The organism is Achromobacter deleyi (assembly GCF_902859705.1).
GTDB lineage: Bacteria > Pseudomonadota > Gammaproteobacteria > Burkholderiales > Burkholderiaceae_B > Achromobacter > Achromobacter deleyi.
Map to the genome: position 1 here is coordinate 1 of NZ_CADIJO010000023.1, position 57,671 is coordinate 57,671.

The window sequence follows — 57,671 nt, forward strand, 5'->3', positions numbered from 1 at the left end:
GCAGGCCGCCGCGCACCGTTTCGGCGATGTACGCGGCCGCGAACATGATGATCGCGATCTGCGCGCGCAACAGCTTGTCGATGGAAAAGCCTTCGGGCAGGAACAGCGGCAACATCACCGACGACATGAACAGCAGGCTGATCAGCGGCACGCCGCGGATGAGCTCGATGTACACGACGCACAGCGCCTTGATCGCGGGCATCTTCGAGCGCCGGCCCAGGGCCAGCAGCACGCCGATCGGGAAGGCGAAGGCGATGCCGAACGTGGACAGGATCAGCGTGAGCGGCAGGCCGCCCCAGCGTGCGTTTTCCACGTAGGTCAGGCCGAACACGCCACCCCACATCAACAGGGCCACGGCGGTCAGGCCGACGGTCCAGATGACAGCGAGCTTCCAGTTCCAGAAGCGGCGGATGCCGCTGCAGACGATGACCGCGATCAGGATGATCGTGGCGATCAGCGGACGCCATTGTTCGTCGTACGGATACGTGCCGAACAGGATCAGGCGGTGCTTCTCGATGATGAAGGCCCAGCAGGCGCCGCCGACGGACGCGCGGCATTCCTGGGCGTTGGCGGCGGTGTAGTTGGCGCGGATAACGGCCCACTCCACCAGCGCCGGCACCGACATCAACAGGAACCAGGCCACCAGTACAGTGATCAGGATGTTCAGCGGCGAGGAAAACAGGCGCTCGCGCAACCAGGCCCAGACGCCGACGTGGGTCTTGGGCGGCGGCAGCCCTTCGGTGGGGAGTTGCGCGGGGGTGTTCATATGACGGCTCATATCAACGCTCCACCAGCGCGATGCGCTTGTTGTACCAGTTCATGAATATCGAGATCGACAGGCTGACCGTCAGGTAGGCGCCCATGATGATGAGAATGCCCTCGATGGCCTGGCCAGTCTGGTTCAGCGTGGTGTTCACCACCGACACGATGTCCGGATAGCCGATGGCTACCGCCAGGGAACTGTTCTTCAACAGGTTCAGGTACTGACTGGTCATGGGCGGGATGATGACGCGCAGCGCTTGCGGCAACACCACCAGGCGCAGCGCCAGGGGCCGACGCAGGCCCAGCGCGCCCGCGGCTTCCCATTGGCCGTTGCCGACCGCCTGGATGCCCGAGCGCACGACTTCGGCGATGAAGGCGGCGGTGTAGATCACCAGGCCCAGCAGCAGGGCGGCGAACTCGGGCGTCAGGGTCAGCCCGCCCGAGAAGTTGAAACCCTTCAGTTCGGGCATGTCCAGCGTCAGCGAGGCGCCGCTGGCCAGCCAGCCCACGACCGGCAGGCCGATCAACAGGCCGATGGCGAAGCGCCCCAGCGGAAATGGCCGGCCAGTGGCTTCCTGGCGCTGTTTGCCCCAGTGGCCCAGGAACAGGATGGCGACAATCGCCAGGCCCAGTCCGCCCAGCACCCAATCCAGCGAGGCGCCTTCCAGCCCCGGCACCTTCAGGCCGCGGTTGGAAATGAACACGCCCGGCAGCGGATGGTGCGCCTGGCGCGGGCCGGGCATGTTCTCGGTAATGAGCGCGTACCAGAAGAACAGCTGCAACAGCAGCGGCACGTTGCGCATGACTTCGACGTAGATCGAGGCCAGGCGGGCCACCAGCCAGTTCCTGGACAGACGGCCCACGCCGATCAGCACGCCCAGCGCGGTGGCCGCGACCAGGGCGATCAGACCGACGCGCAGCGTGTTCAGGATGCCGACGGCGATGGCGCGGCCGTAGGTGTCGGCCGGGCCGTAGGCGATGGGCGATTCGCCGATGGCGAAGCCGGCTTCGCGCGTCAGGAAACCAAAGCCGGTGGCGATGTTGCGCAGCGCCAGGTTTTGCAGGGTGTTGTGGACCAGGAACCAGATGGCCGACCCCGCCAGGGCCAGCGCCAGGGCCTGGTAGGCCAGGGCGCGGGTGGCGGGGTCGCTCCAGGACCAGCGGCGCGGCGCGCGCCGCGCGGTGGCGGAACTTGCTTTACCCACGGTTCAGCCCGCCATCAGCGCGTTGACCGCGGCGGCCAGGCGGTCCATGCCTTGCTCGATCACCTCGGTGGCGGTGGCGAACGAGAAACGCACGTAGGGCGACAGGCCGTACGAGCCGCCGTCGATCACGGCCACGCCGGCCTGGCGCAGGAAGAACAGGCTGACGTCCAGGTCGGTCTTCAGTTCGCCGTCGGGGCCGGTGCGGCCGATCAGGCCGCTGACGTTGGCGTAGACATAGAAGGCGCCGTCGGGCGTGGCGCACGAGATGCCGGGAATGGCGTTCAGGCGGCGCACGATCAGGTCGCGGCGGTCCTTGAAGATGGCAACCATGTCGGTGACGCTGGTCTGGTCGCCTTCCAGGGCGGCCTGGGCGGCGGCTTGCGAGATGGCGCTGGGGCAGCTGGTGCTTTGCGACATCACGGTGCTCATCGCCTTGATCAGGTCGGCCGGGCCGGCGCCGTAGCCCACGCGCCAGCCGGTCATGGCGTACGACTTGGACATGCCGTTGACGATCAGCGTGCGGTCGGCCAGTTGCGGTTCCACCTGCACGGGCGACACGTGCGGCTCATTGCCATAGCAGAAGGGCGCGTAGATCTCGTCGCTGAGAATCCAGACGCGCGGATGGCGCAGCAGCACGTCGGTCAGGGCGCGCATTTCGGCGCGGCTGTAGACGGCGCCGCTGGGGTTGCTGGGCGAATTCAGGATCAGCCAGCGGGTGCGCGGCGTGATGGCGGCTTCCAGGGTGGCGGCGTCCAGCTTGAAGCCCTGCGATTCCGGGCCGGCCGCGACGACGGGTTTGCCTTCGTTGAGCAGCACCATGTCCGGGTACGAGACCCAGTACGGCGCGCACACGATCACTTCGTCGCCGGGTTCCAGGCTGGCGGTGAGCGCCGCGCTGATGATCTGCTTGGCGCCGGCGCCCACGGTGATCTGGTCCAGGCCGTACTTGGCGCCCAGCGTCAGTTCCAGGCTGTTGGCGATGGCGCGGCGCAGGCCCGGGGTGCCATTGGGGCTGGTGTAGCGGATGTCGCCGTCGGCAATGGCGGCCTGCCCGGCGCGCGCGATGTGGGCGGGCGTGGGCATGTCGGGCTCGCCCAGGGTGAAGTCGGCGATCTCGCGGCCGGCGCGGCGCAGTTCGTCGACGACGATCTTGGCGGCCATGCTGGGGGAAGGTTTGATCTGCTTGAGGCGGGCGTTGACGATGCTGTTCATGGTGACTGCTTCTGAAAAAAGGCGGTGGCCGGCACACCCGCCGGCCCCGCGAAAATCAAGGAAAACGTATGGCACGGCCAGGCGGGCGGATCCGGCCTGGCCGCGGGGCGGCCCGCCTTGCCTGCGGGCAAGGCGGGCCTGGGCATCAACGCACCGGCCAGCCGTACATCAGGCCGCCTTGCGTCCACAGCTTGTTCAGGCCGCGGTCCAGCTTCAGGGGGCTTTCCTTGCCCATGGCGCGGTCGTAGCTTTCGCCGTAGTTGCCGACCTGCTTGATGATGTTGTAGGCCCACTTGTCGTCCAGCCCCAGGTTCTTGCCCATGCCGGGCGTCACGCCCAGGATGCGCTGCACGTTGGGGTTCGTGCTCTTGAGCATATCGTCGACGTTCTTGGACGTGATGCCGTATTCCTCGGCTTCCAGCATGGCGTTGAGCGACCAGCGCACCACGTTGAACCACTGTTCGTCGCCCTGGCGCACCATGGGGCCCAGCGGTTCCTTGGACAGGTTTTCCGGCAGGATTTCCCAGTCGTCGGGCTTGGCCAGGCGCGTGCGCATGTTGGCGGCGGTGTTGGACTTGTCGTTGGTGTAGGCGTCGCAGCGGCCCGATTCCAGCAGGCGGAAGTTTTCGTCGTAGTTCTCGACCAGCACCGGCTTGAAGGTGATGCCGCGGGCGCGGAAGTAGTCGGCCAGGTTCAGTTCGGTGGTGGTGCCAGGCTGCACGCAGACGGTGGCGCCGTCCAGTTCCTTGACCGTCTTCACGTTCATGGACTTCTTCACGATCAGGCCCTGGGCGTCATAGAAGTTCACGCCCACGCCGATCAGGCCCAGCGTGGTGTCACGCGTCAGGGTCTGGGTGGTGTTGCGCGACAGCATGTCGATTTCACCGGATTGCAAGGCGGTGAACTTGGCCTGGGCGGTCAGCACATTGCCCTTGACCTTGGACGCATCGCCGAACATCGCGGCGGCCACGGCGCGGCACATGTCCACGTCCAGGCCGGTCCATTCGCCCTTGCTGTCCAGCACCGAGAAACCGGGAATGCCGGCAAAGCCGCATTGCAGGAAGCCTTTTTTCTTGACGGCTTCGAAGGTGACGCCGGCTTGGGCGCCGGACGCCACGCACAGCAGGGTCGCCGCGACGGCGGTGGTCAGGAACTTGCGCATGAAAGTGTTCTCCAGGGGAGGGGGTAGGACGAAGCGAAGGGCAAAGACCGGACGCGCGACAACGCGCCCCACGCCTGTCGGGCAGAGGCGGCGGTGTCTACGGATACGGACGGGGGAGGGGAAAGCGAGGAATGCGGCGAGGTCGCGGCAGCGGCTTTCCAGACGGGCGGCTACCGGTGGATACGGGTGGCGTAGCGTTGGAAGGTCGGGCGCAGGGCAGGCAACGTGGTCATCGGCGGCACTTGGACGGCAGGTCTTGCGTAACTGATCCCGAGTGGCGGCTGTCACTGACGGGCTTTACGAACTCATGAGACGTATGATGGCAGCCATCATACAAGTGAGCAAGTAAGGGGATTCCCGTAATTTGGGGAATGCCGGGGGTTATATGGCGCCCGTGGGGCGCCGGACGTATTCAGGGCAGATGCCTGTCGTGATCTTTTGGTGGGATGCTTTGAGCGCATCCCACAAGGCAAAGGGCGTGGTCGCCCGCGATCAGGCGGGTGGGTGCGACAGCAGCTTGCGGTAGCGGGCGATGCTGTCGCCCAGGTGGCGGGCCATGGCGGCGCGGGCCGCGCCGGGGTCGCGCCGCATGATGGCCGTCAGGATGGCCTCGTGTTCCTGCACGTTGCGGGTTTCGTAGGTTTCGAGTTCTTCGGGCGTCTTGCCGCCGTGCTTGATGTTCAGGTCCAGCATGACGTCGCGCACCGCGGCCTGCAGCAGCGCGGGAAAGTGCGGGTTATTGGACGCGCGGGCGATGGACAGGTGGAATTCGTAGTCGGCCTTGACGGCGGCTTCCATGTCGCGGGTGGCGCGGTTGAAGGCGTCGAACGCCTCGACGATGCCGCTCAGGTCGGCGGCGCTGCGGCGCTCTGCCGCCAGCCCACAGGCCTCGACCTCGAGCCCGGCGCGCAATTCCATGATGTGCAGGGCCCAGCGCGGGTCGCCTGCCGGCGCCACGACGAAGTCGATGGGCTTTTCGCGGTCTTCGGTGACGAAGACGCCGATGCCGGCCTTGCTGACCAGCCGGCCGCTCAGGCGCATCGAGGCCACGGCTTCGCGGATGACGGTGCGGCTGACGTCGAACTCGGCGCACAGCGCGTGCTCTGACGGCAGCTTGTCGCCGGGGCGGTACTGCCGGGCGTCCAGGCGCTTGGTCAGTTCGTCGATCACGACGTCGGTCAAGCGCGAACGCGGGCGGGGCCGGGGATTTTCCATTGTCTCTTTTTGGGGTGTGGTGCCGGGGGACGAAGGCCTAATGATAAACGGCCGGGGCCGTATGACAGCATACAGGAGAGGAATTGGGGGACTGGCTTATCATGCCCCTTCCGACACACACAAAAAATGGAACCCACGCACGATGCCGAAGAACGATCTGTACTTTGACGATGAAGACGAAGGCCTGGCGCGGGAAACCAGCCATCCCAACTTCGTGGCGCTGGCCGGCGATGACTTCTACTACGACAGCGGTGACGATTTCAGCCCGTTTGGCAGCGATGACGGCAGTGATGCTTTCAGCGCCCTGCAGGACTGGTACGGCGAGAACAAGAGCGGCAAGGGAATCGTCAAGTTCATGAACGAGTTTCTGGCCGGCTGGGGGCTGGATGTGCCCTGGGACCGCATTCAGCATGACCTGGACGCCAGGACGCAGTGGCTGGATGAGGACGCCATGCACAAGCACTTTTTTCAAAGCGAATGCCGCGCGATCGTGGCGACGGCGTTCGGGCAGCTGAAGATTGCCGGCCGTATCGATGCCGAGTTGCTGGGCCTGGCCAAGGCGGCCATTGCGGATCAGCTGTGGCTGAATGCGCGGGCGCGCATCAAGTATCCGAAGTGGGAATTCGCCGACCAGGAGCACGCGCGCCTGGAACAGATGTTGGCGGTGCTGAATCAGCCGTCGGTGGGGTGATGGCACGAGGCTTGGGGTGATGCGTCTAGCGTCACCCCAAGCATTGCCTTTACTGCGGGCCCAGCTTCTTGATCAGCGCGTTGAGCATTTCCAGCTCGTCGGGCTTCAGATCCGTCAGCGGGGCGCGCACAGGACCCGCATCGTGGCCGACCAGCTTGGCGCCGGCCTTGACGATGCTGACGGCGTAGCCGGCGCAGCGGTTGCGGATTTCCAGGTAGGGCAGGAAGAACTCGTCGAGCAGGCGGTTCGTCGTGTCGTGGTCGTGCGCGGCGACGGCGCGGTAGAAGTCCATCGCGGTCTTGGGCACGAAGTTGAAGACGGCGGACGAGTACACCGGCACGCCCAGGGCCTTGTAGGCCGCGGCGTAGACCTCGGCAGTGGGCAGGCCGCCCAGGTACGAGAAGCGGTCGCCCAGCTTGCGGCGGATGCGGACCATGGCTTCGATGTCGCCGATGCCGTCCTTGAAGCCGACCAGGTTGGGGCAACGGTCGGCCAGCACGGCCAGGCTGTCGGCCGACAGGCGCGACTGGGCGCGGTTGTAGACGATGACGCCGATCTTGACCGATTTGCAGACCTGTTCGACGTGGTCAAGAATGCCTTGTTGCGAGGCTTCGGTCAGGTAGTGGGGCAACAACAGCACGCCCTTGGCGCCCAGGCGTTCGGCTTCTTGCGCATAGGCGATGGCGACACGGGTGGGGCCGCCGGCGCCCGCCAGGATCGGCACTTTGCCGGCGCAGGTGTTCACGGCGGTGCGGATGACATCGGAATACTCGGACGGGGCCAGCGAGAAGAACTCACCCGTGCCGCCGGCCGCGAACAGGGCGGTGGCGCCGTAGGGCGCCAGCCATTCCAGGCGTTGGGCGTAGGTCTTGGCGTTGAAATCGCCGTTCTGGTCGAAGTCGGTAACGGGGAAGGACAACAGGCCTTCCGAGACGATGGCCTTGAGTTCCTGGGGAGTGGTCATACCTGGGTCCGTGATTGCGAGAAAAAGCCGTCGGTGAGGACGGCGGGAAGAAAGATCAGTGGATGTATGTCATCGTACAACATACAGGATGAGCGGGCAAAGTAGTAAATCAGCTCGCTGATGTTGTCGTACAACATGTGGCACCAAGTGAAGCACGGGAGACAGCCGCCAACGAAGCAGCATCTGAAGCAGATGCCGAGGCAAACCCCGCGTGGCCGCATCGAGGGAACCCTCATTCCAAAGAAAAACGGGCGGCTCATCGCCGCCCGCCTTGGCCGAATGCAGGACGCGTCAGACGGCGATGACCCCGTCCACCATGCGCGGCAGGTTCAGCGGATTGGCGCGCTTGACGCCATCGGGCAGCAGCGCATCAGGCAGGTCCTGGTAGCAGACCGGGCGCAGGAAGCGGCGGATGGCGGTGGCGCCGACCGAGGTCGAGGCGGGGTTGGACGTGGCCGGGAAGGGGCCGCCGTGCACCATCGCATGGCTGACTTCGACGCCGGTGGGGTAGCCGTTGGCCAGGATGCGGCCGGCCTTGCGTTCCAGCACGGGCAGCAGCGCGCGCGCCGCATCGGTGTCGGCGTCGTCCACAAATAGCGTGGCGGTCAGCTGGCCTTCCAGATGTTCGGCCACGGCGCGCATCTCGGCGGCATCGCGGCAGGCCACGACGAGGGACGCCGGGCCGAAGACTTCGGCCTCGAGTTCGGGCGATGCCAGGAAACGGGCGGCGTCGGTGCCGAAGACGGCAGGGCCGGCGGCGTTGGCGGCAGGCTTTGAGGCTTCGCCGCGGCCCAGTGTGGCGACGCTGGCGTGGCCGGCCAGGGCCTGTTCGCCTTGCGTGTAGGCCGAGAAGATGCCGGGCGTCAGCATGGTGGCCGCGCCCTTGGCCTCGACAGCTTGCGCGGCGGCCTGGCGGAAGCGTTCCAGCGCCGGGCCTTCGATGCCGATGACCAGGCCCGGGTTGGTGCAGAACTGGCCCACGCCCATCACCAGCGAGTCGACAAAGCCCTTGGCGATGGCCTCGGCGCGCGTTTCCAGGGCCGCGGGCAGCAGGAATACCGGGTTGATGCTGGACATTTCGGCGTACACGGGAATCGGCACGGGGCGGGCGTTGGCGGCGGCGACCAGCGCCAGGCCGCCGCGGCGCGAGCCGGTGAAGCCGACCGCGGTGATGGCCGGGTGGGTGGCCAGGGCGGTGCCGATTTCATTGCCGGCGCCAAAGAGCAGCGAGAACGTGCCTTCTGGCAGGCCGTGCTTGGCAACGGCCTGCTGGATCACGCGGCCGACCATTTCCGAGGTGCCGGGGTGGGCGTTGTGGGCCTTGACGATGACGGGGCAGCCGGCCGCCAGGGCCGATGCGGTGTCGCCGCCGGCCACCGAGAAGGCCAGCGGGAAGTTGCTGGCGCCGAACACGGCGACCGGGCCCAGCGGCACGTTGGCCAGGCGCAGGTCGGCGCGCGGCAAGGGTTGGCGGTCGGGCTGGGCGGGGTCGATGGTGGCGTCGAGGAAGTAGCCGTCGCGCACCACGCGGGCAAACAGGCGCAGCTGGCCGACGGTGCGGCCGCGCTCGCCTTGCAGGCGGGCCAGCGGCAGGCCGGTTTCCAGATGGGTGCGCTCGATCAGCGCGTCGCCCAGTTGCAGGATGCCGTCGGCGATGCTTTCCAGGAACTGCGCGCGGGTTTCCAGGGGCGCGGCGCGGTAGGTGTCGAAGGCGGCCTGGGCCAGCTCGGCGGCGCGGGCCACGTCTTGCGCGGTGCCGGCGGGAAAGCCGGGCTCCAGGGCCTGGCCGTTGGCGGGATTGATGGCGTGCTGCGGGGCGCCGGTGCCCTTGATGGCGCTGGCGCCGATCAACATGTTGCCGGTCAAAGTCATGCGTGATTCTCCGAATGAAAACGCCCCCAGGCAGGGGGCGGGCAGGCGTGGCTGCAAGGCGGGGTTATTGGGGGCCGAGTTTTTTGATCAGGGCGTTCAGCGCTTCCAGCTCGTCGGGCTTCAGGTCCGTCAGCGGGGCGCGGACCGGGCCGGCATCGTGGCCGACCAGCTTGGCGCCGGCTTTGACGATGCTGACGGCGTAGCCGGCGCAGCGGTTGCGGATTTCCAGGTAGGGCAGGAAGAACTCGTCGAGCAGGCGGTTCGTCGTGTCGTGATCGTGCGCGGCAATGGCGCGATAGAAGTCCATCGCGGTCTTGGGCACGAAGTTGAAGACGGCGGACGAGTACACCGGCACGCCCAGGGCCTTGTAGGCCGCGGCGTAGACCTCGGCAGTGGGCAGGCCGCCCAGGTACGAGAAGCGGTCGCCCAGCTTGCGGCGGATGCGGACCATGGCTTCGATGTCGCCGATGCCGTCCTTGAAGCCGACCAGGTTGGGGCAACGGTCGGCCAGCACGGCCAGGCTGTCGGCCGACAGGCGCGACTGGGCGCGGTTGTAGACGATGACGCCGATCTTGACCGATTTGCAGACCTGTTCGACGTGGTCAAGAATGCCTTGTTGCGAGGCTTCGGTCAGGTAGTGGGGCAACAACAGCACGCCCTTGGCGCCCAGGCGTTCGGCTTCTTGCGCATAGGCGATGGCGACACGGGTGGGGCCGCCGGCGCCCGCCAGGATCGGCACTTTGCCGGCGCAGGTGTTCACGGCGGTGCGGATGACATCGGAATACTCGGACGGGGCCAGCGAGAAGAACTCACCCGTGCCGCCGGCCGCGAACAGGGCCGTGGCGCCGTAGGGCGCCAGCCATTCCAGGCGTTGGGCATAGGTCTTGGCGTTGAAGTCGCCATTCTGGTCGAAATCGGTGACGGGAAAGGACAGCAAGCCTTCCGAGACGATTTCCTTGAGTTCCTGCGGCGTGGTCATGGGCGGGGTTCCCTGTGAGGCGGGCGACGCGCCGGCGGAAGGTCTACCGAGTCGGTCGCGGTGAATAGGTACGTCATCGTACAACATGATTTTTAACGCTTCAAGACGGATTCCCCTATGAGGCGTAGAACAGCCTTGGGGAAATCCGCAATTCATCGAAGCAATCGGCAGCAACTATTCTCTTAGTTGTACGATAACGTATGGGCGCTGGTGTCGATGGCGCCGAACAACATCAGGAGACCCGAATGCAGCTCGCGGCAGGCCAAGCGCCCGTGCTTATCCAGATCCACCCCCAGGACAACGTCGCCATCGTGGCCAACGACGGCGGCTTGCCCGCCGGCACCACACTGCCGGACGGCCTGGTGCTGGTCGACACGGTGCCGCAGGGTCACAAGGTGGCGTTGCAGGACCTGGCCGAGGGCGAGGCGGTGCGGCGCTACAACGTGGTGGTGGGTTATGCGGCCAAGGCACTGCCGCGCGGCAGCTGGGTCAACGAGCGCGTCACGACGATGCCCACCGCCCGCTCCCTGCAGGACTTGCCGGTGGGCACGCGCCGCACGGCGCCGCTGCCGCCGCTGGACGGCTATACCTTTCAGGGCTACCGCAATGCCGACGGCACGGTGGGTACGCGCAATATCCTGGCCATCAGCACCACGGTGCAATGCGTGCAGGGCGTGGTGGAACACGCCGTGGCGCGCATCCGGCGCGAGCTGCTGCCGCGCTACCCGAATGTGGACGACGTGGTGGGGCTGGAACACACCTACGGCTGCGGCGTGGCGATCGATGCGCCGGGCGCGGCGATTCCGGTGCGCACGCTGCACAACATTGCCCGCAACCCGAACTTTGGCGGCACCACCATGGTGGTCAGCCTGGGCTGCGAAAAGCTGCAGCCCGAACGCCTTCTGGCGCCCGGCGCGATTCCGATCCGGGCGGGCCAGGGCATGGCGGGTGGGGGTGAGGACGGCGTGGACACCATCGTGCTGCAGGACGACGAGCACGTGGGCTTCGAATCCATGATCGACAACATCATGCGCACCGCCGAACGCCACCTGGAAAAGCTGAATCAGCGCCGGCGCGAGACCTGTCCGGCGTCTGACCTGGTGGTCGGCGTGCAGTGCGGCGGCAGCGACGCGTTTTCCGGGGTGACGGCGAACCCGGCGGTGGGCTTTGCGGCCGACCTGCTGGTGCGCGCGGGCGCCGCGGTGATGTTTTCCGAGAACACGGAAGTGCGCGACGGCATCGACCAACTGACGGCGCGCGCCGCCACGCCGGAAGTGGCCGAGGCGCTGGTGCGCGAGATGGCCTGGTACGACGATTACCTGCAACGCGGCAGCGCCGACCGCAGCGCCAACACCAGCCCCGGCAACAAGAAGGGCGGGCTGTCCAACATTGTCGAAAAGGCGATGGGGTCGATCGTGAAATCCGGCTCGTCGAACATCGACGGCGTGCTGTCGCCGGGCGACCGGCTGACGCGCAAGGGCCTGATCTTCGCGGCCACGCCGGCCAGCGATTTCATCTGCGGCACGCTGCAACTGGCGGCCGGCATGAACCTGCACATCTTCACTACGGGGCGCGGCACGCCTTACGGCCTGGCGCAGGTGCCGGTCATCAAGGTTGCCACCCGCAGCGACCTGGCGCGGCGCTGGCACGACCTGATGGACGTGGACGCCGGCCGCATTGCGACCGGCCAGGCCCGCATCGAAGACGTGGGCTGGGAACTGTTCCGCCTGATGCTGGAAGTGGCCAGCGGCCGCCGCCAGACCTGTGCCGAAAAACTCAAGCTGCACAACGCGCTGGCCTTGTTCAACCCGGGGCCGGTGACCTGAGGCGCTGGCGTTTCGGGCGCTGCGGCATGCACTCGGGACGGGTGCACGCCTGACTCTTTTGATTTCAACGGGCTTGCCGTTGCGCGGGCCTGGCACCACCTGGCACCGGCCCATCGAGGCGCGGGCTTCTACAACAACGGAGACAACATGGATTCAAACAGAAGGCATCTGCTGGCCGCCGCCGCCGCGCTGGGACTGGCGCGCATCACCCCGGCCTGGGCCCAGGCCGACGCCTGGCCCACCCGGCCTGTGCGCATCGTGGTGCCGTACCCGCCCGGCGGCTCGTCGGACATCATCGCGCGGGTCATCGCGCCGCGGTTGGCCGAGGCGCTCAAGCAGACCGTGGTGGTCGAGAACAAGCCCGGCGCCAACGGCAACCTGGGTGCGGGCATCGTGGTGCAGTCCGCCCAGGAAGGCCACACCGTGCTGCTGTGCGACGTGGGCGCGCTGGCGATCAGCCCGTCGGTCTATACCAAGCTGTCGTTCGATCCGTCCAAGGATCTGCGGTCGGTGGGCATGCTGGCGTATTCGCCGCACGTGCTGGCGGTGCATCCGGACGTGCCGGCCAAGACGGTGCCTGAATTGGTGGCGCTGTCCAAGAAACAGCGATTGAACTTCGCCGTGACCGCCATCGGCAGCGCGCCGCACCTGGCCGCGGTGGCTGTGCAGCAGGCCACCGGCGCGCAGTGGGAATACGTGCCGTACAAGGGCGGTTCGCAGGCGGTGACGGACACGATCGGCGGGCAGACGCAGGTCATCATGAACGGCCTGCTGGCAACCCTGCCGCACATCAAGGGCGGCAAGCTGCGCGCCATTGCGATTTCCAAGAAGGAACGCATGCAGCTGGTGGCCGACATTCCGACGATTTCCGAGCAGGGCGTGGCGGGGTTCGAATCCGGCACCTGGCAAGGGGTGATGGCGCCGGTGACGGCCACGGACAAGACCGCGAACCTGTTGGCCACCCTGATGGGGCAGATCGTCAACCAGCCCGACGTGAAGTCGCAGCTGAACGAGCAAGGCGCCGAGATCGTGGTGCGCAATCCCGCGGAATTGGCGCAGTTCTTCAGCAGCGAGCGGGCGCGTTGGGCCAAGGTGGTGGCCAGCGCGGATATCCGGCTGGATTGAGCGTTTTCTGGGCCGGCAGAGTTGCCGGCCGCAACCCATCACCCGTGCGGTTAAGTTTTGTTGCATATTGCCGTTATGACTACGTCATCTTCGCGCGATAACGCGTGAAGCTCCCGGCCTGGGCCGGCTAAGCAACGGAGCAATGTGTGCAGCAAAAACTTCCGCTATTCCGGGTGATCCGGCAAATCTTCGACACGCTGGGCGATCACGGCGGGCAGATGCTTGCGCAGGCGCCGCAACTGGTGGCGATCCTGCTCGCCGGCTCGTGCCTGGCGATGTACATGGGTCAATTGGCTGTGATCCAGCACAGCATCCTGCTGGAGGTGGCCAGCTGGTTGGTCTTGGTGGCCGCGCCGGTGCTGGCGGCGGTGGCCTGGCATCGCCGCATCTTGCTCGATGAAGCCCCGCGCGCCGGGTTGGTGGCCGGCAAGCCCGAACGCATGTACTTCCTGCTGGGCGTTGCCGGTTCGCTCGTGTTGTTCGTGCTGGCGACGCTGAGGTTGTTTGTCTTTGTCTGGACGACCGGCCCTGAAGGCACGAATGCGCTGGGCATTCTGTTGACGTCGGTACTCTGGCTGGCGCCGTTGTATTTCACCGGTCACCTGTTTCTGGCGTTGCCGGAAGCCGCACTGACGGGCAAGGTCAACCTGCGCCGCATCCACGCCTTGACCCGGGGCAACAAATTGCGCTTCGTGGTGTTGGCGCTATTGCCGATCCCGATATTGCTTTTGCTGGAGCTGGTCAGGATCTTCCTGTTGCAGATGCCACGCATGCCCAGCCCTGGCTTTTACGTCTACAACGCGGTTTCCATGTTGGTAGGCAGCCTGGTCACCGTGACCAGCATGTCGGTGTGCTATCGCGTCCTGGTGCTGCAACCGCAAACGCAGGCACGGGAGGCCGCGCTCGCCGCAGCGGTGTCGAACGAGGGGTAGCGCTCGGCCTGGGCCGCCCGGGACGGCCTTGGCCGCCGGCCATGAAAAACCGCGGACCGTTCAGCGCCTTGGCAGGCGTTGCGCGGTCCGCGGTTTTTTTCAAGCCGATTTTTTCAAGCAGGAATCAGTCTTTGGCCGGCGTATCGGCCGGTGCTTGATCAGGTGTTTGCTCGGGCGCTTGGGCAACCGAAGCCTCGGCCGCTGCTTGCGCCGGCGCGGCGGCCGACGTCTTCACGTGGTCGTCGGCGGCGGCAGCGGCTGCGTCAGCCAATACCGGCGTTGCGGCGACGTCCTGAGCGGCATCCGTTGCAGGTGCGCCGTCGGCTTGCGGCTTGGCCTTGTTGGCGTTGCCCTTGCCGCGGGCGGCAGCGCCCTTGGAATGGCGGCGCGAGGCCATGCGCTTGGCGTGCTGCGCTTCGTTGGCGGTGACGGCGCCGGCGGGCTCGCCGTTCAGGTCGACGCGTGCGGCGGCTTCAACCATGCTGTCCCAGTAGCGACGGCCGTCGCACCAGGTCTTGACGGCGACCTTGATTTCTTCGGCGGTGAGCTGCAAGGCCTTGGCATGCTGTTGCAGGTCTTCCAGCACGCCCAGCTTGAGCGGGACCTTGGCGGCCGGCTTCTTGGGGAATGCCTTGGGAAATTGGCGCTGCAGTCGCGAAATGGCGATCAGGACGGGATCGACGTCGGTCTCGCGCTTTTCGCGCGGCGCCTGGCGTTGACCTGCCTGCTGTTGGCCGGCCTGTTGGGGGGCGCGCTGTCCTTCACGCTTGCCGTTCCGGTTGCCGCCGCGCTTGTCGTCGCGCTTTTCACCACGCGTGCCGTCGCCTTTGGCGGCGGCGGGTCGCGCGGGTTTGGTGGAAGCCGTTTCTTCGGGAGCCTGCTTGAAAAGCAGTCCTCGGATGGCGGCGAGCTGTTCTAGACCCATAGTGTGTGCTGCACGTTCTGATGTTGAAAGCAGGGAGCATAACAGTTGTGACGCTTCAGATTGAAGTTGCGGGGCCCCGGGCGGGCGTCGTAAGCTCCCTGGCACCATGAGCCAGCACCCGTCTGTTACGTTTTTGCGCCTGTCCGCCGCCGCCCGGCGCGGGGTGGCGTGGCTGGCGGCGGCGCTGCTGGTGTTCCAGTCTTTGGTGGCGTCCGCGGCGTTTGGCGCCCCGGCGCCGGTGGCGCACGGGCAGGGCGCCACCGTCATCCTGTGCACGGCCAGCGGGCCGCGGGTGGTGGCGCTGGATGCCGCGGCGACCGGCCCGCAGGCGGACATTTCTGCTCATGCGCATGGCGGTTGGGACGGCGGCGGCACGCTGCCGCATTGCTGCGCGTCGACCTGCGCGATGCTGGGCGGGGCTTGCCCGCCGGCGCCGGCTGGCGTGGCGTGGCGCTTACCTGCCCTGGGGCCGGCGGTGCCGCAGGCGTCCGAGGATGCCGCGCCGCGTTGGCGCAACGCACCGGCCTGGCGGCCGCAGCAGTCCCGCGCCCCGCCGCGGGTGGGCTGATTGCCTGGCGGGAATACGGGCTGGAATTCGTCGGCCTGGTTCCGTGAGTCGAATTTCTGGCCTGAATCTCTGGCCGGGTTCACCCTTTTTCCTGCTTGCAGAGTGCGCCCTTGCGGCCTGGCCAGGGCCGGCCGGTTGCCGTATTGCGCTCAATCCTCGTTATGCCATGACCCTTTGGCGGCGATGCGCCGCCGATTCATCAGGAGCACCACCATGATCAAACCCACCCTTATCGCCGCCGCCGTGCTGGCCATCGCCCCGCAATGGGCCTGGGCCCACGCCCACCTGAAATCCGCCACGCCCGCCGACAAGGCCGTGGTGGCGGCCGCGCCGGCTACCGTGACGGCCAGCTTTTCCGAAGGCCTGGAGCCCGCGTTCTCGTCGCTGACGCTGCTGGATGCCGCCGGCAAGCCGGCCGTCAGCGCCAAGGCCGCGCCCGCGCCGGGCGACGACAAGACGCTGGTGCTGCCCGTGCCCAAGGATCTGCCGGCCGGCGCCTATACGGTGAAATGGCAGGCGCTGTCCAAGGACGGCCACAAGACCGACGGCGCCTGGACGTTCACGGTTAAGCCTTGAAATGAGCCTGCTGTTTGTCGCGTTTGCGTTGTGCCGGGCCTTGAACGTGGCGGCGGCGGTGCTGCTGTTCGGCGCCGCCGCGATGTTGGCCCTGGGCGGCGCGCCGCGGCTGGGGCGGGACGCCGAAGCCGCGCTGCGGCCTGCGCTGCGCGCGGCGGCGGTGATCGGCCTCGCGGCCGCGCTGTGCCTGCTGCCGTTGCAGACCGCCAGCATCGCGGGCGACTGGGGCGCGCTACGGGATTCGGACATGCTGGCCACGGTGGCGCTGCAAACCCGCTATGGCCAGGCCTGGATGCCGCGCGTGTTCGGCGCGGTGCTGGCGCTGGCCGTGGTGCTGTGGGTGCGGCCCGGGCGGCCCTGGGTGCTGGCCTGGGTGGCGGCACTGGGGCTGGCGCCGCTGAGTCTGGGCGGCCATGCGGCGATGCACGAAGGTTGGCTGGGTGCGGCGCATGCGGTCAATGACGCGCTGCATGGCCTGTCTGCCGCGTTCTGGCTGGGGTCGCTGCCGGTATTCCTGTTGTGGCTGGCGGCCTGGCAGCGTCCGGGCAATCGCGCCGAGGCCACACGCGCCTTGCTGCGGTTTTCCACGTTGGGGCACGTCGCCGTGGCGGTGCTGCTGTTCAGCGGCATCGGCAATGCGGTCTTGATTCTGGGGGCTGGTGGGGTGGACCCGGCATCGGATTATCAGCGCCTGTTGTTGGTGAAAATCGTGCTGGCGCTGGTGATGACGGGGCTGGCGCTGGTCAACCGCTACCGCTGGATTCCGCGCATTCGCACGCAACGGGCGATGGCGCTGCACGCGATTCGCCGCAATACGATCGTGGAACTGGCGCTGGGCGCGGCCGTGCTGATGGTGGTGGGCTTTCTGGGGCTGATGTCGCCGCTGTAGGTGTGCGGCGAGCGCTGCTTCCGTGGCACGTCGCCGCCCGCAGCCACGGGCCAGCGCGGCGGCGACGCGTCAGCCTGCCAGCACCAGCAGCAAGGCCAGCGCCAGCAATATCGCAAACGCCGCCACGGCAAACGGCAGCAGCTGCGCATAGACCGCGCGTTCCTGGCCGCGGCCTTGCGCCAGGCCGGCCGCGATCGACATGCGCACCGGCGAAAAGAACCCCATCGACGTACCGGACACGTGCAACAGCGCCGCCGCCGCCGGCACGCTCAGGCCGGCGTGCAGCGCCAGCGACAGTTGCGACGGCATGAACAGGCTGTTGGGCGCATTGCCGCTGTTGGCCAGGATGCCGAAGGCGCCGGCCAGAAGCGGCGTCATCAGCAGCGTCCAGTCCTGCATGGTGCGGAACAGGCCGTCGGCAAAGGCTTGCGAGATTCCGGCGCCGGCCAGCACTTCGGCCATCATGGCGAACAGGAAGACCGACAGCACGGCGTGCTTGCCGGTGGTCCAGGCGTGGCGGGCGTTGGTGGACAGCAGGCCGGGTTGGCGGCGAATCGCGGCCATCAGCAGCGCGCCGGCGATCAGCCAGCTGCCCGCGTGCAGGAAAGGCGTCCAGCTGGGCAGGTCGGCGTAGGGGCTGAAGCGGGCCAGGCCGGCCAGGCCCTGGTTCAGGGCGGGCGCCAGGCGCGTGGCGACCAGGCAGGCGATCAAGACGATGTACGGCAGGGCGCCCAGCGCGGCGTCTTGCAGCTGCGCGCGGCCGGGTCGGCGATCCAGCGCAAAGCGCAGCACGATCAGCGGGCCGTAGGCGGCCAGCAGTGCGGTCTCGGGGCCAAGCAGGGCGGTGGCTGCGGTCAGCAGCGCCAGGCTGGCCAGCATCCACAAGGCTTCGCGAGCCTGTTCCGCCTTGGTCGTGGGCAGGCCGGCGCGGCGCGCGGTGAGCCAGAACAGCGTCATCCAGACCAGCATCAGCAAGGCTACCGGCACCATGCCGTACAGGGCCAATTGCGATGCCGGCACGCGGGCATAGGCGGACGCCAGCAGCGTGCCGCTGCCCATGGCGCCCCATGGGATCAGCGTCTGGCTGAGCAGGGCAAACACCATCAGTTCGCGCGGCTTGAAGCCCAGCGGGCGCAACAGCAGCACCGTGCCCAGCATGCCCACGCCAAAACCCGTGGCCGCTTCGGCGAAGGGGCCAACCAGGAAGCAGGCAAAGAACAGCAGGCGGCGACGGGCCAGCAGGTCGGTGGGGGAAATGGCGTCTGCGGTGGGCGCGGGTTCAGCCGTTGGCGTGACGTGAGGACCAGTGGACGCGGCCGTTGGCGTCGAAGGTGAACCTGCCGACGTGGCGGCGGGCCTGCGCCCACGGTCGGCGCGCGAGGCCATCTGCCAGAACAGCAGGCCGCCCAGGATGTAGGGCGTGATGATGGCGCCGATCCATAGCCCGCGAGCCAGCGCATGGCCCAGCGGTCCTCCCCCGAAAGCGCCGGGCGCCGCGAACAGCGCGACCGGAATCGCGGTGAGCAGGCCCAGCACGGCGGCCAGGGTGGTGTTGAGCCGCCCGCTGGCGATGGCGCTGATGACGACCAGGGCAGGCAGGGACCACAGCAGGGTCGTCATGGCGTGAGTCGACGTTCACGCGTCGAGCGCAAGCAGGAAGCCGGGCAGGGGCGATGGGAAATGCCGCGCGTGGGTATCGTCATCCGGCACAGGCCACGGCAAAGCCGCGCAGGATCTGCAACGCATGGGGCGTGGGCGCCAGGGCCGCCCGCAAGGCCGCGACGTCATGGCCTTGCGTGGCCAGGAAGTCTTGCCGCCGGGCCAGGCAGGCATCCATGACGGCGGGCGTGAATTCCGGATGGAACTGCACCGACAGGGCCTGCGGACCATAGCGCAGGATCTGGTGCGGGTCGTGGTCGGTGCCGGCCAGCACGGCGGCCGAGGCGGGCGGTTGCAACACGCTTTGCTCGTGCGTCAGGTGGGCGGCGAAGTGGTCGGGCAGTCCGGCCAGCAGCGGGTCGTCGTTTGACGCCGGCAGGCGCCGCACCGTGTGCAGGCCGATCTCGCGGCCGCGGGGGTGGTAGTCGACCACGCCGCCGAAGGCGTGGGCCATCAACTGGTGGCCGTAGCAGATGCCCAGCAGCGGCAGTTGCGCGTCCAGCGCCTCGCGCAGCCACTGCGCGGTGCGTTCGCTCCAGGGTTCGCGGTCGGTGACCATGGACCAGGACCCGGTGAGCACGGCGCCGCGCAGGCGGGCCGGATCGGGCAGGGCGTGGCCGTCGGCCGGGTATTCGATCGTCAGCGGGAGGTCCAGGCCGGTGAGGGCCGCGGTGACCCAGTCGCCCTGTTCGCCGTGGGAGGCGCGCAGATCTTCGGGCGGGCGGCCCATTTGCAGGATGGCCAGGGGTTTTTGTGTCATGGCGAGGGGCTAGGCGGAAGCGTCGGCCCGTTGGGGCCGGCCCGTTGGGGGGTGGCCCAGGCGGGTCGACCGCCATGATGAACCCGCCGCGCCCATTCATCAATATCAAAAACCGCCTATCAGGTATGAGCGCCGTTGATATCGTCAACTGGCCACGCCGCCTTGGGCCATGCCCCGCAGGGCAGGCGCCCAGGCGCGCGCTGGCCTTAGTACTTGACGGTATAAGCCAGCCCGAACGTGCGCCCGCGGCCGTTGAACTGCAACGATTCCGGCGTCATCAGGCCCGTGTACAGCGCCTGCGCACGCTGGCTCCAGGTGGTCTGGTAGCTACGGTCGAACAGGTTCTGCACGCCAAAACTGAGGGTGCCGTAGCGCTTCATGTCATAGCTGCCCAACAGGTCGAACGTCAGGTAGCCTTCCATGCGGTTGCCCTGGCCGTCGGTCAGGTCGAAGTTGCGGTTGGCCTGCAGGCGCAGCGCGGTGGGGCCCGAGCGCCAGGCGCCGAACACCGACGCCTTGGACGGGCTGGCCAGCGTGATGGTCTGCTTGGCCCAGCCGCCGTCGGCCTGCTGCTGTTCCGAGCGGATCGCCAGCCAGTTCACGCCCGCGCTCCAGTGCGGATTGAAGTCATAGGCGAGCTGGCCTTCGATGCCGTAGTTGCGCACCTTGCGCTCTTCCAGCCCGATGGACAGCGAGATCGGCTGGATTGCCAGGGCCTTGTCGGACCAGGCATAGAACGCTGCAGTCTGCAGGCGCCAGTTGCCGTAGTCGCCGCGCCAGCCCAGTTCGACCTGGCGGGTCTTGATGTTGGCCAGTTCCGAGCCGTTGATGGTGACGGCGTTCAGCAGGTTCCAGTTGCCGCCTTGCAGGCGGTAGGTGCCGTTGCCGTAGTACTTGGCCACGTCGACCAGGTCGAAGCCTTCGGAGTAGTTCAGCCAGGTCTGCTGGCTGTCGTCGACCTTCCAGAGCACGCCGGCATTGAACAGGGTGGTGTTGTAGGCGTTGGTGCCGCCCGGGATCTTGTCGGCGCTGCGGCCCACGCCGCTGTTGACCAGGATCTGCTGCGGCACGGGCACGAAGTCGCCCAGCTCGACCTTGTTGCGCTGCTGGCGCACGCCGCCGCTCAGGGTGACGCTGCGCGTGACGCGCCAATCGCCTTGCAGGAACGCGGCCCAGGTCTGCGCCTGGTAGTCGGGGTAGCGCTGCATGTCGTACAGCTTGTCGAACTTCAGGCCGCCCGAGGCCACAGCCTTGTTCCAGTCGAAATAGGCCGAGCCGCCGTTGAATTTCTCGTGGGCGTATTCCACGCCGTAGGTCAGCTTCAGGGCATCCCAATCCTTGGTCAGGGCGGCCTTCAGGCCCCAGGCGTCGGTATTTTGCTGCGAAGCGCCGTAGTAGTAGCCGCGCTTGCATGCGGCGGCCGTGGCGCAGGTGCCGTCGTTGTAGGTGAACTGGTTGGGGAAGGGATAGAAATCCAGCTTTTCGCGGCGCCAGTAGGCCTGGGTGTACAGGTCTTGTCCGCCCAGGATGTTGTTGGCCGAGTAGTCGGCCGCCAGCATGCTGCGTTCGGTGGCCGGCTTGACGTCGGATTCGAAGCCGTTGCGGATGTCCAGCTGGCTGGGATCGGCGGGGCCCGTCAGCGCCAGGCCGCCGCGCAGGCCGTTGCCCAGGTACAGCGCTTTGCCGGGGTTGAATTCCGAGTTGTAGAACTGGCCCAGCAGCTTGAGCTTCTGGTTCTCGGCCAATTGCACGTCCAGCGTGCCGGACAGGTCCAGCGATCGGTTGTATTGCAGGTCGGTCTGGGTGGTGTCGGGCGTGACCTGCTTGCCGTTGGCATCGTAGGCGGCGCCGTTCTGCGAGTACGCGACGGCGAGCCGACCGAAGACTTTTTCCGAGCCGCCGCTGACCGATTGGGCAACGCGCCAGTCGTGGTCGTCGCTGCCGTCAAAGCCGCTGCGGGCGGCGACTTCGCTGGTGAACGACGCGGGGCCGGGCGCGCCGCGCTTGGTCACGATGTTGATGATGCCGCCGGTGGCGCCGCCGCCATAGACCGAGCTGGCGCCCGACAGCACTTCGATGCGTTCGATGTTGAACGGCGAGATCGAGTCGAACTGGCGGCTGATGTTGCGCATGGAATTGAGCGACACGCCGTCGATCATGATCTGGGCGTTGCGCCCGCGCATGTTCTGCGAATAGTTGGTGCGGCTTTGCGAACCGAGGTCCAGGTTGGGCACCAGGCTGCCCAGGATTTCGGACAGCGAGGCGCCGCCATGGGCCTGTTCTTCGATCTGCTGGCTGTCCAGGTACCAGACGGTGCGGGGCAGTTCGCTGATGCTGGTGGGGGTGTAGCCGCCCACGACCACGACGGTGTCCATCGTGCTGGTCACGGCGGGTGCGGCGGCGGGGGCCGGGGCGGGTTCGATCAGCACCGTGTCGGCGCCGGTGTAGCGCCATGCCAGGCCGGTGCCGGCCAGTACCCGTTCCAGGGCGTCGGCGGGCGCCAGCGTGCCGTTCAGGGCCGCGGCCGTCTTGCCCTGGGTCAGCGCGGCCGGAAAGCTGATCTGCAGCCCAAGCTGGCGGCCCAGGTCCAGCAGCGCGGCGTCCAGCGGCTGGCTGCGCAGGGTGACGGCGCGGGCACTGGCGGTCTGGCTCGCGGGCGGCGCGGTCTGGGCCTGGGCGGATGCGGCGAACGCCAGCGTCAAGGCCAATGCCAGGGGCGCGTGGCGGCTGAGCCGCCGCCGGGCTTGGGGCGGGGCGGATCGGGTCGGGGAATGGGACGGCAAGGGGGAAGACAGCAAGGGGCGGGACAGCGGCGTGCGTGCGGACATGGAGGTCGGGTCTCGGTGCTTGGTAGTGGGGATTTCCTAGTAAGACGCCCCCAGCGGCGCGCGACCCTACCCCTGTCTTTGAAATTATTTGCCGTCGCCGATCCAGGCCCACGAGCCCCAGCGGCGCACGGTGACCCCGGCCGCGGCCGCCAGTGCCGCCAGGGCATCGGGGTTGTCCACGGCCACCACGGAAGAAATGCGCCGCTTGCCGGCGGCGTCTTCGACCCAGGTGGTCATGCCGGTGTAGCGGTTCAGCTGCGCCACCGCGTCGGCCAGCGGCACGTCGCGCAGCAGCAGCTTGCGTTCGGCCCAGGCCGCGGCGGCATTGGCATCGACCGGGTCGACGGTGATGCCGCTGGCCTTGACGCCCGCGCGCTGGTCGGGCGACAGCACCTGGGCGGCGGTGCCGGGCGCGCAGACGGCGCAATCGACCCCTGGCTTTCCAGCACCGACACATCGGTGGTGTCGGGCTGCAAGCGGCTGACCTCATAGCGCGTACCCAGGGCCGTGGCGCGGGCTTCGGGCGTGGCCACCACGAAGGGCCGCTGCGGGTCGCGGGCCACGGTGAAGAGCGCCCGGCCGCGCAGCAGGGTCACGCGGCGTTCGGTGCCCGACAGATCGCTGCGAATCGCCGATTCGGCATCCAGCAGCACCCGGCTGCCGTCGGCCAGCACGACTTCGCGGATTTCGCCCGCGGCGGTGACGGCGTCGGCCTGCCAGCGCCACCAGGCGCCGCTGTGCCACAGGAATACGCCGCAGAACGCGACGCTACAGCTGACCGCGGCGATGATCTTGCCGCGGCGCTTGCGGCGTTGCAGGTCGCGTTCCAGCTCTTGGCGCAGCGCGTCGCCGTTCACCTGGTTCATCTGACGCCACAGCGCGGCCACGCTGTCGTAGCAACGGGCGTGCTGGTCGCTGGCGCCATACCACTTGGTAAAGCGGGCATCGGGCAGGGCGTCGGGCGCGGCGCCGTTGCGGCGGACCACCCAGCGGGCGGCGTCTTGTTCCACGGCGTCCATATCAGTGGTCCGCCATGGCCTGGCGGCAGGCCAGCAGCACCCGGGTCATGTGCTTTTCGACGGTCTTGACGCTGACGGCCAGCGCCTGGGCGATGTCGCCATAGCTGTCGCCGTCGATCTTGTGCATCAGGAAAATCTGCCGGGTCCGCACGGGCTGGCGCAGGATGGCAGCCTCGAGCCGGGCGATGGTCTGGCGCATGGCGGCCACGTCCAGGGTATCCGGCGCGGCCTGGTCGGGCCCTTGCGATTGGGCGTAGACCGCCTGCTTGCGCTGTTCGGCGGTGTCGCGCCGCTGCAGGTCGATGGCCAGGTTGGCCGCCACCTGGAAGACGTAGGCGCGCAGGTTGTCGACGGGGGCCTTCAGCTTGCGCGACCGGGCCAGCTTGACCCAGGTCTCCTGGGCGCAATCTTGCGCGGCATCCCGCGAACCGGTACGGCGCGACAGGAAGTCGACCAGTTCGCGGTAGTGGGCGACGACGGTCTCGGCAAGCATCATGGCGGTCATGCGGGGCAGAAGAGGGCAATGAAAAACAGTCGCACATTATAATGAGAAACGTTCTTATTGCACTTGCCGAGAACCCTGACAGAGACGCGGCGGCCGATACACGGGCGGTCTTGCATCGTGCCGCAAGGGTTCGAGCGGCCAGAAAAAAGGGAGGCCGCCACCGTGTGCCGGGCCTCCCTGGTGCTGCGGGCAGTCTGTTGTCTACCAGCGATAGCCCACGTTCAGCATGCCGCCGTAGCCACGCTGATTGTTGTTGCCGGCCTGGCCAAAGACGTGGCCCGCGACCTGCACGCGGCGGCTGACCCGGCCTTCGGCGCCCAGCTTCAGTTCCAGGCTGTTGCGCGCGAGGGCGGCGTCCAGGGTGTTGGGCCCCATGTTGACCGACGGATTGCCGAAGCTGTGCAGCCAGTTGGCTTCCAGGAAGGGGCGCACGGCAGGGGCGTTGGGCACCGCCTGGGGATAGAGGCGAATGCCGACGCGCGAGTTCCAGGCATTGTCGTTGCCGCTGCGCATGCGGGTGCCTTGCAACGTGGCGTCTTGCGCGTCGTAGCGGCTGTAGACCAATTGGGCGTGGGGTTCGATGACCACCGGGCCCAAGGACGAGCTGTCCGCAAACGGCTTGACGGCATAGCCGGCTTCGAGCGCGGCGCTCCAGACGGTGGAGTGGTAGCGGGTGGAACCCAGTTCGCTGTTGATCTGGTTGGAATAGCGACCGTATTGCAGCCAGGTGTCGGCGTAGGCGCCCATGCGGGTGGCGTCGTTCTGGTACACGGTGCCGTACATACCCACTGAGTAGCCGGAGACCTTGCCGCGCGCCCGGGCCTGCACCGTGGCGCCGGTGGGCAGCCGCAATGCAGAGATCGACGTGCTGCGGGCGTCGCCATAGCCGCCCATCAGGCCGGCATAGACGGCGCCGTCCTGGCCGAGCGGGGCGTTGATCAGGTCGCCGCCCAGTTGCAGGATGGCGCTGTCGGTGTCCAGCGTGACCCGGCCTTGCGACAGGCGCACACCGCTGTCTTGGCGGCCCAGGACGCGCGTCCAGACGCCGCGGCCGTTGTTGAACGTGCCGTCGTTGAGCGACTCGTCGCCGCCGCCGTCGCCATGGGCGTCGCCGGTAGCGACGGCCGTGGGGTTGGCGGGGATGCGGTCATGGCGGCCATGGTTGAAGAATTGGGCGCTGGCCAACCGGTTGCCAAGGTAGGCGCCGCTTTCGGGCGATACGTTGCGAAACGCGGGGCGAGACGGCGTGATGACGGCAGGCGACAGGGGCGAGGGCGTGGCCGGCGTGGCGGGATCGACGCGGGAAGCCGGGTCGCCCGGGGTCGGAGGCTTGATCGGTGTGATCGGGCCGAGCGGCACCGCGGGATCGGGCGGGGTCACGCCCGAAAAGTCCGACGTCAGGTACCAATCGGCCGCCACGCCGCCATTGCCGCCGCGCACCAGGCTGTACTCATAGCCGTTCAGCGCCAGCGTTTGGGCGCTGGCGCGGTATCCGGTGGATCCGGCGTCCAGGCGGAATGCATCCGCGGCAGTGGTGCCGCCGTTGATGGTCTGGATGACGCGGATGCCCGTCTGCGTCTGGCCGCCGGCACCCCCTGAATTCAGGATGCGCAACGACGTGTTTCCCGTCGTGGCGCCGCTGTCGATGACAAGCTTGTCGGTGGCCGAGGCGTCATCGCCCAAGCGGGTGTTGAGCACCAGGGTGCCGCCGCCCGCATAGTGGTTGACGGTGACCGTCTTGAAGCCCCCGCCGCCCGTGGGCGCCACGTAAGCCACGGTGCCGGCGTTGTCCAGCGACGCCAGGGAGGAATCGCCTCGCACGTTCCAGGTGCTGGTGGCGTCCAGCGCCATGCTGATATGGCCGGTGGCGCGCTCTTGCAGGGCGCCAGTCAGGACCGACCCGCTCGCCAGGGTGACCTGCGCGCTGCCGTCGTTGGCGACCACGTCGCCGGTCAGGCGCGAGCGGGTGGCATTCAAGGAGACCAGTACGGTATTGGTATCGGTTGGCACGCCGCCGCTGACGACCCTGAGGAAATTGGTACGCAGCAACACGCCGTTGTCCAGGCTGCCGCCGGCCCGCCCGGTGACGGTGGCGTCCGAAAGATCGAAGGTGTGGCTGCCGCCGTTGGCCAGCATCGCGGCGCCGTCCTGGGTACTGATCGTGGTGCCATTGCGCACGGTGATGGTGTTGCCTTGGCCCGCATTTTCCAGGGTGCTCCAGATGCCCACGGCGCCCGCGCCTTCGGTGGCCAGGCGCACATTGTCCAGCGTGGTGGTGGCGCGCTCGCTGGTGAGCAGGCCCGCGGAATTGGCGCCGGTGGTCTTGATGTCGGTGTTGACCGCGGAAAGGGTGGAATAGACCCCGCGCGCCAGCAGCCCGGCGGCGTTGCCGCCATGGGTGGTGATGCGGGAGTCTTTCAGCCGGATCTCTGCGGCGTCGGCGCTGTTCGGGTCGCCCAGCCTGACCTCGGCGCCGCTGGCCCGGTTGCCCTGGGTTTCGATGGTGACGCGGGTGGCGTCGATGAGCGCCGCACTGCCCCATTCACGTGACACGTACAGGCCATGGCCGCCGGCGCCCAGGGTTTTGATGGTGCCGTCGGTGAGCACGGCCCGGCCCAGCCGATTGTCCACGCCCACGCGGGTCGAGGTGATGTCGAATACGTTGGCGGTCAGTTGGGTCCCCTGTTTTGCCAGCCAGACCCCGCCACCATCGGTCGACAGCGCCGAAATGGAGGTGTTTTCCAGGACGGCCGAGACATTGGCGGCATTCATGTCGAGCGCTGCGCCCGAGCCGGTGGAGACCAGCGCGGCATTCTTGAGCAGGGCCGTGGAGGCCGGACCGCCACGGGTGTCGGCCCCCAGAAAGAGCGCCAGGCCGCCGGTCAGGCTGCCGCCATCCATCTCGAGCCGGCCGCCGTTCAGGCGGGCGCCATAGTGGTCGCCGCCGCCTTGGACGACGGTGTTGTTCAGAGAGACCAGGGAGTTTTGGCCGACGATTTCGATGCCGGACGACGCATAGTTGCCCAGGGCCGTGACACTGCCGCCAGTGAGGGTGATGGTGGCGCCGTTGCTGGCCTGGACGGCGCTGGCGTCGTCGCCGGTGGTCGTTATGGTGACGCCGTTGGCGCTGATGGATGACCCTGCGTCTTCGGCCCACAGCGCAATGGCGCTGACCCCGGACGTGGTGACCGATCCGCCGTTGATGACAACGCTGCCGCCTTGCTTGGCGTTGGCGCCGTTGGAAAGATTGCCGCGCGTGGTGATGCGGCTGTCGCTGATGGTGATGCGGCTGTTTGCGCCAAGGGATTGCAAGGCATGGTTGGCTTGGCCATCGCCCAGTGTCTGGATGGTGCTGCGGGTCAGCGATACCGTGGCGCCGGCGCTCGCGCGAACGCCTTTGCTTTGTTCCAGCAGCGGAGTCACGGTGGGATTCGCGGTGACGGTGATGTTGTCCCCCGATACGGAATTGCCGGCGCCGGACGCCTCGATGGCGCCTTCGATCGACCCCGTGTACGTGACGGTGTCGCCGCTGTCGAGCGTGACCTGGGTGGCGCCGGCGGGGTCATTGACGCGGACTTGTCCGCGTTCCGCGGCCAGGACAGGGGTCCAGCACGCAGGCAGCGATGTGGCGAGCAACCCGACCATGATCGGATTGAGGGCGATACGCATAGGGAAGCTCCTTGGCGCCAGACCGGGGTGTTCCTATACGAATCGAACAGGGCTCAATCGCAAGAATGAGGCGTCGTTGACGAGTGGTAGGACTGACCGGTCAAGGCGATGTTGTTGTCGTGTGCGTCATCTTCGCGGTTCGGCAAGAGGCAGAGAATTGGATATTTCTGAAAATGGGTCTACCACCGGTAACTCAGGTTGAGCATGCCGCCATAGCCCCGCTGGTTGTCGTTGCCGGCTTGGCCGAACACGTGGCCCGAGACCTGCACGGCGCGGCCAACCCGGCCTTCGGCGCCCAGTTTCAGTTGCAGGCTGTTGCGCGACGGCGTGGCGTCCAGGGTGTTGGGGCCCATGTTCACCGACGCATTGCCAAAGCCATGCAGCCAGTTGACTTCCAGGAAGGGGCGCACGGCGGGCGCGTTGGGCGCAGCCTGCGGATAGAGGCGCACGCCGACGCGGGCATTCCAGGCGTTGTCGTTGCCGCTGTTCATGCGGGTGCCTTGCAGTGTGGCGGTGTCGGCGCGGTAGCGGCTGTATACCAATTGGGCCTGGGGTTCGACCACGACCGGCCCCAACGCCGAGCCCGGGGCGAAGGGCGCCACGGCGTAGCCGGCTTCGAGCGAGGCGCTCAAGACGGTGGAGTGGTAGCGGGCAGTGCCCAGCTCGCTGTCGAGCTGATTGGCATAGCGGCCGGCTTGCAGCCAGGTGTCGGCGTACGCGCCCATGCGGGTGGCGTCGTTCTGATAGAACGTGCCATACGCGCCCAGCGAGTAGCCGGAGACCTTGCCCCTGGCCCGCACCCGGGCTGCACCGCCGCCGGGCAGCGTCAGCGTGGAGGTGGAGGTATTGCGGGCGTCGCCGTAGCCGCCCATCAGCCCGGCGTAGACCGACCCCTGCGAGCCGAGCGGGGCGTGGATGAGGTCGCCGCCCAGTTGCATGACGCGGCTGTCGGTGTCGATGGCGACGCGGCCCTGCGCCAACCGCAGGCCGCTGTCCTGGCGGCCTTCGACGCGGCTCCAGAGGCGTCGGCCGCTGCCGCAGGCCTGGCTGTCGCTGGCGCAAGCGCCGTCATAGCTGGGGGTGCGGTCGTGCAGCGCATGCAGCATAAAGCGGGCACTGGCCAGCCGGTTACCGAGATAGGCGCCGCTTTCCGGTGAGACGTTGCGCACGCCCTTGCCGCCGGGCAGGGGGGCAGGGCGCACAGGTTGGAAGTCGGGCGGCGCGATGGGCGGGGCGGGATTGCCCGGGTCGACAGGGTTCCCCGGCGCCGTGGGGTCCGGGCTCGGCGTGATGGTGGACGTGCCCGTGAACTGCGACGCCAGGTACCAGTCGGACGCGGCGCCGCCATTGCCGCCGCGCATCAGGCTGTAGTCGTAGCCATTGACCGAGACGGTGTCGGCGCTGGCGCGGTAGCCGGTGGATCCGGCGTCCAGGTGGAAGGCGTCGGCGGCGGTCGTGCCGCCGTTGATGGTTTCGACCACACGGATACCCACTTGCGTCTCGCCGCCCGCGCCGCCCGCGTTGAGGATGCGCAGTGCGGTGTTGCCCGAGGCGGTGCCGCCGTCGATGACCAGCTTGTCGGTGGGCGAGGCGTCGGCGCCCAGCCAGGTGTTCAGCACCAGGGTGCCGCCGCCCGCGTACTGGTTGACCGTCAGGGTCTTGAAGCCCGTGCCGCCGGCGGGCGCGGCAAAGGCGACCGTGCCCGCGTTGGCCAGCGTGGTGGCGGTGGATGAGGCGCGCATGTTCCAGGTGCTTGCGTTGTCGACCGTGACGTTGCCCACGCGGCCGCTGCCGCGCTGCACCAGCGCGCCGTTCAGCACCGAGCCGCTCTTGAGGGCAACGTCGACTGCGCCGCTGTCGGCCAGCACGTCGCCGGTCAGGGTGGCGCGGGTGGCATCCAGCGTGACCTGTCCGCTTTCGAGCACGCCCGTGCCGACCTGCGCGGCGCGCGAGTGCAGCAGCACGCCGGTGTCCGCATTGCCTGCGGTCCGCGCGGTGATGCTGGAATCGGACACCAGAAAGGTGTGATCGGCGCCCGAAGCCAGCAAGCCCACGCCGTCCTGGGTGTTGATCTGGGTGCCGTTGCGCACGACGACGGTGTTGATCGCGCCGGCCGTATCGAGTGAGCTCCAGATGCCCTGGCTGCGCTCGCCTTCGACCGTCAAGCGGCTGTTGTCCAGCAGGGTGTCGGCGCGGTCGCCGACCAACAGGCCGGTGGCGTCGGCGCCAGTGGTTTTGATGTCGGAGTTGATCGCCGACAGGCTGGCATAACGGCCCCGTGCGCTCAGGCCATAGGCGAAGGTGCCCTGGGTGGAGACGCGGGAATCGCGCAGGGTGATGTCGGCCAGATCGGTGCTGTTCGGGTCTTCCAACGAAACCTGGGCACCCGCGGACAGATAGCCCAGGGTTTCGATGTCGACATGGGTGGCATGGATCCAGGCTGCGCCGCCATCCAGGCGCGACAGGTACAGGGCGGGGGCGCTCATGCCCAGCGTCTTGAGGGTGCCGTTGGTCAGCGTGGCATGGCCGCGGCGGTTATCCACGGCGGACGAGGCGGCAGTGATGTCGAAGCGGTTGGCGACCAGCACCGTGCCGGTGGACGGTAGCCAGACGCCCATGCTGTTGGGCTCGATCGAGCTGAGCGAAACGCCTTCCAGGTCGGCGGCGGCATTGGGGGCGTTGATGTTCAGGGCGATGCGTCCGCGGCCGGTGGCCGTGATGGTCGTGTTGCGGGCTTTGAAGTACGCACTGGCCGAGCCAGAACCCGTGCCGTCGGCGGCCAAGGCCACGGCGTCGCGGCCCGAGATGCTGCCGCCCTCGATCTCGACATGGCCGCCCCGCACCTCCAGGCCCATGCCACTGTCCGCGCCCTGGATCACGACGTTTGTGGCGGTGATCCAGGCATTTGCGCCGACGGTCGCGAGCCCGTAACCCCACGAGCCGGAGGCCGTGACGGTGCCGCCATTCAGCGTGATGCGCCCCCCGAGCCGGGCCAGCGCGCCAGTGCCCGAATTGCCGCCCTCGGACAGGATGGTTACGTCGGTGGCCTCGATGCTGGAACCCGCACCGTCCGCCATCAGGCCGGACGAGGTTCTGGTCGTGGTGACCGACCCGCCCTGCAGCACGATGCGGGCGCCCGCTGTTGCGCTGGCGCCGGAGGAGAGCTCACCTCGGGTGGAGATGTCGCTGTCGCGGACGGTGATCAGGGTGCCCGCACCGTAGGCCTCCAGCGCGTCGCTGAACTGGCCCTGGCCCAGGGTCTTGACGGTGCTGCCGGTAAGGGACACGGTCGCCCCGTCGCGGGCGCGCACGCCCCTGTTGCGGAAGCGCAGGGGATCGGACGGTTCATTTGCCGTGACGGTGACGCCAGCTCCCTGCACGTGGTTGCCCGCGCCGGTGACGTCGATGGCCCCGCCGGTATCGCCGCCGTAGGTGACGGTATCGCCGTTGTCGAGCGTGACGTGCGTATTGCCAGCAGGGTCGTTCACCAATATCTGGCCGCGTTCGGCGGCGTGGGCAGGGACGAAAGGCAAGGTGGCGGCGAGCAATCCGACCATGATCGGATTAAGGGCAATGCGCATAGAGAGACTCCTCGGCCCAAGAGCCGAGGAGCGGGTATGCGGAACAACACGGACAGCCTATCGGGGAGAAGAGGGCAAGCAGGTGCAGATCCGCAAGCGTCTCGGCGGGGCTGTTACGTTGCGTTGACCTCCATGGTCGCCGTTGCCGACGCGCAGCAACATTGGAAGATTCTGAAAATTCTTGCCCATTGCAGACTGCTAGGCGTCCGCCTGGACGCGGGCGTCGGTGGGCGGGGCCACGCGAGGCGCGCGCTCGAGCCCGCGATGCGCCGGCCGCGCCAGCCCCAGGTGCTGGCGCAGCGTGTTGCCTTCGTATTCGGTGCGGAACAGCCCACGCCGCCGCAATTCGGGCAAGGCCAGCTCGATGAAATCGTCCAGCCCGCCCGGCAGCCAGGGCGACATGATGTTGAAGCCGTCGGCGCCTTCTTCTTCGAACCATTGCTGCAGCTGGTCCGCCACGCTTTCGGGCGTGCCGACGACCTGCTGGTGGCCGCGGGCCCCGGCGATGCGCAGGTACAGCTGGCGGATCGTCAGGCCGTCGCGCCGGGCCAGGTCGATCAGCAATTGCTGGCGGCTCTTGCCGCCGTTGGTTTCGGGGATGTCGGGCAGCGGTCCGTCCACCGGGTAGCGCGACAGATCGAAGCCGCCGATCATGTTGGACAGCAGCTGCACCCCCACCACCGGGTGGATCAGGTCTTGCAGGCGGGCGAATTTTTCCTCGGCCTCGGCCTGGGTGCGGCCGATGACCGGAAAGATGCCGGGCATGATCTTGATGTCGTCCGGGTCGCGGCCATAGGCGGCGGCGCGGCCCTTGATGTCGCGGTAGAAGGCCTGGGCCTCGTCGAAGGTCTGGTGGGCTACGAAGATGACTTCGGCGGTGCGGGCGGCCAGGTCGCGGCCGGCGGGCGACGCGCCGGCCTGCACCACCACCGGGCGGCCCTGCGGCGAGCGCGACACGTTCAGCGGACCGCGTACCGAGAAATGTTCGCCACGGTGGTTCAGCGGGTGCAGCTTGTCGGGGTCGAAATACTGGCCGCTGGCCTTGTCGCGCAGGAAAGCGTCGTCTTCCCAGCTGTCCCACAGGCCCAGCACCACGTCGTGGAACTCGGCGGCGCGGGCGTAGCGGCGGGCGTGTTCCACGTGTTCGTCCAGGTTGAAGTTCTGCGCCTCGCCCTGGCCGCTGGAGGTGACCAGGTTCCAGCCCGAGCGGCCGCCGCTGATGTGGTCCAGCGAGGCGAACTTGCGTGCCACGTGGTAGGGCTCGTTGTAGGTGGTGGACACGGTGGCGATCAGTCCGATTTTTTCGGTGACGGCCGCCAGCGCGGACAGCAGCGTCAGCGGTTCGAAATGGTCGCTGCGCGCAGTGCGCGACAGGGACGGCAGGTCGGTATTGCGCACGCCTACCGAGTCTGCCAGGAACACGGCGTCGAACCTGGCGGCCTCGGCGCGGCGGGCCAGGTCGGCGTAATGGCGGAAATTGATGGGCGCATCGGCCTGGGCATCGGGGTGGCGCCAGGCGGCGATGTGGTGGCCGGTCTGCATCAGGAAGGCGCCTAGCTTGATCTGGCGCGAAGGGCGGGACATGGGGCGGACTCCAGGCAAAGGGATAGGCGATCCGCGGGCGCGGCGGCCAGGGATCGCGGGGTCGATACGTTTGGGGGCAGGCTGCCCCGGCGGTGCGGCCCGCGCAGCCGGGACCGCCCGGGTGGCACTACCAGGCCATGCGCAGCGAGGCCAGGGACGGCAGCGCCGGCACGCCGGCATTGGCATCCACGCCCAGCGGCGGGCTGTCGTCGGCGGGAGCGCCGTCCGGTTCCAGGAAGTCGGACAGCACGTCGTCGCGCAGGCGGATGAAGCGCGGGTCGCTGCGGTTGCGGGCATGCGGCAGCGGCACATCCACAATGCGGCGGATGCGGCCCGGGCGCGGCTGCATGATCACCACCCGGTCGCCCAGGTAGACGGCTTCTTCCACGTCGTGGGTCACCAGGATCATGGTGATGCGTTCTTTTTGCCAGATGCGCTGCAGCTCGGTCTGCAGCCGGGCGCGGGTCAGGGCGTCCAGCGCGCCGAAGGGCTCGTCCAGCAGCAGCACGCGCGGCCGGTTGACCAAGCCGCGGGCAATCGCCACGCGCTGCGCCATGCCGCCCGAGATCTGGTGCGGATACGATTGTTCGAAGCCTTCCAGGCCCACCAGGGCGATGTGCTCGGCCACCCGGTCGCGCTTTTCCGAAGCCGGCAGGTTGGCGTTGCGCAGGCCCACGCCGATGTTCTGCGCCACGTTCAACCAGGGGAACAGGCGGTGGTCCTGGAACACGATGCCGCGTTCGGGGCTGGTGCCGTGTACCGGCCGGCCGCCCAGGGTGATGGCGCCTTCGTAGCTGTCGTCCAGCCCCAGGATCAGGCGCAGCAGGGTGGATTTGCCGCAGCCGCTGGCGCCGACGATGGATACGAATTGCCCGGCCGGGATGGCCAGGTCCACGCCTGTCAGCACTTGCAGCACGCCGCCTTCGGCCTGCGCGCTGGGGTAGCGCTTGCCGACGGATTGCAGTTCCAGGTCCAGCGAATTGTCTTGAGCCATGCTTGAGGTTTCCCGCGGTTATTGGTCCTGGCCGCGCAAGCGCGCAAGCCGGCGTTCGGCCAGGCGGGCCAGGGCGTTCATCAGCCAGCCCACCAGGCCGACGACGAACATGCCGAAGATCACCAGGTCCATCTGGAAGTGTTCGCTGCCTTCGATCAGCAGGTTGCCGATGCCCACGCCCGCCACCAGCAGGTATTCGGCGCCGATGGTGGCCAGCCAGGAATAGATCAGCGCCAGGTAGACGCCGGTGAAGATGGCGGGCGCGGCGGCCGGCAGCACGACCTGGGTAAAGGTCTGCCAGCGGGTGTACTGATAGACGCGTGCCACTTCCCGCAGCTTGGGCGGCGTGTTGCGCACGCCGTCGCAGGTGTTGACCACCACCGGCACCAGCGCGGCCAGCGACAGGAACACCACCTTGGCCGTGTCGCCCAGCCCGAACCACACCGAAATCAGCGGAATCCAGGCGAACAGGGAAATCTGCTTGAAGGTGTTGAAGCTGGGGCCGACCAGGCGGTTGAACGCGGGGGACAGCCCCAGCAACACGCCCAGGATCAGGCCGGACACGGTGCCGATGGCAAAGCCGGTGAGTTCGCGGCCCAGGCTGGCGCCCAGGGCGCGCCACAGCTTGCCGCCCAGGATCTGGTCGATGGCGGTGGCCAGCACTTTCTCGGGCGACACGAGCAGCGCGGAATTGACCAGGTCGGCGCGCGCCGCCAGCCACCACAGCACGATGGCGGCCACCGGCAACACCAGCCCGCGCCAGCGGCCGGCGCCGCGCACGGCCAGGGGTTGGGACGCGGCCAGTTCGGCGGCGTCGCGGGACGTTGCGGGAGACAGGGATGCACTCATGGACGGGCCTCGGAGGGGACAAGACGCGCCGCGCGGCGGCCGTGGATCAGGCGCGTTTCGGCCCAGTCCAGGAGGCGGTCGATGGCGTAGCCGATGGCGCCCACGACGATCACCGCGGCCATCACCAGGTCCAGCTGGAACAGCTGGCGGCCGTAGACGATCAGGTAGCCCAGGCCTTCGCTGGACGCCACCAGTTCCACCACCACCAGCGACAGCCAGGCCTTGGTGAAGCCCAGCCGCAGGCCGGTGAACAGGGTCGGCAGGGCCAGCGGCAGCACGATTTCCAGCACTTCCTGGCGGCGGCTGTAGCCGTAGACGCTGCCTACTTCGCGCAGCGCCGGGCTGGCCTGGCGAAAGCCTTGCAACGTGTTCAGCGTGACGGGCACCAGCGCGGCCTTGGCGATCAGGATGTATTTCAGGGGCTCGCCGATGCCCACGATCAGCAGCACGAAGGGCAGCCAGGCCAATACTGGAATCTGCACCAGCGCATTGAAGGTGGGCAGCACGTAGGCTTCCAGCCGGCGCGACAGGCCCATGGCGGTGCCCAGCAGCAGGCCCAGCACGCTGCCCAGGGCAAAGCCCACCAGCACGCGTTGCAGGCTGGCGCGGGTGTTCAGCCACAGGTCGTCGCTGATGGCCAGGTCGCGCAGGGTGTCCCAGACGTAGGCGGGCGGGGGCAGCACCTGCGGCGAGATCCAGCCCTGGCTGGCGCCAGTCTGCCACAACACGATCAGGGTCAGGGGCAGCAGCCAGGGCGCGGCGGTCCAGGCGGCCTGGCGAGCCCAGGCCGGCCAGGTGACGGCGCCCGGCGGCGTGGCGCCGGAGAGAGTGGTGGGGGACATGGCGGCGGCCCGGGTCAGCGCGCGGCGGCCTGGCCGGCGACTGCGGATGCCGCCGCGGCAACGGGCTTGGCGTCGCCGGGCGTTGCCGCGGCCGCATTGCCCGCCGCAGGCTTGCCGCTGGCATCGAACGCCGTCCAGTACTTCTCCAGCCCCTGGGCCTTCAGCGAATTCTGCAAATATCTCGGATCGAACCAGCCATCCAGCGAGACGTCACGGCGGATCAGTTTCAGCTTGACCGCATCGGCCACCACCGCCTTGTAGCGCGCAATGATGAAGTCGTCGATCAAGGGCGAGTTGCGGGACGCCAGGTCTTGCTTGTCGAACTCGGCCGCCCAGGACGCATAGGGCACGCCGCTCTTTTCCCAGATCTTGAAGAGCGCATCGCGGTTCTTTTCATCGGACGACCACTGCGCGGCGCGCACGAACACGTCGACCACCTTCTGCACCTGGGCCGGGTTGTCGCGTTCGAAATCCTCGCGTACCAGCAGCGACGCCTGGCGGGTGTAGGCCGGGTCCTGCCCCTGGGTGCTGTAGATGACCTTGGCCAGCCCCTGGTCGCGCACCTTGAACCATTCGTAGCCGCCAAAGGCCGCGTCCACGCCGTTGGACACCAGCGCGGCCTGGGCGCTGCCGGCATCCAGGTTCACGCCCTTGATGTCGCGTTCGGCCAGGCCGTGGGCGGCCAGCACGTTGATGGCCACCAGATGGCCATTGGTGCCGCGAAAGATCGAGACCTTGCGGTCCTTCAGGTCTTCGATGGATTTGAGCGGCGAATTGGGCGGCGCCACCAGGTACAGGTTGTTGCGCGCGCCGCTGACCAGCAGCAGCTTGGTCTTCAGCCCATTGGCGCGGCCTACGACCTGGGGCAGGTCGCCCTGGTAGGCAAAGTCGATCTGCTTGTTGGACAAGGCTTCGTTGACGGCGGGGCCGGCGCCCTTGAAGAACAGCCATTCGACCTTGACGCCGTCGGCGGCAAAGGCCTGTTCCAGCCATTGGTTCACGCGCACCACGCCGCCCGGCGAGCCGCCCCAGGTGATCGGATCGCCACCGCCCGCGGTGGCCACGCCCACGCGGATGACATCGGCGGCGTGCGCGGCGCCGCCAAACAAGGCGCTGGCGGCCAGCGCCAGGCGGAACAATTTCAAGCGAATCAATGACTTCATGGGTAGAGGCTCTAGGCTGGAAGGTGGATCAGGCGGCACGGGCAACGGGGCTGGCCAGCTTGCGTTCGATGGCGGTGCCGCGGAAGAAGTCCGGGTTGGCCTGGGTGTAGAAGCGGTAGGGGTTGCCGAACACCAGCGCCTTGAAGTCCTGCGCGCTGATGACGCCTTGCTCGACCAGGTCCCAGCTTTCGGCCAGGGGTTCGGTCAGGTCGGGCACGTCCCAGTGGCCGATGTCCGACGACCAGATGGCGTTGATCTTGGCGCCCAGCGGGTTGACCTTGTCGTTGAAGGCGGCGGCCACCGTGCGGTCATCGGCTTCCGAGCCGAAGTAGAAGCTGTCGACCCAGCGGGTGCGGAGGTCTTCGGCCGACTCGATGCCGGCGGCGGCAAAGTCGTCCAGTTCGTCGGGGTGCGGGTCGCGGCTGTGCGGCAGCGCCGAGATGCCCAGGCTGTCGCGCAGCAGTTGCTGCGGGTCGATGTCGCGGCCTTTGATGAAATCGGCGCCGTAGCGCTGGAACAGCTCGTGCAGCAGCGCCACGTCGGCGTTGGCGGGGTTGTAGTTCTGCACCGCGTGGCGGTTGCGCTTTTCCCAGCGGTCCACCAGGTGGGTGTAGACGTGCGAGCCCCAATCCGCGCCGCCTTCCAGCAGCGCCACCCGCAGGTTCGGAAAACGCCGCGTCACCCCGCCAAAGAACAGCGCCTTGGCAAAGGCCTGCGAGCCATCGGCAAAGTGGCCGATGTGGTTGAACATGTAATTGCTGATCGAATGGCGCCCGGTCCAGCCCTGGCTGCCGTAGTGCGTGGTGACGGGCACGCCCAGCTCGACCACCTTGGCCCAGAACGGGTCGTAGTCGTATTCGCTGTCGATGCCGTAGAAGTCGATGTAGCTGGCGTGTTTGGCGACTTCGGGGTGGTCGGCGGACGGATACTTGTCGGCCACTGCCTTGATCGGGCGCTTCACGCCGCCGGCGATGTTGATGACCTTCAGCCCCAGCGTCTTGACCGCGAATTCCAGTTCTTCGATGCCTTCCTGCGGGGTGTTCAGGGGAATGCCCGCTACCGGCGTCAGGCGGTCGCTGTACTTGCGGTACTGGTCGGCGTGGAAGTGGTTGATGGCGCGGTGCAGCGGCTGGCGGAACTCGTTGCCCGCGGCCAGGGGCGCCAGCACGTCATTGGGAAACAGCACGGAGTAGTCGGCGCCTTGCTCGGCCAGCCGTTCGTTCAGCAGCTCGGGCAGCGTGTAGGTAGCCAGGTCCAACGTGTTGCGCGTGACCCGCGCCCACCAGGGCGAACGCAGCGTGCGGTTGTGCTGGCGTTCCGCCGGGGTCTGCTGGTACCAGTCCTTGCCGCCGCTCCTGGTGGCGAAGCGCGAACCCAGCGCTTTGCGCAGCGCGTCGACCAGCTTGCCGCCGCCGTAGTGCTGCACATAGTCTTCCAGCACCGGCGCATAGTCGTTGACATGCACGTCGGTGTCGATCACCGGGTAATCGAGGGTCGCCTTGACGGCGGCGGACCGTGACGCTTGGCTGGGCTTCAAAGGCTGGTTCATGCTGGCGCGCTCCGTAGGGTGGGTGCAGGGCGCCAGAGGAAATCCCCTGGCTGTCGGCACACCTTACGGGAGGCGCGGGCAACGCCAAACGATGCTTTTGTTCTTTATTTGTGCGGCATTTTCAAATAACCGGCGGCCCCCTGGCCTGGCGTGAACGGCCGTGCCAGGGAGCCGCGAGCGGGGCTGTCTCCAGGGGTTGCCGCTACTGCTGGCGTGCGGTCAGCACGTGCCGCAGCACATGCGTGGCCGCCGCCACCGGCACCGACATATGCGTTTCATCGGGCAGTTCCACATAGACCGTGGCCAGCCCCTGCGGCGCCAGCGCCACGTCCAGCCGGCGGGCCAGGGAGCGGGCCTCGTGCACCGTCTGCGCGGTTTCCGCACCGCCCGCCATCAGCAGCAGGCGGCTGCGGCGCAGGTCTGCCTTGCCCGCCTGGGCCTGGCGCACGAAGGCGCTTTCGCGGTCCAGCAGGTAGTGGTCCTGCCACCACAGCGACGGGCTGATGGCCACGATCTGGTTGAACAGGTCCGGCCGGGTGTACAGCACGTTCAGCGCATACATGCCGCCAAAGGAATGGCCGGCCAGCGTCAGGCGCCGATCGTCCACCGGATAGCGGCGGGCGATCTCCGGTAGCAGCGTGCCTTCCAGGAATGCCAGCAGGGCCTGTTCGCCGCCCAGCGGCGGGGGATAGCCGTTGACGCGCGGCAGCGGCTTGCCGGCCGGTTCCGGCGGCGAAAAATCGTACGAGCGCCGCAGGAAATCAAAGGGCAGGTCGGTGGGGTAGCCCACCGCCACCACGATCGCGCTGCCGGCCAGGTCCTGCTGCAGCCGCACCGCGTCGTAATAGGCGCCGAACACGGCATTGCCGTCCAGCAGGTAGATGACCGGACGCTTGCCGCTTGCCGGCGGCTTGCCGCGGGGCTCGACCACCTGGATACGGTAGGCGCGGTCGGGCTGGCCGGGCGGATGCAGGTCGAACTGCACGGTGCCGGGCAGGGTGGCGCGGGTGTCGGGAGCGGACGGTGAGGGCTGAGCCGCAGGCGCCTTGGCCGCGGGCGTGGCCGTCAGGGGCTGCTGCCCGATAGCCAGCCCCGACGCGGACAGCGCCAGCACCGCCGACAGCGTGGCCAGGGCGACGCGCCGGGCAGCGCCTGGCGTCTGGCGCATCGCCGCGCGTGTCTGGGTCATGCGCGGCCTCACCATTTGTAGCGCACCTGTCCGACGATCTGGCGTCCCTGGCCCAGGTAGCAGTAGCCGTCGCTGCACGTCTGCACTTCCTTGTTGGCCAGGTTCTGCACGCTGATGCTGGCCTGCCAGCCCTTGAGCGCAGGGTGGGCATAGCCGGGTTCGTAGCTCAGGGACACGTCGAACAGCGTCGCGGCCGGGTTGCGCATGACGTTGAGCGAATCTCCATAGCTGGTGCCGATATAGCGCGCCCCGGCGCCCAGTCCCACGCCGGCCAGCGGCCCTTGCGGCAGGCGGTAGTCCAGCCACAGGCTGGCCATGTGGCGCGGCTGGTAGGACGGCACCTTGCCGACCTCGGCGGGGTTGTTGCTGCGGGTGACCTTGCCGACGTTGTAGCTGTAGCTGGCCACCAGTTGCAGGCCGCGGTCCAGTTCGGCCAGGCCTTCCAGTTCGATGCCGGTAGACCGCAGGTTGCCCGCCAGTTCGGAATAGGGCGTGGCGGGCACGACGCGGGCGGCGTCCTTTTCCTCGATACGGTAGGCCGCCAGGGTGATGTAGCTGTGCGAGCCATCGGGCTGGTACTTGATGCCGGCCTCGACTTGCGAGCCGCGGGTGGGGCCCAGCACGTTGCCGGTCTTGTCGATGGCGGTATTGGGGGTGAACGACGTGGAGTAGCTGGCATACGGCGCCAGGCCGTTGTCGGCCAGGTACAGGGCGCCTGCCTGCCAGGTGAAGGCCTTGTCGGTCTTGGCCTGGGCCGGCGCCTGGGTCAGCAGGTTGCGGTTGTCCTGTTTGGCGATGTCGTAGCGCCCGCCCAGCGACAGCCGCCAGTTGCCCAGCTTGACCTGGTCGGCCAGGTAGGTGCCGTACTGTGAATTGCGTTGCAGCACCGACACCATGTTCATGGGCGGCGTGGGGCCGGGCACGTAGCCGTATTGGGGGTTGTCCAGATTCAATGACGGGTAGCCGGACGCCAGGTAGCCCACGCCCTGGTCCCATTTCAGCCACTGGTAGTCGAAACCGGCCAGCAGGCTGTGCGCGGCCGCGCCGGTATTGAAGCGGAAGGTGGCGTTGTTATCCACGGAAAGGGTCTCGACCGTGCTTTCCACGCCCCAGGCGCTGCGGGTCAGCAGGCGTGTGCCGGGTTCCAGCGCGCCGCCGCTCAGGTAGCGGGCATCGAGCGAGATATGGCCGTAGCGCAGCTGCTGCTTCAGCGTCACGTCCTGGCCCAGGCGATGTTCCAGCTCGTAGCCGGCCTGGTATTGGGTCTGGCGCTGGTGGTCATAGCGCGGATCGCTGACGCGGATGTGGGTCACCTTGCCGTTTTCCACGTAGTTGCCGACGTTGGCGTCGGTCTCGTCCTTCATGTATTGGCCCAGCAGCGTCAGGGTGGTGTCTTCGCCCAGGCGGAATTCGAACGACGGCGCGAACAGGTCGCGATCGTCGGCGATCATGCGGTCGGTGTCGCCCCGGCGCAGCAGGCCGACCACGCGGAACTTCGCCGAGCCGGACTCGTTGATGCTGTCGCCGATGTCAAAGGCGGCCTGCTTGCGGTCGTGGGTGGCGCCCAGCAGCACGATTTCATGAATGGGGTCGGGGCCGGGCCGCTTCGAGATCCGGTTCACCACGCCGCCCGGCGTGCCCTGGCCATACAGCACCGACATGGGGCCCTTGACGATGTCGATGCGCTCCAGCGCATAGGGCTCGGTGCGGAAATAGGCGTAGGACCCCGGCGTCTGGCGCAGGCCGTCCAGGTAGTCGCCGGTGGTGTTGACCGGAAAGCCGCGGATCGTGATCTGGTCAAAGCGCGGGTCGAAGCCGGCGCTGCCCGTGCCCACGCCCGCGGCATAGCGCACCGCCTCGGGCATCGACGTCACGCCGCGCGCATCCATCTGTTCGCGCGTCACCACGCTCACCGAGCGGGCCGTTTCCATCAGCGAGGCGTCGGTCTTGGTGGCGCTGCTGCTGCTCTGCGCCACGAAACCGTCCACCCCGGCCGATGCGCCGACCACCGCGATCGGCGCCAGCGTGGCCGGGCCCGTGGCTTGGGGTTCCAGCACGTACTGGCCGTCGCCGGTGCGCGTGGCAGTCAGGCCGGTGCCGGCCAGCAGGGCGGCCAGCGCTTCGGGCACGGTGTAGCGGCCGGACAGGCCGGGGCTGGACTTGCCCTGGGTCAACGGCATGGCGCCGCTGAGAGGAACGCCCGCCATCTGGCCAAAGGTGTTCAAAGCCTGGGTCAGCGGACCGGCGGGAATCTGGTAGCTGCGGCGGCCTTCGGCGGGGGCCGTCTGGGCATGGGCAGGCATTGGCGCCGTGGGCATCAGCGCGGTCAGCGTCAGGCCGGCGGCCAAGAGCCAGGGGCGCATCGTCCGGGCGGTGGGCAGGGGCGCGACAGGGGCGGCAGGCAAAGCGTGGGGCAAATCGAAAGGCAAATCGACGGGCAGATCGTGCGGGCGTTTCATCGGGGTTCCGTAAGCGAGCGTCAGGCGGGCTGGGGCGCCATGCATGGCAGCCCCGCATCTACCTGATCGAACGAAACGGAAAAAGGGGAAGGCACGGCGCTCACGCCGGCGTCAGCGTGGTCCACCAGGGCAGCTTTTTCTCGACCCGCAACGACAGGGCGCGGGCCAGCAATTGCAGCGTGCGTTCGGGGTCGGCCAGCGGATAGGTGCCCATCACGCGCAAGCCGGCGGCCTCGGGCGCCACGCCCAGGTGGCCGCGTTGGTAACGGGCCAGTTCGGCCACCAGTTCGTCCAGCCGCATGTCGTTGGCCACGATCATGCCTTGGGTCCAGGCGGCGGCCCCGGCGTCGGCCGGACCCGGGCGGCCGATGTGGTCTGCCGTGTACACGACCTGGTTGCCGGCCGCGACGGTCAGCCGCTCGCCGCTGTCCGCCGTGCGGACCTGCACCGCACCGTCCAGCACCGCCAGCCGGGTCGCCTGCTCCAGCAGGCGGACGCTGAAGCGGGCGTCGGGGGCACCGGTTATTGCAGAAGATCCCGAGAGGATTCCGGCGCCCTGGCCCTGCGGCGTGGAGACTGGTTGGGACGCCCGGGGCGTGGCCGGCGTGGCCAGGCGGCCTTGCGGCGTGGCGACCACGAACGGGCGGGCGGCATCGGCTGCCGCCGCCACCAGCATTTCGCCGCGCAGCAGCGTCAGGCGCCGCTCGGCGGGCCCGATGGCAAAGTCCGCGGCGCTGGCCGTGTTCAGCCACAAGTGGCTGCCGTCGGCCAGGCGCCATTCGCGGACCTGGCCGGTGGCGCTGCGGTAATCAGCCGCCAGCGCCAGCAGTTCGACGCGCAGGGGCGTATGGCGCCACGCCAGCCAACTGCCCAGCACCCCGCCCGACAGCCAGGCCAGGGTGCGCAGGTGGCGCCGCCGCGCCGGCATCAGCGCGGCCTGCAAACCGGCGGACGCGGCCCGCGGTTCGCCGTCCGTGCGCAGCGGCGCAAAGCGCTGGCTCACGGCCTCGATATAGCGCCAGGCGGCCTGATGGCCCGGACTGCGGTCCAGCCAGGCGCGCCATTGCGTCCAGTCGGCCGCGCTGGCGGCCTCGTCATGCAGCCGCACATACCAGTCGGCCGCCTGTTCCAGGCTGCGATGATCGGCGGCGCCTGCGGGCGCGGCGGGGAAAGCGTGGCGGCCCATCAGCTTGCCGAGGGGGCGGGGGCGCCCAGTGCGGCCGGCGGCACATGCACGGGCTGCGTGGCGGCATGGTGCGCCGCTTCCAGCAGCGCGCAATGCAGCATCGCCTGCGCCAGGTATTTCTTGATGGTGCGCTCGGACACGTCCAGCTCGATGGCGATTTCCCGGTACTTCAGGCCATCCACATGCGACAGGATGAATGCCCGCGCCACCTTGGGCGGCAGTTGACGCAGCATCTCGGCCGCCTGCATCAGCGTTTCGATGATGATCGCCTGCTGCTCGGCCGAGGGTGCCGCCGCGCCTGCGCAGGTGTTCAAGGTGTCCAGCCAGGCGCGTTCGACTTCCTGGCGCCGCCACAGGTCGATGCACAGCCCGTTGCCCATGCTGCGCAGGTAGGCGCGCGCGCCTTGCGGCGTATCAAAGGCGCGGGGGGCGGCCAGCAGGCGCACAAACGCGTCATGCGCCAGATCGGCTGCATCGAACGCATTGCCCAGCCGGCGCAACAGCCAGGTGCGCAGCCAGCCGTGGTGCGCCTGGTACAGGTGATGGATGTCCGAAGGGGAAGAGTCGGGGCGCATGGCGGGGCAACGTGACGAAATACCCCGGGAGTTTAACAGGAACGATTATCAATTACGTGAGCGGCGGCCGGAGCCGGCCGCCGCTCACCGGTCAGCTGCGCCGCGCGGTCAGCCACTGCGCCGGCAGCAGCGCCTTGTTCACGATCCGCACTTCGCCAATGCTGCCAAAGAAGCCGTCGGCCCGGTTGCCGTCCCACGACCCGGCACCGACGACCCACGGCATGTTGGCGGCCAAGGTCGCCAGGCCCGGCGCGTCGGACGCGTTGCGCAGGACCGGCGCGCCTTCGACGTACAGGATGGTTTCGTGGGTGGTGTTGTCGTTGACCACGGCGATATGCAGCCACTTGTCGGCGATGATTTCGCCGGACCAGTTGGTCTTGGCGTCGCGCGTGCCGGTCACGTCGGGCACGACTTCCCACTGGATTTCACGCAGGCTGGACACGGCGAACAGCAGCGGCGGGGATTCGCCGTCGCCGCCATTGAAGCCGGGCAGGTCGCCGCGCTTGCCGTCGCGGGTCATGATGTTCATCCACGCGTTCTTGCCCGAGGTCCAGTCGCGGTCGATCTTGATGAAGGCTTCGACCGTGTAGCCGTTGGGCACGGTTTCGGCATTGATCGCGGCGGCCGTGTCGGTGGTGAAGTAGCTCATGCGGGCGGTGTTCTTGTCGGTGTTCAAGAAGCGCACCGAGCCCGGGGCGGCGGACAGGTAGTGGTGGTCGTTGGACCAGACCAGGTCGCCCAGCTGGGCGCCGGCCACGCCGTCGATGTTCAGGGCGGCGCGGCGCACGGGGTTCAGGCCGGTGCGGTCGGCGACGACGGTGCCCACCGGCACGGGCTGGCCGTCGGTGCCGCCGAAGAAGCGCCAGTGGGCCAGCGTGCCGGACACCTGCGGGTAGTCTTCGCTGTCGGCGGCGGGCTTTTGCGTCGTTGCGGGCGGTTCGGTGTAGTTGGCCAGGATCAGCGCGCGGGCCTGGTCGATCAGCGCGGTGTGGCTGGGCGTGCCGGCCTTGAAGTCCTTGTTGAAGCCGGCAAAGCGCTTGGCGAAATCCATCTTGATGGTGAATTCCTCGTTGGCGCCGGTCAGCACCGCCTGGTCGAAGGCGTTGAGCGTGTTCTTGGGCTTTTGCGGCACCCAGGGCGAGAACGACAGCACGCGGATTTCGTTGTTGGTGAGGTCGAATTCGTACAGGCGCATCAGGCCGTTGCCGCCCTGGTAGGCCATCTGGTAGTCGACGACCATTTCATGGACGGGATTGCCGAAGTCGTTGGTCTTGGTCAGCAGCGCCGCGCCATGGTAGTGGCCGTTGAGCGTCATGAAGATCTGGTCGTTGCTGTGGATCAGTTCGCGCCACAGCATCAGGCCGTACGGCACCTCCAGCGGGCTGATGCCGTCTTTGTCGATGTTCAGCAGCTGGTGGTTGACCAGGATGACGGGCAGCGTCGGGTTGGCGCGGATGACCTGGTTGGCCCAGGCCAGCGCCGCGTCGGAAATGCGCCACGACAGCGACAGCACCATGAACTTCTGGCCCTCGGCTTCGAACACGTGCCATTCGTGAAAACCGCTGGGGTCGCGGCCGCCGAAAGTGGCTTGCTTCTTGGCGCGGTCGGTGCCGAAGGTCTGCAGGTAGGGTTCGTTGGCCAGGGTGCGCTGGGCGTCGGTGGCGCTGGTCTGGCTGCTTTGATCGACGTAGTCGCGGTCCAGGATCACGTCGTGGTTGCCGGCCAGGATGGAATACGGCACCTTGGCGTCTTCCAGGATCTTCATGGCCGCGTCGGCCACCTTCCACTGGTCGGGCTTGTTCTGCTGGTCGACCACGTCGCCCAGGTGGATCAGGAAGGGAATGCTGAGCGCCTTGGCGTTGTTGGCCACCCATTGCGTCTGCGCCTTGTAGGGCTCGCTGCCGTACTTGCGCATGAACTGCTGGTTTTCGGCATCGGTGGCGTAGCGCGAATAGAACTGCGTGTCGGGCAGCACGGCAACGGCGAAGCTGGAGATGTTCTTGGGCTGCGGTTGCGGTTGGGGCGCCGGTGCGGGGGCATCGGGCGCGGCGGGGTCTTCGTCGTCGTTGTCGCTGGCGCAGGCCGACAGCAGCAGCGAGCCGCCGACCGGCATGAGCGTGGCGCCCAGGCCGGCTTTGAGCAGGCTGCGGCGGCGCGGGTCCGTCGCGGCCGGCAGCGTGCGGCTTGTCTCGGCAATGTCATGATCACCGTGTTGCGGGGTTACGGGATACTGCGAGTCTTGCTTGTCGTGCGCCATCTGTGCCGCCCAAGTGAAAAAGTGGGAAGCTTAGAAACGCGCAATGACGGAAATGTTAAGCGTGCGTGAACATTGTGTGCGGCATGGGGATCGCGGTTGCGAACTCGTCCATGCCGTGACCCAAGAGAAACGTTGTCACGCGTGTACCGGCGGCAAGCGGTCGGCCCACGGCCGGGCGCGTTCCAGTTGCCCGGCCAGTTCGATCAGCGTGGTGTCGTCACCATACGGCGCCATGAACTGGATGCCGATCGGCAGGCCGCTCGCGTCGCGGCACAGGGGCACGCTCATGGCGGGTACGCCGGCCGCGTTGGCGGGGCGGGTGAAGACGGTGCCGCGCATGAATTCGTCGGCGAAGGCGCGCCAGTCACTGCTGCGTACGTCCAGCGCGGTCACGGGCGGCGGCAAGGTGGGCAGCACGGGCGTCAGCAGCACGTCGTAGTCGGCCATCAGGCGCCCCAGGCTGCGGGCGATGGCGTTGGCGGTGTTGCGGGCGGCCAGCAGGGCGGGTGCGGACAGGCTGCGGCCATATTCGGCCAGGCCCAGGTTGGCGGGTTCGAAGCCGCTGGCGTCGGCGGGGCGGCCGGTGTCGGCGGCGATGGCGTCGACCTCCAGCGCGGTGTAGGCGGCCACGATGCGCAGGTACGCGTCGGCCAGCGCGGCCTGGTCGAAGTTGAAGGCCGCGGGTTCGACGCGGTGGCCCAATTGACGGCATAGCGTGGCGGCGTCGTCCAGTGCGGCGGCGACGGCGGGGTCCAGCGTTATGTCCAGGCCTGGCTGCGTGATGAGGCCAATGCGCAGCGCGCGCGGGTCGCGGCCGGCGGCCTCGGCGTACGCGCCGGATTTGGCCGGGGCGGCATATAGCGCGCCGGGTTCGGGTGCATCGGTCAGGTCGAGCAGCAGGGCGGAATCGCGCACGGACCGGGTCAGGACGTGGTGGCTGACCAGTCCGCCCCAGTTTTCGCTGGACACGGGGCCGCAAGGCACGCGCCCGCGCGACGGGCGCAGGCCGAACAGGCCGGTGCAGGCGGCCGGGATGCGGATGGACCCGGCGCCATCGTTGCCATAGGCCAGCGGCACCATGCGCGCGGCAACGGCAGCGGCGGCGCCGCCGGACGAGCCGCCGGGGCTGCGGCGGGCGTCCCAGGGGTTGAGCGTCGCGCCGTGCAGGGTGGGCGCGGTGTGGATGTTGGCCGAGAATTCCGGCAGGTTGGTCTTGCCGACGATGACCAGGCCGGCGGCCTTGTAGCGCCGCACCAGTTCGTGGTCGTGCGCGGGGGTGTAGCCCACGGCGGCGCGGCAGCCGAACGACATGGGCGTGCCGGCGTAGGTGGGGCAGTCGTCCTTGAGCAGCATGGGCACGCCGCGCAGCGGGGCGTCGGCGGGCAGCTCGCGCAATTGCGCCTCGGCCTCGTCGCGCATGGTGAGGATGACGGCGTTCAGTTGCGGGTTGACGCGGTCGATGGCGGCAAAGGCCTGCGCCACGGCCTCGGCCGGGGTCAGGCGGCCGGCGCGGATGGCGGCGGCCAACGCGGTGGCGTCGGCCTGGAGGTAGTCGGAATCAGGGATGGGCATGGCTGCGGGAATGCGGGTCAGTATGAATGGAAACAGGTCAATGGCGGGGCGGCGGCGCGAGCGCGGCGGCCAAACTCAAGGCCAAATTGAAGGCCAGAATCCAGGCGAAATCCAAGCCCATGGCCGCGGCGCGAGCTGGCATCACGGCTGCGTCTTGGTCACGCCCCAGAACCGGTGCGTGCCGCCCGGCCAGCCCTGGTAGCCCTGCACCGACGGCCGCAGTGCGGTGACGACGGGCAGGTTGAACAGGCCGATGATGGGGATGTCTTGCGCCATCAGTTCGTGCAGCTGGTTGAAGAGGTCGCGGCGTTTGTTCGGGTCGGGCTCCATCGCCACCTGCTTGAGCAGGGCCGAGGCCTTGGGGTCGTCCCATTGGCGGGTGGGTTCGACCTTTTTGTCGCCGATCAGCGATTCGTACATCAGCAGCGGGTCCAGCCGGGCGGAATAGCCGAAGATGGCCAGCTCGTACTGGCCACGGCCGTACAGGTCCAGCTGCGAGGCCCAGTCGCGCACTTTCAGTTCGACGTTGATGCCGGAGGCGGCCAGCATGGCCTGCACGATGGTGGCGGCCTGAATGCGTTCCTGGCGGTTGGCGACCAGCAAGGTGATGGGTTTGCCCTTGTAGCCGGCCTGCGCCATCAGGGTGCGGGCGGCGGCCGGGTCGTAGGCCGGCCAGGTCTTGCTGCGGGCATCGTAGTACGGGCTTTGCGGCACCAGCACCGACGGGTTGGCGCTGTACAGGCCTTCGCCCGAGGCCTCGGCCAGGTCGGGAAGGCTGAGCGCGTGGGCAATCGCCTGGCGCATGCGCACGTCTTGCAGCGCGGGCGCATTGCTTTGCACCTGCATGACCAGCCAGCTGGGGGTCTGCTGCACCTGTACCGTCAGGCCCTGGCCGCGCAGCGTCTGCATGGTGGCGGGCTCGATGCCGTCCACGACGTCCAGGTCGCCGGACAACAGGCCGTTGCTGCGGGTGCTGGCGTCGGGCACCGTCATGAAACGCAGCAGGGGAATGGTGGCGGTCTTGTTGCCGGCGTAGCCGTCGCGTGCGCCGGGCAGGGCGTCGTAGGCCTCAAAGCGTTTCAAGTCCAGCTGGCGGCCGGTCATCATGCCGGCGAAGGCATAGGGGCCGGTGCCGATGGGGGCCTTGAAGCTGCCGTCGGCGTTGACCGAATCCGGGTGCAGGATCCACGGCGTGCACTGGATCGTGGCCAGCGTCATCAGGAAGTTGGGCGCGGGCGAGGCGAAGGTGAACCGCACGGTCTGCGCATCGACGGCGTCGACCTGCTGCAAGGCGGGACCGATCTTGCCGTTGTAGCGGTTGACGCACTGGAAGTTGGTCTTCGGATCCAGATAGCGCTTGAAGTTCCAGGCCACGTCGGCGGCCGTCAGCACCGCGCCGTTGTGGAAATGCACCTTGGGCCGCAGGGTGAACTCGTAGACCTTGCCGTCGTCCTTGACCTGCCAGCTTTCGGCCAGCACGGGTTTGATCTTCAGGTCTTCGCCATAGGCCACCAGGCCTTCGACCACGTGGGCCAGCACCATGTCGGCGTTGGCGTCGCGGTTCACGCCGGGGTTGATGCTGGCGATATCGGCGTGCAGCGCCACGCGCAGCGTGCCGATGTCGCCGACGGCGTGGGCGGCGGGGCCGGCCAGCAGGCCGCACAGCAGCAGGGCCAGGGCGGGTTTGCGTGTCATGGGGTTCCCCTTGTGTTTTTTGTCTGGGTGGCGGGTCTGGGTGGTGAGCCTTTATGGCAGGCTTTAGCGGCGGGCCTTCAGAAAGTCTTCGAAGAACACCTGGACCGGGTCGATGACCTTGAACGGCTCGTGTGCCACGCCCGGCACGGTGTCGCGCCGGACCTTGATGCCGTGGCGTTCGAAGCTTTGCGCCAGCGCCTCGATCCGCTCGATGCGGTTGTCGCCTTGCAGGTCGGCGCCGGGCATCCACAGCTTGCTGTCGCGCGGGATGGTGATTTCCCAGGTCTGGGTGTCGTCGGTGCCGACCACGGTCTGCACGGCCACCTGGCGCATGGCCTCGATGTCGATGGCTTTGCCAAAGCGCGCGGGCACGTCGCGCACGCCCACCCACCAGTCGTAGTCGGGATGCAGCAGCGTCACCACACCGGGCGCGCCGATGGAGACGGCTTGCAGGCGTTCGGGGTGCAGCATGAAAAAGCGCTGGCAGAACTGGCCGCCGCCCGAATAGCCGTACAGCAGGAAGCGGCTGCCGTTCACGCGGTACTTGGCGATGACTTCGTCCACCATGGCCAGCAGCACGTGGTCGTAGCGGATGTCGTGGAACTGGATGCGCTTGTAGTTGGCCAGGTCGCCGGGTTCGATGATGCCTACCGGGAACAGCGGCGCCAGCACGATGCAGTCGTGGCGCTGGGCGAAATCGGCGAACAGGTCGCGGTATTGCGTGGCGGTGCGGCCGGTGCCGTGCACGATGACGGCCAGGTCGTAGGCCTTGGCGGCGGTTTCGTCGTAGTCGGCCGGCACGTACAGGCAGTAGCTGAAGCGCTGGTCGTATTGGCAGGCAAAGAACGGCGTGGCGCCGAAGTCGTAGAAGCTGAGCTTGATGCCGTGGCCCTGTCGGCGGGCAGGTAGCGTGGTCATGGATGGGCCTCCTGGGGCCGGTCGGTGCTGAAAGCGGGGGCCGCGGGCGATTGCCCGGCGGGCGGGCTTTGGCGGTCATCGAAAGGCTGCCCGCCGGTGTCGCTGCGCCATTTCAGGCGCACGCCGCCCGAGGGCGTGGGCTCGAGCAGCGGAATGGCGCCGAGCAGTTGGCGGGTGTAGGGTTCGCGCGGGGTGTCGAAGATGGCGTCGCGGGTGCCTTGTTCGACGATGCGGCCGGTCTGCATCACGATGACGCGGTCGGCAATCTGTTCCACCACGCCCAGGTCGTGGCTGATGAACAGGCACGAAAAGCCATAGCGCTGCTGCAGGTCGGCCAGCAGATCCAGCACCTGGGCGCGTACCGTGACGTCCAGCGCGGACACGGCCTCGTCGGCAATCAGCAGCGCCGGGCGGCGCACCAGGGCGCGCGCAATCGCCACGCGCTGGCGCTGGCCGCCGGACAGTTCGTGCGGATAGCGCTGGCCGAAGTCGCCGCCCAGCCCCACGTCTTGCAGCGTTTCGGCCACGCGCCGGGCCTTGTCGGACGCGCTCAAGCCGGGCGCCAGCCGCAGCGCCTCGGCCACCAGGGCCGAGACCGTCATGCGCGGGTCCAGCGACGAATACGGGTCCTGGAACACCATCTGGCAGTGGTAGCGGTAGTCGTCAAAGCCCGCGCCGCGCGCAGCCAGCGGCTGGCCCTTGTAGCGCAGCGTGCCGCCGGTGGGCGCCACCAGGCCGGTCAGCACAGAGCCCAGCGTGGTCTTGCCCGAACCCGATTCGCCCACCACGGCCACCACTTCGCCCGGATGGATGTCCAGGCTGATGCCGTGCAGCACGCGCACGCCGGCCTGGCGGCCGAACCAGGTGCGGCGGGCGCCGTATTCCACGGTCAGGTCGCGTGCGGACAGCAGCGGCGCGGCGGTGGCCAGCGGGCGCGGGGCGCGGCGCTGCGGCAGGGTGGCCAGCAGTTGGCGGGTGTAGTCGTGGGCGGGCGCGGCCAGCAGTTGGGCGGTGGCGCCGGTTTCGACGATGTCGCCGCGGCGCATCACCACCATGCGGCTGGCGTAGCGCGCCACCATCGGCAGGTCATGGCTGATCAGCAGCACGGCGGTGCCGTTTTCCTGGGTCAGCTCGACCAGCATTGCCATTACTTCGCGCTGGATCACGGCGTCCAGCGCGGTGGTGGGTTCGTCGGCGATGAGCAGCGCGGGGCGCAGCAGCATGGCCGAGGCGATCATGATGCGTTGGCGCATGCCGCCCGAGAACTCATGCGGATAGGCCCGCAGCACGCGGTCGATGTCGCGCAGGCCGACGCGGCGCAGCATGGCTTCGATGCGCCCGCGGTGGCTGGCGCGTTCGCGCGGGGCGTGCTGCAGCAGGCCTTCTACCAGTTGTTCGCCTACGGTCAGCGATGGCGTGAGCGAGGTCATGGGTTCCTGGAACACCATCGCCACCTTGGGGCCGCGCAGGGCGCGCAACTGCGCCGGACGCAGGCCGTAGACAGACGTGCCGTCCAGCTTGATGTCGCCGCCGGTACGCACGATGGCGTCGGGCGTCAGGCGCATGATGGCGCGGCCCAGCAAGGTCTTGCCCGAGCCGGATTCGCCCACCACGCCGACGATCTCGCCGCGCGCCACTTGCAGGCTGGCGTCGGCCACCACGTTGTGATGGGGGCCGGCGGCCAGCGTCAGGCGATCGATGTCGAGCAACACGGGGGATGTCATGCGCGCCTCCGCATGCGGGGATCGAGCCGGTCGCGCAGCGCGTCGCCCAAGAGATTGATGCCCAGCAGGGACAGCGAGATCGCCAGGCCGGGAAAGACCGCCAGCCAAGCAGCCTGGCCGATATAGCTGCGGCTGCCGGCCAGCATGTTGCCCCAGGTGGGCGCGGGCGGCGCCACGCCCAGGCCCAGGAAGCTGAGCGAGCTTTCGGCCAGGATGATCCAGCCGCACATGGACGTGGCCATGACGATGACCGGCGCCAGGCAGTTGGGCAGCAGGTGCCGCATCAGGGTGTAGAACTCGGAATTGCCCATGATGCGCGACGCCCGCACGAATTCGCGTTCGCGCAGGCTGAGCACGGTGCCGCGCACCACCCGCACCACGGACGACATATAGGCCAGGGCCAGCGCCAGGATGATGCCGGTTTCGCTGGCGCCGAACACGGCCAGCAGGCCCAGCGCCAGCAGCAGGCCGGGAAAGGCCAGCAGGGTGTCGTTGATGGCCATCAGCACGCGGTCGGTCCAGCCGCGCAGAAAGCCGCTGGTGGCGCCGATGAGTACGCCCGCCCCGGTGGCCAGCAGCACCGTCATCACGCTGACGCGCAGGCTGGCGGTGGCGCCCTGCATCAGGCGGCTGAAGACATCGCGGCCCAGCTCGTCGGTGCCCATCAGGTGCGTCAGGCTGGGTGCGGCCAGGCGGGCCTTGAAGTTGAGCTTGAGCGGATCGTAGGGCGTCCAGAACAGCGCCACCAGGGCGGTGACGACCACCACCGCCACCAGGGTGCCGCCCACCACGGCGGTCAGGGAACGACGTTTCATTGCGCGGCCACCCTCGGGTCGAACAGCGGGTAGAGCAGGTCCACCGCCAGATTGACCAGCACGTACACGCTGGCGATGAACAGCAGACAGCCCTGGATCACCGGGTAGTCGCGGGCGAAGATGGCGTCGACCAGCAGGCGGCCCAGGCCGGGAATGGTGAACACCGTTTCGATCACGGCCACGCCGGCCAGCAGATTGCCCAGGATCAGGCCCAGCAGCGTCCAGGTGGGGCCGAACGAACTCTTGAAGGCGTGGCGGCGCAGCACCTTGAATTCGGACAGGCCCTTGGCGCGGGCGTGGGTGATGTAGTCCAGGTTCAGCACTTCCAGCGTGGACGCGCGGGTCATGCGCAAGATGACGCCGATCTCGTGCAGCAGCAGCGTGGCCACCGGCAGCACCAGGTACATCAAGGCGCGGCCCGGGTTCTCGGCGAAGGTGACGAAGCCCACCATCGGAAACCAGCCCAGCTTGAGCGAGAACAGCAGCAAGAGCAGCAGGCCCATCCAGAAGGCGGGTAGCGACAGCAGCAGGGTGGCGCCGCCCACCAGCGCCAGGTCGGCCAGGCGGCCCTGGCGCCACGCCGCCAGCATGCCGGCCGGCACCGCCAGCAGCGTGGCCAGCAGCACGGCGGGCAGCACCACCTGCGCGCTGACGACGAAGCGTTCCAGGATCAGCGACAGCACCGGTTCGCGGTTGGCGATGGATAGTCCCAGGTCGCCTTGCAGCACGTGGCCGCCCCACAGCACGAACTGGGTCGGCCAGCTGGCGTTCAGCCCCAACTGTTCGCGCAGCGCGGCCAGGCTGGCGGCATCGGCCGAATCGCCCAGCATCAAGGCGGCCGGATCGCCCGGAATCAGCCGCACCAGGATGAACACCGCCAGCGCAACCATCAGCAGCGTGGGCAGCGCCATGCCGATGCGCGACACGATGAAGCGCAGCATGGCGCTCAGGCTCCGGCCAGCTCGGATTCGCGGGTATCGACTGCTTCCCGCGGCTCGTCGCCGTCCAGCCGGTAGGTCGTGAAGCGGCGGTTGCTGGCCGGCATGGGCGCGATTTCCATCAGGCCCAGCGCTGGCTCCATCACGATCATGGCGACCGTGGCGGTCAGGTTGCCGCCGTCGCCGTGACGTTCGGGCCGGCAGACGGAATAGGGCGCCAGGAAGTCGTCGAACAGCGCGGCCTTGACGCCTTCGCGGTCCAGGAGGCGGCCCTGGGCTTGCAGCAGCCGGCGCACGCGCCAGTCGCGGTAGAAGCTTTCGGGCACGTGGGGAATGCCGGTGTCGCGCAGCTTGGCCAGGGCAATGGGGCCGACCCAGTGGTTGGCGTGCACGATCAGGCCGTCGTCGGGGTACAGCGGAAAGGCCTCGTCCGGCGCGCATTCGAAGTCGATGCCGAACCCGGCGGCCGACGCGATCATGATGTTGTTCGAGCAGGACTTGGGCGTGGTGGCCACGACCTTGGCGGCCAGGGCGAAGTGTTCCTGTTCCAGCACCTTGCGGCGGATCAGGCCCAGGGGCACGCCCAGGGTCTTGTAGTCGCGCTCGCATTCCAGGTAGTTGGCGGTGATGGAGACGCCCGCGGCGTTCAGCCCGCTGCGGGCCAGGCCGCCGGCTTCGACAAAGGTCAGGTAGTCGGGCCCGTGGTCCTGGCGCACTCGCAGCACGACGCCGGTGGCCGCGCATTCGGCGCGCCAGTCCCAGTTCTGCGCGTGGATCAGGTTGCCCGAGGCGCTGCGCTCGGGCAGCAGGATGGCCCCGGTGCAGCCGTCGTCGGCCTCGTCGTCGGGATTGGCCGTGCTGCTTTGGGCCCGCGCCAGCGCCATGACTTCGGTGCGGGCGTTGATCATGACGATGTCTTCGAAGGGCACGTCGGCGCCCTGGGCGATGCCGCGCATTTCTTCGACGTAGCGTTCGTCGAAGTCGGCGATGCGGCGGGCGTAGTCGGATATCAACGCCGTCTTTTGCGCGGCGCCCATGCCGAATGCGTCCAGCGCCCCGCCGTACAGGGCCGCGCTTTGGCGGATGCGGGGTTGCAGTGCCTGCCCATACTGGCGGCCGCGGCTTTCAGGGCCGCCGGTCAACGTAACGCAGGGAAAGGGAGTGATTGCCATCTGTCCTTCCTTTTGTATTTTGTTGCTGTGTAATACACTAAATACCGCTGTGATCCCCTGTCAATCGGTTTTATGGGGCGATATATGAAATCTAGGGAAAACGTGTACGACCGCGAAGGACACCGCAGGGCAGCGCGCGGCGCCCCGGGCAAGCACGCGCTTGCGCCGGCAGGTCGGGCATGGATAATCCTTCGGCAAAGGAGCGCGACGCCATGCAAGAGCTGAGTCCCTTACAGATCGAAGTCGCCCGCAAGCTGACCGCCCTGATCCAGAGCGGCCGCTGGCAGGTGGGCGAGCGGCTGTCGGATCTGCGCCTGGCGCAGGAACTGAAAGTGTCGCGCTCGCCGATTCGCCAGGCGCTGAACCTGTTGACGCGCCAGGGCCTGTTGGCCTACACGGCAGGCAAGGGCTACCGGCTGGAACGCGAGCCCGCCAGCGACGAAAGCCTGGATGCGCTGGTGCCGCATTCCGAATCCGAAAGCCTGTACGGCGAATTGATGAGCGCACGGGCTGACGGCCGGCTGGGCGCCGAGGTGTCCGAAGCGCAGCTGGTCGAACAGTTTCAGGTCACGCGGGGCGCGCTGCGGCGTGCGCTGATGCGCCTGGCCACCGAAGGGCTGGCCGAACGCCTGCCGGGCCACGGCTGGCATTTCGCCGAAACGCTGGACAACGAGCAGGCGGTCAACGAAAGCTATGAATTCCGCCTGATCGTCGAATGCAGCGCGCTGACGGCGCCGGGCTATCACGCGCCGCCGGACCAACTGACCGCCTTGCAGCGCGAGCAGGGCGAAATACTGCAGATGCCGGTGGCGCAATTGCAGCGCGACGTCTGGTTCAACGCCAACGCCAATTTTCATGAAACGCTGGCGTCGTGGTCGAACAACCGCTTTCTGACCGAGGCGGTGCGGCGCCAGAATTCGCTGCGGCGCATGACGGAATACGCCAATTTCGGGTATCTCGCCGAGGTGCACATCCGCCAGGCCTGTACCGACCATCTGGGGATCCTGGCGGCGCTGGCCGAGGGGGACCGGGATTATGCGGCGGCGCTGCTCAAGCGCCACATCACGCGGGCGGCGGATATCTGAGGGGTGGCGATCGCAGGGGCGGCTTGCGGCCCGGCCTTCGACCGATTACGTCGTGGCTTGAGATTGCGGTTGGCGCGGCGGCGCCCGGTGCTGCGGCGCCAACGGGCAGGCCGCGCAGTACTGCGCCGTGGGCAGCAGGTGGTACAGGCAGCATTCGCGATGCAGGGTAACGGCCGGGCCGTCGCCGCGCGATATCCGGGGCGGCAGGCACAAGGGGTTGTCGCGTTCCTGGCAGGCCGGGCCCCACGTGGATTCGTGCAGCAACTGCTGGCGGTCTTGCGCGGCATGCGGCGCGGCGCCGTGGGTTTCCATCGCTTTCAGCACGGCTTCCAGGTAGCGCACCGCGCCGCCCCAGACTGTTTTGCGCGGCAGGCGGCTGGCCTGGAACAGCGCGTCGGCCAGCAGGCGCAGGTGGTCCCAGACCAGCGGACCGTAGCGGTGCCAGACGTCGGACGGTGCGTGGACGGGCGCTTCGGCGCGGCGGGTGCCGATGCTGCCAGCGGTACTGGCAGGACCCCCGTCCTTGGCATCGCCCAGGTCGGCAATCAGGAAGCGCACCGGCGCACCCGTGTCATCGAGTTCCAGCCGCATGGCGTCGGCGGCCATCGGCAAGGGCCGGCACGCACCGCTGGCGGCGGCCACCACCGGCGGCAGCAGCGCCCACAGATAACGCATGGCCCAGGCCGAGGCCACCGCGCGCGGATCGGCATCCGACCAGTGGCGGCGGTGGCGCGCCAATGCCTCGCCCAGCCAGCCCGCATCTTGCAGCAACGCGCCCGCCGACCGTTCACCGGCGCGGGAGGGCGCAAGCTGCACGGACTCGGCGTAGACACGCCATTCTTCGCGGAAATAGGGCTGCAGGAACGCGATCATGCGGGGGCCGGGATCGAAGCGGGCAAAGCAGGCAAGCGTAAAGACAAAGCGGCGGCGGTGCAAATCGGCGGCATAGCCATATAACGTTTGGTTCGTTCGCGGCGGGCCGGGCCGGCGCTATCTTTTTCGTTTCCGCTACTCAGGCCGGCACCCATGGCTGCGCAACGTCAATTGAAGCTGGGCGCGTTCATGCGCCCGGTCAGTATCCACACCGGCGCGTGGCGCTACCCCGGCGCTCATCGCGACGCCAATTTCAATTTCGAACATCTCAAGCGCTACGCCCAGACGCTGGAAAGGGCCAAGTTCGACGCCTTCTTCATGGCCGACCACCTGGCGCTGCTGAACATGCCCATCGAGGCGCTCAAGCGCAGCCATACCGCCACGTCGTTCGAGCCGTTCACGCTGCTGTCCGCATTGAGCCAGGCCACCGAGCGCCTGGGGCTGGTGGCCACGGCGTCCACCACGTTCGACGAACCGTTTCACGTGGCCCGGCGCTTCGCGTCGCTGGACCACCTGAGCGGCGGCCGGGCGGGCTGGAACATCGTCACCACGTCCAACCCCGACGCCGCGCTGAATTTCGGCCGCACCGAGCAGCCGGACCACGCCCACCGTTACGCCCGTGCCCGCGAGTTCTACGACGTGGTGACGGGCCTGTGGGACAGCTGGGCCGACGACGCCTTCATCCGCGATGCGGACAGCGGCATCTATTTCGACCCGTCGCGGCTGCGCGCCGTGAATCACCAGGGCGAACACCTGTCGGTGCGCGGGCCGCTGCACATTGCGCGGCCAGTGCAGGGCTGGCCGGTGATCGTGCAGGCCGGCGCGTCCGAACCGGGCCGCCAGCTGGCCGCCGAAACCGCCGAGGTCGTCTTTGCCGCGGCGGGCACGTTGCAGGACGGCCAGCGCTTCTATGCGGACGTGAAAGGCCGCATGGACAAGCTGGGCCGCCACCGCGACCACTTGAAGATCCTGCCCGGCGTGCTGGTGGTGGTGGGCGACACCGACGCCGAGGCTCGCGCCATCCGCGCCAAGCTGGACAGCCTGGTGCACTACGAAAGCGCCATCGCGTCGCTGTCCATCGCCCTGGGCTGTGACGCGTCGCGCTTTGACCCCGACGCGCCGCTGCCGCCGCTGCCCGAGACCAACGCCAGCAAAAGCAGCCAGGAACGCGTGCTGCGCCTGGCCGAGCGCGAATCGCTGACCGTGCGGCAACTGGCCCAGCGCCTGGGCGGCTACGGCGGGCTGGCCATGGTGGGCACGGCCGCGCACATCGCCGACCAGATGCAGGAATGGCTGGAAACCGAAGGG

45 protein-coding genes (1 of these 45 running past the window's edge) are annotated in these 57,671 nt (G+C 68.1%); 9 read left to right on the forward strand and 36 right to left on the reverse strand.

Features of this window, described 5'->3' with window-relative positions; genetic code table 11:
* The 5 genes from HV798_RS24950 to HV798_RS24970 form a co-directional block, all read right to left on the reverse strand.
* On the reverse strand, positions 1-766 hold a 766-nt coding region (locus tag HV798_RS24950), incomplete at its 3' end, for an ABC transporter permease subunit (protein ID WP_175195134.1).
* A 13-nt stretch (positions 767-779) separates the two neighbouring features.
* A complete protein-coding gene (locus HV798_RS24955) occupies positions 780-1,967 on the reverse strand; it encodes an amino acid ABC transporter permease (RefSeq protein ID WP_175195122.1) in 1,188 nt (395 codons plus the stop codon).
* 3 nt (positions 1,968-1,970) lie between these two features.
* Positions 1,971-3,179, reverse strand: a complete 1,209-nt coding sequence (locus HV798_RS24960) for an aminotransferase class I/II-fold pyridoxal phosphate-dependent enzyme (RefSeq protein ID WP_175195120.1) — start codon at positions 3,177-3,179, stop codon at positions 1,971-1,973.
* 145 nt (positions 3,180-3,324) lie between these two features.
* A complete protein-coding gene (locus tag HV798_RS24965; protein ID WP_175195117.1) occupies positions 3,325-4,341 on the reverse strand; it encodes an amino acid ABC transporter substrate-binding protein in 1,017 nt (338 codons plus the stop codon).
* Positions 4,342-4,833: 492 nt separating this feature from the next.
* Positions 4,834-5,523: a FadR/GntR family transcriptional regulator gene (locus tag HV798_RS24970; protein WP_246289122.1), complete on the reverse strand. Its 690-nt coding sequence runs from the start codon at positions 5,521-5,523 to the stop codon at positions 4,834-4,836.
* A 175-nt stretch (positions 5,524-5,698) separates the two neighbouring features.
* On the opposite strand from HV798_RS24970, the gene HV798_RS24975 reads away from it, so the two are divergent.
* Positions 5,699-6,247: a MolR family transcriptional regulator gene (locus HV798_RS24975; RefSeq protein ID WP_175195115.1), complete on the forward strand. Its 549-nt coding sequence runs from the start codon at positions 5,699-5,701 to the stop codon at positions 6,245-6,247.
* Positions 6,248-6,296: 49 nt separating this feature from the next.
* Here HV798_RS24975 and kdgD (HV798_RS24980) read toward each other — a convergent pair whose 3' ends face one another.
* The 3 genes from kdgD (HV798_RS24980) to kdgD (HV798_RS24990) form a co-directional block, all read right to left on the reverse strand.
* Positions 6,297-7,211 (reverse strand): 5-dehydro-4-deoxyglucarate dehydratase, encoded by a 915-nt coding sequence (gene kdgD, locus HV798_RS24980; protein WP_175195113.1) that lies wholly within the window; start codon positions 7,209-7,211, stop codon positions 6,297-6,299.
* 291 nt (positions 7,212-7,502) lie between these two features.
* Positions 7,503-9,083, reverse strand: a complete 1,581-nt coding sequence (locus HV798_RS24985) for an aldehyde dehydrogenase (NADP(+)) (RefSeq protein ID WP_175195111.1) — start codon at positions 9,081-9,083, stop codon at positions 7,503-7,505.
* Positions 9,084-9,147: 64 nt separating this feature from the next.
* A complete protein-coding gene (gene kdgD / locus HV798_RS24990; protein ID WP_175195109.1) occupies positions 9,148-10,062 on the reverse strand; it encodes a 5-dehydro-4-deoxyglucarate dehydratase in 915 nt (304 codons plus the stop codon).
* 245 nt (positions 10,063-10,307) lie between these two features.
* Between kdgD (HV798_RS24990) and garD the strand changes: the two genes are divergently transcribed.
* From garD to HV798_RS25005, 3 genes are all read left to right on the forward strand, one after another.
* A complete protein-coding gene (gene garD, locus HV798_RS24995) occupies positions 10,308-11,888 on the forward strand; it encodes a galactarate dehydratase (RefSeq protein ID WP_175195106.1) in 1,581 nt (526 codons plus the stop codon).
* Positions 11,889-12,035: 147 nt separating this feature from the next.
* The gene (locus HV798_RS25000) at positions 12,036-13,013 is read left to right on the forward strand and encodes a Bug family tripartite tricarboxylate transporter substrate binding protein (RefSeq protein WP_175195097.1); all 978 of its coding nucleotides are present in this window, start codon (positions 12,036-12,038) and stop codon (positions 13,011-13,013) included.
* Between the two features lie 146 nt (positions 13,014-13,159).
* Positions 13,160-13,945, forward strand: coding sequence for a hypothetical protein (locus HV798_RS25005; RefSeq protein ID WP_175195095.1), 786 nt, complete (start codon positions 13,160-13,162; stop codon positions 13,943-13,945).
* A 124-nt stretch (positions 13,946-14,069) separates the two neighbouring features.
* Here HV798_RS25005 and HV798_RS25010 read toward each other — a convergent pair whose 3' ends face one another.
* The gene (locus HV798_RS25010) at positions 14,070-14,870 is read right to left on the reverse strand and encodes a ProQ/FinO family protein (RefSeq protein ID WP_175195093.1); all 801 of its coding nucleotides are present in this window, start codon (positions 14,868-14,870) and stop codon (positions 14,070-14,072) included.
* Positions 14,871-14,976: 106 nt separating this feature from the next.
* On the opposite strand from HV798_RS25010, the gene HV798_RS25015 reads away from it, so the two are divergent.
* From HV798_RS25015 to copD, 3 genes are all read left to right on the forward strand, one after another.
* Positions 14,977-15,438 (forward strand): hypothetical protein, encoded by a 462-nt coding sequence (locus HV798_RS25015; RefSeq protein ID WP_246289124.1) that lies wholly within the window; start codon positions 14,977-14,979, stop codon positions 15,436-15,438.
* 213 nt (positions 15,439-15,651) lie between these two features.
* Complete coding sequence (gene copC / locus HV798_RS25020; protein ID WP_175195091.1) at positions 15,652-16,014, forward strand: copper homeostasis periplasmic binding protein CopC; 363 nt, start codon at positions 15,652-15,654, stop codon at positions 16,012-16,014.
* Between the two features lies 1 nt (position 16,015).
* Positions 16,016-16,903: a copper homeostasis membrane protein CopD gene (copD, locus tag HV798_RS25025; RefSeq protein WP_175195089.1), complete on the forward strand. Its 888-nt coding sequence runs from the start codon at positions 16,016-16,018 to the stop codon at positions 16,901-16,903.
* Positions 16,904-16,972: 69 nt separating this feature from the next.
* Here copD and HV798_RS25030 read toward each other — a convergent pair whose 3' ends face one another.
* The 26 genes from HV798_RS25030 to HV798_RS25150 all read right to left on the reverse strand — a co-directional run bounded on the left by HV798_RS25030 (position 16,973) and on the right by HV798_RS25150 (position 54,405).
* Entirely contained in the window at positions 16,973-18,523 is a 1,551-nt protein-coding gene (locus tag HV798_RS25030; RefSeq protein WP_175195087.1) for a hypothetical protein, read from the reverse strand.
* Positions 18,524-18,602: 79 nt separating this feature from the next.
* Positions 18,603-19,322 carry a glutamine amidotransferase gene (locus HV798_RS25035; RefSeq protein ID WP_175195085.1) on the reverse strand — a complete coding sequence of 240 codons (720 nt, stop codon included), beginning with the start codon at positions 19,320-19,322 and terminating at the stop codon, positions 18,603-18,605.
* A gap of 206 nt (positions 19,323-19,528) precedes the next feature.
* Positions 19,529-22,150, reverse strand: coding sequence for a TonB-dependent receptor (locus HV798_RS25040; RefSeq protein WP_175195083.1), 2,622 nt, complete (start codon positions 22,148-22,150; stop codon positions 19,529-19,531).
* 84 nt (positions 22,151-22,234) lie between these two features.
* Positions 22,235-22,432 carry a hypothetical protein gene (locus HV798_RS31745; protein WP_246289126.1) on the reverse strand — a complete coding sequence of 66 codons (198 nt, stop codon included), beginning with the start codon at positions 22,430-22,432 and terminating at the stop codon, positions 22,235-22,237.
* Positions 22,402-23,169, reverse strand: coding sequence for a FecR family protein (locus HV798_RS25045; RefSeq protein ID WP_246289129.1), 768 nt, complete (start codon positions 23,167-23,169; stop codon positions 22,402-22,404). Before HV798_RS25045 ends, HV798_RS31745 begins: the two co-directional genes overlap by 31 nt.
* A 1-nt stretch (position 23,170) precedes the next feature.
* Positions 23,171-23,674 carry an RNA polymerase sigma factor gene (locus HV798_RS25050; RefSeq protein ID WP_246289131.1) on the reverse strand — a complete coding sequence of 168 codons (504 nt, stop codon included), beginning with the start codon at positions 23,672-23,674 and terminating at the stop codon, positions 23,171-23,173.
* A 201-nt stretch (positions 23,675-23,875) separates the two neighbouring features.
* Positions 23,876-27,343 (reverse strand): autotransporter family protein, encoded by a 3,468-nt coding sequence (locus HV798_RS25055; protein ID WP_175195080.1) that lies wholly within the window; start codon positions 27,341-27,343, stop codon positions 23,876-23,878.
* A gap of 179 nt (positions 27,344-27,522) precedes the next feature.
* On the reverse strand, positions 27,523-30,924 hold the full coding sequence (locus HV798_RS25060) for an autotransporter family protein (protein ID WP_175195077.1): 3,402 nt from the start codon (positions 30,922-30,924) through the stop codon (positions 27,523-27,525).
* A 198-nt stretch (positions 30,925-31,122) separates the two neighbouring features.
* Entirely contained in the window at positions 31,123-32,508 is a 1,386-nt protein-coding gene (locus HV798_RS25065) for an LLM class flavin-dependent oxidoreductase (RefSeq protein ID WP_175195075.1), read from the reverse strand.
* A gap of 127 nt (positions 32,509-32,635) precedes the next feature.
* Positions 32,636-33,502 carry an ABC transporter ATP-binding protein gene (locus HV798_RS25070; RefSeq protein ID WP_175195073.1) on the reverse strand — a complete coding sequence of 289 codons (867 nt, stop codon included), beginning with the start codon at positions 33,500-33,502 and terminating at the stop codon, positions 32,636-32,638.
* An 18-nt stretch (positions 33,503-33,520) separates the two neighbouring features.
* On the reverse strand, positions 33,521-34,351 hold the full coding sequence (locus HV798_RS25075) for an ABC transporter permease (protein WP_217481193.1): 831 nt from the start codon (positions 34,349-34,351) through the stop codon (positions 33,521-33,523).
* Entirely contained in the window at positions 34,348-35,193 is an 846-nt protein-coding gene (locus HV798_RS25080; RefSeq protein ID WP_246289133.1) for an ABC transporter permease, read from the reverse strand. Before HV798_RS25080 ends, HV798_RS25075 begins: the two co-directional genes overlap by 4 nt.
* 14 nt (positions 35,194-35,207) lie before the next feature.
* Entirely contained in the window at positions 35,208-36,356 is a 1,149-nt protein-coding gene (locus HV798_RS25085; RefSeq protein WP_246289135.1) for an ABC transporter substrate-binding protein, read from the reverse strand.
* A gap of 28 nt (positions 36,357-36,384) precedes the next feature.
* Positions 36,385-37,905, reverse strand: coding sequence for an amidohydrolase family protein (locus HV798_RS25090; protein ID WP_175195071.1), 1,521 nt, complete (start codon positions 37,903-37,905; stop codon positions 36,385-36,387).
* A 202-nt stretch (positions 37,906-38,107) separates the two neighbouring features.
* Complete coding sequence (locus tag HV798_RS25095) at positions 38,108-39,094, reverse strand: alpha/beta hydrolase (protein ID WP_175195069.1); 987 nt, start codon at positions 39,092-39,094, stop codon at positions 38,108-38,110.
* Positions 39,095-39,102: 8 nt separating this feature from the next.
* The gene (locus HV798_RS25100) at positions 39,103-41,553 is read right to left on the reverse strand and encodes a TonB-dependent siderophore receptor (RefSeq protein ID WP_175216584.1); all 2,451 of its coding nucleotides are present in this window, start codon (positions 41,551-41,553) and stop codon (positions 39,103-39,105) included.
* Positions 41,554-41,653: 100 nt separating this feature from the next.
* On the reverse strand, positions 41,654-42,739 hold the full coding sequence (locus HV798_RS25105) for a FecR domain-containing protein (RefSeq protein ID WP_175195065.1): 1,086 nt from the start codon (positions 42,737-42,739) through the stop codon (positions 41,654-41,656).
* Positions 42,739-43,314: a sigma-70 family RNA polymerase sigma factor gene (locus HV798_RS25110; RefSeq protein WP_175195063.1), complete on the reverse strand. Its 576-nt coding sequence runs from the start codon at positions 43,312-43,314 to the stop codon at positions 42,739-42,741. Before HV798_RS25110 ends, HV798_RS25105 begins: the two co-directional genes overlap by 1 nt.
* Positions 43,315-43,405: 91 nt before the next feature.
* Positions 43,406-45,571: a laminin G domain-containing metallophosphoesterase family protein gene (locus tag HV798_RS25115; protein ID WP_175195061.1), complete on the reverse strand. Its 2,166-nt coding sequence runs from the start codon at positions 45,569-45,571 to the stop codon at positions 43,406-43,408.
* A gap of 135 nt (positions 45,572-45,706) precedes the next feature.
* On the reverse strand, positions 45,707-47,143 hold the full coding sequence (locus tag HV798_RS25120; protein ID WP_175195060.1) for an amidase: 1,437 nt from the start codon (positions 47,141-47,143) through the stop codon (positions 45,707-45,709).
* Between the two features lie 141 nt (positions 47,144-47,284).
* Positions 47,285-48,838, reverse strand: a complete 1,554-nt coding sequence (locus HV798_RS25125; protein ID WP_175195057.1) for an ABC transporter substrate-binding protein — start codon at positions 48,836-48,838, stop codon at positions 47,285-47,287.
* Between the two features lie 63 nt (positions 48,839-48,901).
* Positions 48,902-49,756 (reverse strand): alpha/beta hydrolase family protein, encoded by an 855-nt coding sequence (locus HV798_RS25130; protein ID WP_175195055.1) that lies wholly within the window; start codon positions 49,754-49,756, stop codon positions 48,902-48,904.
* Positions 49,753-51,480: a dipeptide ABC transporter ATP-binding protein gene (locus HV798_RS25135; RefSeq protein WP_175195053.1), complete on the reverse strand. Its 1,728-nt coding sequence runs from the start codon at positions 51,478-51,480 to the stop codon at positions 49,753-49,755. The genes HV798_RS25130 and HV798_RS25135 overlap by 4 nt, the downstream gene beginning before the upstream one ends.
* Complete coding sequence (locus HV798_RS25140) at positions 51,477-52,295, reverse strand: ABC transporter permease (protein ID WP_175195051.1); 819 nt, start codon at positions 52,293-52,295, stop codon at positions 51,477-51,479. Before HV798_RS25140 ends, HV798_RS25135 begins: the two co-directional genes overlap by 4 nt.
* Entirely contained in the window at positions 52,292-53,236 is a 945-nt protein-coding gene (locus tag HV798_RS25145) for an ABC transporter permease (RefSeq protein WP_025138772.1), read from the reverse strand. Before HV798_RS25145 ends, HV798_RS25140 begins: the two co-directional genes overlap by 4 nt.
* Before the next feature lie 5 nt (positions 53,237-53,241).
* Positions 53,242-54,405 carry a C45 family autoproteolytic acyltransferase/hydrolase gene (locus HV798_RS25150; protein ID WP_175195048.1) on the reverse strand — a complete coding sequence of 388 codons (1,164 nt, stop codon included), beginning with the start codon at positions 54,403-54,405 and terminating at the stop codon, positions 53,242-53,244.
* A 212-nt stretch (positions 54,406-54,617) separates the two neighbouring features.
* Here HV798_RS25150 and HV798_RS25155 point away from each other — a divergent pair, with 212 nt between their 5' ends.
* Positions 54,618-55,490: a GntR family transcriptional regulator gene (locus tag HV798_RS25155; RefSeq protein ID WP_042885188.1), complete on the forward strand. Its 873-nt coding sequence runs from the start codon at positions 54,618-54,620 to the stop codon at positions 55,488-55,490.
* 45 nt (positions 55,491-55,535) lie between these two features.
* Here HV798_RS25155 and fhuF read toward each other — a convergent pair whose 3' ends face one another.
* Entirely contained in the window at positions 55,536-56,363 is an 828-nt protein-coding gene (fhuF, locus tag HV798_RS25160) for a siderophore-iron reductase FhuF (protein ID WP_175195045.1), read from the reverse strand.
* A 153-nt stretch (positions 56,364-56,516) separates the two neighbouring features.
* On the opposite strand from fhuF, the gene HV798_RS25165 reads away from it, so the two are divergent.
* On the forward strand, positions 56,517-57,671 hold the 5' portion of the coding sequence (locus HV798_RS25165) for an LLM class flavin-dependent oxidoreductase (RefSeq protein WP_175195032.1). The gene runs 171 nt beyond the window's last position; only the first 1,155 of its 1,326 coding nucleotides appear in the window; it begins with the start codon at positions 56,517-56,519; its stop codon lies off the right edge, out of view.

What these genes read in the sequence shown, in the direction of transcription:
- HV798_RS25105 (WP_175195065.1), bottom strand. Translation starts at nt 42,739, where the DNA reads ATGGGCCGCCACGCTTTCCCCGCCGCGCCCGCAGGCGCCGCCGATCAT.
- HV798_RS25120 (WP_175195060.1), bottom strand. Translation starts at nt 47,143, where the DNA reads ATGCCCATCCCTGATTCCGACTACCTCCAGGCCGACGCCACCGCGTTG.
- HV798_RS24985 (WP_175195111.1), bottom strand. Translation starts at nt 9,083, where the DNA reads ATGACTTTGACCGGCAACATGTTGATCGGCGCCAGCGCCATCAAGGGC.
- HV798_RS25035 (WP_175195085.1), bottom strand. Translation starts at nt 19,322, where the DNA reads ATGACACAAAAACCCCTGGCCATCCTGCAAATGGGCCGCCCGCCCGAA.
- HV798_RS25070 (WP_175195073.1), bottom strand. Translation starts at nt 33,502, where the DNA reads ATGGCTCAAGACAATTCGCTGGACCTGGAACTGCAATCCGTCGGCAAG.
- HV798_RS25060 (WP_175195077.1), bottom strand. Translation starts at nt 30,924, where the DNA reads ATGCGCATTGCCCTTAATCCGATCATGGTCGGATTGCTCGCCGCCACC.
- HV798_RS25150 (WP_175195048.1), bottom strand. Translation starts at nt 54,405, where the DNA reads ATGGCAATCACTCCCTTTCCCTGCGTTACGTTGACCGGCGGCCCTGAA.
- HV798_RS25130 (WP_175195055.1), bottom strand. Translation starts at nt 49,756, where the DNA reads ATGACCACGCTACCTGCCCGCCGACAGGGCCACGGCATCAAGCTCAGC.
- HV798_RS25140 (WP_175195051.1), bottom strand. Translation starts at nt 52,295, where the DNA reads ATGAAACGTCGTTCCCTGACCGCCGTGGTGGGCGGCACCCTGGTGGCG.
- HV798_RS25055 (WP_175195080.1), bottom strand. Translation starts at nt 27,343, where the DNA reads ATGCGTATCGCCCTCAATCCGATCATGGTCGGGTTGCTCGCCACATCG.
- copC (WP_175195091.1), top strand. Translation starts at nt 15,652, where the DNA reads ATGATCAAACCCACCCTTATCGCCGCCGCCGTGCTGGCCATCGCCCCG.
- HV798_RS25090 (WP_175195071.1), bottom strand. Translation starts at nt 37,905, where the DNA reads ATGAACCAGCCTTTGAAGCCCAGCCAAGCGTCACGGTCCGCCGCCGTC.
- HV798_RS25015 (WP_246289124.1), top strand. Translation starts at nt 14,977, where the DNA reads ATGAGCCAGCACCCGTCTGTTACGTTTTTGCGCCTGTCCGCCGCCGCC.
- kdgD (WP_175195109.1), bottom strand. Translation starts at nt 10,062, where the DNA reads ATGACCACGCCGCAGGAACTCAAGGAAATCGTCTCGGAAGGCTTGCTG.
- garD (WP_175195106.1), top strand. Translation starts at nt 10,308, where the DNA reads ATGCAGCTCGCGGCAGGCCAAGCGCCCGTGCTTATCCAGATCCACCCC.
- HV798_RS24975 (WP_175195115.1), top strand. Translation starts at nt 5,699, where the DNA reads ATGCCGAAGAACGATCTGTACTTTGACGATGAAGACGAAGGCCTGGCG.
- HV798_RS25050 (WP_246289131.1), bottom strand. Translation starts at nt 23,674, where the DNA reads ATGACCGCCATGATGCTTGCCGAGACCGTCGTCGCCCACTACCGCGAA.
- HV798_RS25010 (WP_175195093.1), bottom strand. Translation starts at nt 14,870, where the DNA reads ATGGGTCTAGAACAGCTCGCCGCCATCCGAGGACTGCTTTTCAAGCAG.
- HV798_RS25125 (WP_175195057.1), bottom strand. Translation starts at nt 48,838, where the DNA reads ATGACACGCAAACCCGCCCTGGCCCTGCTGCTGTGCGGCCTGCTGGCC.
- HV798_RS25095 (WP_175195069.1), bottom strand. Translation starts at nt 39,094, where the DNA reads ATGACCCAGACACGCGCGGCGATGCGCCAGACGCCAGGCGCTGCCCGG.
- HV798_RS25045 (WP_246289129.1), bottom strand. Translation starts at nt 23,169, where the DNA reads ATGGACGCCGTGGAACAAGACGCCGCCCGCTGGGTGGTCCGCCGCAAC.
- HV798_RS25085 (WP_246289135.1), bottom strand. Translation starts at nt 36,356, where the DNA reads ATGAAGTCATTGATTCGCTTGAAATTGTTCCGCCTGGCGCTGGCCGCC.
- HV798_RS24965 (WP_175195117.1), bottom strand. Translation starts at nt 4,341, where the DNA reads ATGCGCAAGTTCCTGACCACCGCCGTCGCGGCGACCCTGCTGTGCGTG.
- HV798_RS25080 (WP_246289133.1), bottom strand. Translation starts at nt 35,193, where the DNA reads ATGTCCCCCACCACTCTCTCCGGCGCCACGCCGCCGGGCGCCGTCACC.
- HV798_RS25100 (WP_175216584.1), bottom strand. Translation starts at nt 41,553, where the DNA reads ATGAAACGCCCGCACGATCTGCCCGTCGATTTGCCTTTCGATTTGCCC.
- HV798_RS25145 (WP_025138772.1), bottom strand. Translation starts at nt 53,236, where the DNA reads ATGCTGCGCTTCATCGTGTCGCGCATCGGCATGGCGCTGCCCACGCTG.
- HV798_RS25030 (WP_175195087.1), bottom strand. Translation starts at nt 18,523, where the DNA reads ATGACGACCCTGCTGTGGTCCCTGCCTGCCCTGGTCGTCATCAGCGCC.
- HV798_RS25135 (WP_175195053.1), bottom strand. Translation starts at nt 51,480, where the DNA reads ATGACATCCCCCGTGTTGCTCGACATCGATCGCCTGACGCTGGCCGCC.
- HV798_RS25065 (WP_175195075.1), bottom strand. Translation starts at nt 32,508, where the DNA reads ATGTCCCGCCCTTCGCGCCAGATCAAGCTAGGCGCCTTCCTGATGCAG.
- fhuF (WP_175195045.1), bottom strand. Translation starts at nt 56,363, where the DNA reads ATGATCGCGTTCCTGCAGCCCTATTTCCGCGAAGAATGGCGTGTCTAC.
- HV798_RS24960 (WP_175195120.1), bottom strand. Translation starts at nt 3,179, where the DNA reads ATGAACAGCATCGTCAACGCCCGCCTCAAGCAGATCAAACCTTCCCCC.
- HV798_RS25115 (WP_175195061.1), bottom strand. Translation starts at nt 45,571, where the DNA reads ATGGCGCACGACAAGCAAGACTCGCAGTATCCCGTAACCCCGCAACAC.
- HV798_RS25000 (WP_175195097.1), top strand. Translation starts at nt 12,036, where the DNA reads ATGGATTCAAACAGAAGGCATCTGCTGGCCGCCGCCGCCGCGCTGGGA.
- HV798_RS25155 (WP_042885188.1), top strand. Translation starts at nt 54,618, where the DNA reads ATGCAAGAGCTGAGTCCCTTACAGATCGAAGTCGCCCGCAAGCTGACC.
- HV798_RS25075 (WP_217481193.1), bottom strand. Translation starts at nt 34,351, where the DNA reads ATGAGTGCATCCCTGTCTCCCGCAACGTCCCGCGACGCCGCCGAACTG.
- HV798_RS25040 (WP_175195083.1), bottom strand. Translation starts at nt 22,150, where the DNA reads ATGTCCGCACGCACGCCGCTGTCCCGCCCCTTGCTGTCTTCCCCCTTG.
- HV798_RS25110 (WP_175195063.1), bottom strand. Translation starts at nt 43,314, where the DNA reads ATGCGCCCCGACTCTTCCCCTTCGGACATCCATCACCTGTACCAGGCG.
- kdgD (WP_175195113.1), bottom strand. Translation starts at nt 7,211, where the DNA reads ATGACCACTCCCCAGGAACTCAAGGCCATCGTCTCGGAAGGCCTGTTG.
- copD (WP_175195089.1), top strand. Translation starts at nt 16,016, where the DNA reads ATGAGCCTGCTGTTTGTCGCGTTTGCGTTGTGCCGGGCCTTGAACGTG.